Here is a 57,092-nt window from a genome sequence, read left to right as displayed (position 1 = left end):
GTGAGGTGCTGTAGTGGCGAGGTGGGCAAGTAGTCTGGGTAGCAGGAGCAGATCCAGATCCGGATGGCTGGCGATGCGAAAGACGCGCTGACTGGTGCCGGGATCAAACTCCTGATTGAGTTGCAGGGAGCGCTCCATGGTATTGAGGGCTGTGCGGATCTCCCTGTGCAGGGCGAGGGCTCGGCTGGTCGGTGTGATCCCGCGTCCTTCCCGTAGAAATAGTGGCTCGCCAATCTGGTCGCTAAGGCGGCGAATGGCCTGGCTTATCGCCGCAGGGGTCATATCTAGGCTGTTGGCTGCTGCTGATACCCCTTTTTCGGTCATGACGCGATCGAAGATCCGAAAAAGGTTGAGGTCTATATGTGGACTCGCCATCAAGTCATCCTGTTTTTATCCCGTTTACCCAGTATGTTGGTAAAACAGCCGATACCTTCCATTGTTGCTGTCATGACTGACGGGAAGCTTAACAGCTCTAAAACAGCCTCATTACTTATCATGATTCAAGCTGTTGCGAGCATCCTTTCAGTTTCTTGATAGAACGTCGTTACACATCTTGATTTGTATCAAGATACTCGGCCGTCGGTTGTCTTACGGTCAAGAGTGATGTTGATTGGATGTAACAAAAGGATGTGCATATGGAACTGAAAAGGGACCCGAGATGCTATACCGACGTCTGTATCGATGGTAAGTGGTATCACTACGACCACTGCAGCACCAACGTCTACATGCTGATGGGGGGCGCTGCGCCGAGCCTTCAGCTGGCCTATGAGCCGAGCAGCGAAGAAGAGCTGATCGAGATGCTCCAGCAGCTGGGGCGCTTCTGACTTACCGAATTGATGTCTTGCCATATGGCCATCGGGCGTGTTGCCACGATGGCCACCACTCTTCACCGCTGTGCCTTATCTCAGCGGGTGTTATTACCGAATAACCCCTTGCCAATCTCCAGCATGGCGACGGCCGCGGCGTAGCTGCTATCGGACTTGCCAATCTCATCCGCTATATAGAGAAAATTGGATTGGTACTTCTCGACAGCCTCTCGTGGGCTGGTTGCGTCAATAAAGTCCTCCTCCACCTCGAATCCTTGGGTCAGTAGTGCCGCCTTTTCACTCAGGAAAGTCGGAGATGCCATGTCGATAAAGGTGTATTGCTGCCGATTGGACGCCGGAATGGTAAAAAACTGGTATCTGGCCATGGGTAAATCCTCGCTTGAAGCGGGTGATAAATGACGTGACGCTGGGTTTAATCTGTGGCTCGCAGGCGGCTTGCTTGCCTCGACGTCGCAGACAGTGCGTGTCGGGAATACCGCATTTTGTTTTCGTTCGAGACTACTTTGTTGGCGTTTGCCCGGCAAGTGGGGCGCAGAGATTTTCTGGATGATCCGAGCAACCGAGATGTTGTGGGCAGGGGCGAGACCGAGATAATGCCGGGCTCACGTTGAGCCCGGCTTGTCAGCGCTCTGTTACAGCACGAAGCTCTGTACCATGGCGCGCAGCTGTTCGGTGAGCTGGTGGATCTGGCGGGCGGCATCGCGGGCGGCGTTGGCCACTTGCAGCGCCTCGTCACTGCCATCGGAGATGCGCACCACGTTGCGTTCGATCTCGTTGACCACGGCGCCCTGCTGCTCGATGGCGCTGGCGATGATGGCGTTGGTATCGACCATTCGATCCACCTTCTCGGTGATGGCGCCGAAAGCCTGTTTTGCCTCCTGCGCCAGCCCGACCCCCTCCTGCGCTTCATGGCTGGCCGCCGACATAGCGGTGACCGAGGCGCGGGCGCCGGATTGCAGCTGTTCAATCATCTGCTGGATCTCGACGGTAGCCCCCTGGGTGCGGTTGGCAAGAGACCGCACCTCGTCGGCCACCACCGCAAAGCCGCGACCCTGCTCACCAGCCCGGGCCGCTTCGATGGCGGCGTTGAGGGCCAGCAGGTTGGTCTGCTCGGCGATGCCGCGGATCACGCTGATGACGCCACCAATCTGGCTGCATTGCTGCTCCAGTTGGCCGATGGTGTCGGCGGTGCGCAGCACTTCGCGGTTGATATGGTCGATGGCCTTGATGGTGCGCTCCACCACATCCTCGCCCTGACCGACCACGTTCTGCGCCTCCTGGGTCATGCGGGCGGCTTGCAGGGCGTTGCCCGCCATGTCTTGTGAGGTGGCGGCCAGCTCCTTGATGGCGGTAGCGACCTGATGGGTCTCCCCTTGCTGATCGGCAATGACCTCCTGCGAGCGGCAGGTGCGGGCTTCGATGTCGGTGGCGCTCTCCACCACGGTGACGCCATTCTCCCGCACTCGCAGCATCAGGGTGCGCAGGGTCTCCAGCGTCACGTTGTAATCCCGGCTGATGGCGGCCAGTTCGTCCTGACCAACGATCTCGATATGCTGGCTGAGATCCTGGGCGTTGACTCGGGCGGCGATATCACGCACCCGCCCCACGGTTTCGCGCAGGGAGAGATAGGCACCGATCATCAGGTAGAGGTAGAGCAGCAAGCTGGCGGTCAGCGGCGCGGTGACCCACCAGAAGTGGCGTTGGTTGGCGGTCAGCCGCTGATGCAGGTCGGCCTCCAGCCGCTGGCGTACCTGGCCTGCCAGCGCGGTGATGGCCTCGTCCATTTTATCCCCCAGCGCTTGCACCTCCTTGGTGGAGAGCTGCACCAGCTGATCCTTCATCATCTTGTTTTCCATGGTCTCGACCCCCTGACGCACCAGCTGTATCAGAGCATCGGTCTGCTGACCCAGCTCGGCGCGGTAGGCCGGTTCAATCTGGTAGAGCAGGGTCAGATCGGCCTCCAGCTCCTGCAGGGTGGCGCTGATGAGGTCGAGACGAAAACGCAGGCCGCTGTAGCCCTCTGCCTGAAACAGGCCGAAATCGGCGATGGTGGCGGCGCGATCTCGCACCTGAGCCAGCAGGTCGCGCAGCTGCGGCAACCGCTCGCTGGCGAGGATCACCATGTAGTAGGTACCGAGCGCCGGATCCTGGATCAGGCTGCTACTGGCAGTAATGTGCTTGTAGAGGTGGCGCACCTCGGTCAGCAGCTTGTCGTGGCGCAAGTTGCTCTGCTCCACTTCCAGCTTGCCCGCTTCATTCTGCAAAGCGGCCCAGCCCTGCTGGAGCACCTCAAAGGAGGGGTTGTTCTGGCGGGTATCGGCAAAGGCTTGCAGGCTCTGATCAACGGCTTGTGCGGCTGCCTTGACCTGATCATCACCGACCGGATCCACTTCATAGGCGTGACGGGTAACCAGATTGCGATGGGTGAGCAGGGCCTGCTCGATAGCGGGCACGGGGGTGAGATTGACCACGCCAGCCAGCTCGCGGTTGGCCTGGACGTTGTCATCCTGCAGCCGCCCCAGCAGATTGGTCATGCTGTAGGCCAGTGGCAGCAGCATCAGGCAGGACCAGAGCAGGAATTTGTATTTGAAGGAGAGCTGATTGCCCAGCCGGATGGCGGGGTTGAAAATCCATTTCATGTTAAGCCTCGATACCTGAGTGCGGGCGTGAGTCGTATTGCCTGAATAGTACTCCGAGCGGCCTCCCTTGGGTGATGGCCGGTTGCAAGTTGTGATCCCCTTGGCTTTTTACTTCCGGGCGGGGGCGCGGTCAGCCGCACCAATAGAAAACGGGCCACCCGAAGGTGACCCGTGGTCGATAAGGGGAAACCGATCAGTTGAACGCCAGGAAGGGCGAGACACAGAGCAGTAGGCCAGTGACGATGATGATATAGAGGGAGGTGCCCTTGTACTTGTGCAGCGCCGGTACCTGATAGACCAGATAAGCCGGGATGAGGCAACCCACCATGCCGAAGATGGGGCTGCAGATGGAGGTGAAGCTCAGTACCGGTGCGTTGAGTACGATGGCACCCCAGGAGAGCATGACGGTAAACACCATGATGCCCTTACCCACCAATCCTTTGTTGATGCGGTTTTCCGGCATGACGCGGCGCAGCAGGTTCATCGCCAGACCCTGACAGGCTTCACGGAAACCGAGGTAAACGCCGAAGTAGGCGGTCATTACCGCAAAGATGTTGAGGGTGAGGCTCAGGAGCTTGAGGGTCTGGCCGGGCATCCCCTGGGCTACCATCGCCAGCGCGGAGATGTTCTCCTCGGAGGCTTTAACCGCCTGATCATGGCCCATGGCAAGAGTGAAGGAGACCGCGTAGAAGAACACCACCACGAACAGAATGCCGAAGGCGATATTCATGGCGCGCATCGCCTTGAAGCGGGCCACTTCCAGCGACTTTTCCCGCGAGCGGTAGGAGATCACCATGGGACTCAGGCTCTGGATAAAGAGGATGGAGGTGAGGGTAAAGGGCAGCATGATGATGGCATCCTTCATCCAGTCACCGGCAGCGGGCATGGCGGTGATGTTGGCCGCATCCCACTTGTCCACCATCATCAGGCCGAGCACGGCCACCACGCTGATCTTGGTCAGCACCATAAAGGTGGAGATCTTGAACAGCAGGTTTTCGCCGCGCGAGGCCAGTGCCACCAGACCGCAGATCAGCACCAGACCGTAGAGCGGGTTTTCGGAGAGCAGGCCGTCGGTGACGCCGAAGCTCTGCAGGAAGGAGGCGCTGTCATTGGTGATGGCGGTGGAGTAGACGAAGACCCAGATCACCAGCATCACGAAGTAGAGCGCGCCGAGCAGCACACCCCAGTTCTTGCCAAGGTAGCCGGTGATGACGCTGGGGTAATCCTTGCACTCCGGCGAAGTGGCCAGGGTGTTGATAAAGAGGCGCTGGAACATGTACATGGCGGGGTAGCCGATCACCGCCGAGAGCAGAAAGACCCACAAGCCCATCAGACCTACCTGTACCGGCAGGAAGACGATCCCTGCGCCGATGGCCATGCCGATGCTCATGATGATCCAGCCCCAGTCGGTGCTGTCGAAGCGAACCGCTTCTTTCCATTCCAGCGTGCCCATCACGGGGCTGGCGAGTGTAGTGCTATGCGCGTCCATTAAAACCTTCTTTTTTGTAGGGATGTGGGAAAGCGGCGCAAATATAGTTGAATGAAACTGTCATAAACAATGCCCATAAGAGTACTTTTGTTCAAATCAGGATGGTGATCACGGTTTATATTGAGGCTGAAAGGTGCCTTTAAACGCCATTTTTGTATCTTTTTGTTGAATGGATAAAATAAAAAGCAAATAATGTTGAACGAAATGAGATTTGTGATTGCAAAAAAAATTGCACAAACAGGAGTGGCTATATGAAACGCATCATCACAGCAGCAGCGGCACCTGACGCTATCGGTCCCTACAGCCACGGCACTGCCTATGGCGACCTCATCTTTACCTCCGGTCAGTTGCCGGTCTGCAAGCTGCAGGGTGGTGTGGTGGAAGGGGGGATTGCCGCCCAGACCCGCCAGTCACTGGAAAACCTGAAATCCGTGCTGGAAGCCGCTGGCGGCTCGCTGGATACCGTGCTCAAAACTACCTGCTACCTCGCCGAGATCAGCGATTTTGCCGCGTTCAACGAGGTCTATAAAGCCTATTTCCAGAAAGATTGTCCGGCGCGCAGCTGCTTCGCAGTGAAGGATCTGCCGATGGGCGTCAAGGTTGAAGTGGAAGCGATCGCCCATATCGCTCGTTAATGCTGATAAAAAGGTTCAAGTGATGAAACAAGCGTGGCAGCAGTATCTGCAGATTATTCAACAGGTTGTCAAACCAGCGCTGGGTTGTACCGAGCCAATCGCCGCCGCTTATGCCGCGGCTGTCGCCACCCGGCAACTGGGCTGTGAGCCCAGTCGCCTCGAGGTTGCAGTGTCGGACAATCTCTATAAAAACTCGATGGGTGTCTATGTGCCGGGCACCGGCAAGATCGGTCTGGCCATTGCGGCCTCGGCCGGTGCCATCGGCGGCAACGCCGATGCCGGGCTGGAGGTGCTGGCCGCGATCCAGCCAGAACAGGTGGATCGTGCCCAGCAGCTGATCGATGCCGGCAAGGTGCAGGTGAGCCGCACCGCAGCCCCCGAGTTTATCTTCTGCCGCGTGACCGTTTATGGCACTGATGACAAGGGTGAAGAACACAGCGCCGAAGTGACCCTCTGCGGCGGTCATACCCGCATCGTCGAGCAGCGCCGCGATGGCGAGGTGACCTTCACCGCCGATCAGAGCCAGGGCGGCGCCACCGGTTCCATCTGCGATGGCGTCGATATCAGCATCGCCGCCATCTACGAGTTCGCCACCCAGGTGGAGTTCGAGCAGATCAGGTTCATCCTCAAAGCCTCCGAGCTTAACGGCAAGCTCTCCGCCGAGGGGATGAACAACCCCTATGGCCTGGAGATTGGCCGCACCATGCAGCAGAACATCAATGCCGGTCTTATCGGCGAGGATGTGATGAACCGCATCGTGATGATGACGGCGGCTGCCTCCGATGCCCGCATGGGGGGCGCGACCCTGCCAGCCATGAGCAACTTTGGCAGCGGCAACCAGGGCATTGCCGCCACCATTCCGGTGATGGTGATTGCCGAGCGCTTTGCGGCCAGCGAAGAGCAGCTGGCTCGCGCCCTCATCATGAGCCATCTGGGCGCCATCTATATCAAGTCCCACTATCCGCCGCTGTCGGCCTTCTGTGGCAATACCGTGACCAGCGCGGCCGCCTCCATGGCCATGGTTTATTTGGCGGGCGGCAGCTTCGAGCAATCCTGCTTCGCCATCCAGAACGTGCTGAGCGACAGTGCCGGTATGGTGTGCGACGGGGCGAAAGCCTCCTGCGCCATGAAGGTGAGTACCTCCTCCGGCGCTGCGGTGCGCGGCTTCCTGATGGCCCTCAACAGCCACTCGGTGTCGGGGCAGGGGATCGTCGCCGGCGACGTGGATCAGACCATCCGCAACGTCGGTCAGATGGTGAAGGAGGGCATGTCTGCCACAGACAGCACCATTATTGATATCATGTCCGCCTGATGTCCCTGTCGGTTGCTGCCCGGCGCCCATTGTCCGGCAGCAACCCTTGCAAGAAGGTCCCATTGTGAAGCTGCAAGAGTTGAGTCCGAGCGATTTTGAGATCCTCAAGTCGATGGAGAACATAGTGGATGGCATCGCCGCCATGTATGGTCAGCACACCGAAGTGCTGCTCCACAGTCTGGATGCGCGCAATCCCTCGATCGTCAAGATTGCCAACGGCCATATCACTGGCCGCAGTGTCGGCGCTCCCATCACCAACCTGGCGATGATGAAGCTCAAGAGCGGGCAGGATATCTCCAGTCCCTACATGACCAAGTGCGCCACCGGTAAGACCCTGCGCTCCATCACGACCGTGATCCGCAACGGGGAGCACAGGGCCATCGGCTTGCTCTGCATCAACAGCGACATGGACGCTCCGCTGCAATCTGTGCTGCGCACCATGATGCCGGAGTGCATGCATCCCCACGAGAGCCATCCCACCCCGGAGGTGTTCGCCCGCAACATCGACGAAGCGCTCAACAGCACTATCGACACCGTCAGTGCCGAGGTGCGTGGCAACGAGGCGGTGCCCCCGTCCCAGAAGACTCGGGTTATCGTCAACCAGCTGCACGACATGGGGATCTTCGAGTTAAAAGACAGTGCCCAGATTGCGGCGCGCCAGCTCGGGATCTCGGTCCACTCCATCTACCGCTATCTGCGGGAGATCAAGAAGGGCTGAGCCAGTTTAATCTGGCCAAATTGGCAGCAAACGGGTCAGCCCTGACCCGTTTTAGCCTCTCTATTTGGGCCATCCTTCGGGCTCATCTGCTATCATCTCCCCCCTTTGTTTTTCTATCTCTCTGAACGTGCTGGAGAAATCATGTCTCGACTCATCTATCTGCTGCGCCATGGCCAGACCCGCTTCAATGCCGAGCAGCGTCTGCAGGGGCGTTGCAACTCCGAACTGACCGACAAGGGCGAGGCGCAAGCCATCGCCATGGGGCGGCGGCTTGCTGGCGAATTGGCGGAACCCGCCCGTTGGACCATCTATGCCAGCCCGCTCGGGCGTGCCCGTCAGACTGCGCTGCTGGTGTGCGAGCAGTTGGGGCTGGCGGCGGATCGCATCGTCTGGGACGATCGATTGATGGAGCTGGGCATGGGGGAGTGGGAGAGCTGCCAGATCCCGGCGCTGCGTCTTGCCCACCCCGAGCTCGATACCGGCAAGGGGGACTGGTATCTGCAGGCACCGGGGGCCGAGAGCTTCGAGAGCATTCAGCGCCGGGCACACCAATGGTTGCAGGATCCTGCCATCGCCGAGCGGGCCATCGTCATCTCCCACGGTCTGCTCGGTGCCATGCTGCGTGGCGTCTATGCCGATCTCGACTATGAGGCGACCTGGTCACAGGAGTTGCCGCAAGATGCCTTCTATAAGCTGCAGGATGGCCACATCACCCGCATTGCCTGCTAGTTGCCGTGAGGTGGCACCATGGCATGGACCATGATTGCCATCTTCGGATGCCCATTTGTGCCGCAGTTCAACACATCAGAGCACCTTATCGCGGCAAGATGAGGTATCTTATGCCCCGATTTCATCCATTAAACGGATCCGAGACCCCATATGATCATCAAACCCAAGGTTCGCGGCTTTATCTGCACCACCACTCATCCGGTCGGTTGTGAAGCCAATGTTCGTCGCCAGATCGCTTATACCAAGGCCAAGGGCACCATCGAGAATGGTCCCAAGAAGGTGCTGGTGATCGGCGCTTCCACCGGTTATGGCCTGGCCTCCCGGATTGCGGCTGCCTTCGGTAGCGGCGCCGCGACCCTCGGCGTCTTCTTTGAAAAAGCGGGCACCGAGTCCAAGACCGGTACCGCTGGCTGGTACAACTCTGCCGCTTTCGACAAGGCAGCCAAAGAGGCGGGCCTCTACGCCAAGAGCGTCAACGGCGATGCCTTCTCCAACGAGTGCCGCGCCAAGGTGATCGAGCTTATCAAGCAGGATCTGGGTCAAATCGATCTGGTTGTCTACTCCCTGGCCTCTCCGGTGCGCAAGATGCCGGAAACCGGCGAAGTGGTGCGCTCTGCCCTCAAGCCCATCGGTGAGGTCTATACCACCACCGCCATCGATACCAACAAGGATCAGATCATCACCGCCACCGTCGAGCCGGCGAACGAGGAAGAGATCCAGAACACCATCACAGTGATGGGCGGTCAGGATTGGGAGCTGTGGATGGCTGCCCTGCGTGATGCCGGCGTGCTGGCTGACGGCGCCAAGTCCGTGGCCTACTCCTACATCGGTACCGATCTGACCTGGCCAATCTACTGGCATGGCACTCTGGGCCGCGCCAAGGAGGATCTGGACCGCGCCGCTGCCGCCATCCGTGGCGATCTGGCAGCCAAGGGCGGCACCGCTCACGTGGCCGTGCTCAAATCCGTGGTGACCCAGGCCTCTTCCGCCATTCCGGTGATGCCGCTCTATATCTCCATGGCCTTCAAGATTATGAAGGAGAAGGGCATTCACGAGGGCTGTATGGAGCAGGTGGATCGCATGATGCGCACCCGTCTCTACGCGTCCGACATGGCGCTGGACGATCAGGCTCGCATCCGCATGGATGACTGGGAACTGCGCGAAGATGTGCAGCAGACCTGCCGCGACCTGTGGCCATCTATCACCAGCGAGAATCTTTCCGAGCTGACTGACTACACCGGCTACAAGCAGGAGTTCCTGCGCCTGTTCGGTTTCGGGCTGGATGAGGTTGATTACGATGCGGATGTAAATCCGGATGTGAAATTCGACGTGGTCGAGCTCTGAGTCTGACTCAAGTGAAAACAGGGCCCCGCGGGGCCCTGTTTTTTTGGCAAAAATTCCGCCAAATTGCGGAATTTTATTATCAGCGATCACCTTTTTCCCATATCAAACCCGCTAGTCTTGCGCTGATCGGATCACAGACGGCATTGCCGAGGAACGGAAGCTATGACCACTCCAAATGAGGCGCCCAAGAAGCGCCAACTCCCCACTGTCTATACCCTGCTTTTTATCATCATCGCCTTGATGGCTGGCCTCACCTGGGTGCTGCCAGCGGGCAAATATGACTATGTCACCGCCAAGACCCAGCAGCCGGTGGCGGCAGCGGCCGTGGCCGATTACAGCGGCGACGAGCGGTTGTTGCCGGTGCCCGGTAGCTACACCGAGCTGCCCTCTCATCCGCAGGGGATATTCGATGTGCTCAAGGCCCCCATTCAGGGCTTTCACAAGGCCGCTGATGTGGCGCTGTTCGTGCTCATCATCGGCGGTTTTCTCGCGGTGACCATGCAGAGCGGGGCGCTTGATGCCGGGGTGGGGGCCATTGTGCGTGGCTTTGCCGGGCGTGAGCGGCTGCTTATCCCGGTGCTGATCGCCCTGTTTGCCCTCGGCGGCTCCACCTTCGGCATGGCGGAGGAGACGGTGGCCTTCTGGGCACTGATCGTGCCGGTGATGATGGCGGCGGGCTTTGATCGCATGGTGGCGGCGGGGATTATCCTGCTTGGCTCCGGGGTCGGGGTGCTCGCCTCCACCGTCAACCCGTTTGCCACCGGCATTGCCTCCGGTTTTGCCGGCATTCCCATCGGTGAGGGGATCGGTTTGCGGGTCATCCAGTGGCTGCTGCTGGTGATCTTCGCCTCCTGGTTCGTGATGCGCTACGCCAAGCAGGTGCAGCAGGACAAGTCCCGCTCCGTGCTGGCCGACATCGCCTATGACGACGAGTTCTCCCAGATGAAGAGCGGCAATCTCGCCTTCACCGGCAAGCAGAAGCTCACCATGCTGGTCTTCTTCGGCACCTTCCTGCTGATGATCTATGCGGTGGTGCCCTGGTCGGACTTGGGGATCGACGTGCTGCCCACCTTTGGTTGGTGGTTTGACGAGCTCTCGACCCTTTTCTTCAGTGCCTCCATCCTGATTGCGCTGATCAACCGGATGCCGGAGTCCAACTATGTGGCGACTTTCCTGAGCGGCGCTCGGGATCTTATCGGGGTGGCACTGGTGGTGGCGGTGGCGCGCGGCATCTATGTGGTGATGGAGCAGGGCGTCATCATCGACACCATTTTGCATTGGGCTGAAGGCCTGGTGACCGGACTCTCCTCATCGGTCTTCATCCTGATGGCCTATCTGGTGCACATCATCCTGAGCTTCTTCATCCCCTCCACCTCGGGGCTGGCGACTGTCTCCATGCCGCTGATGGGGCCGCTGGCGGACTTTTCCGGCATCTCCCGGGATCTGGTGATCACCGCCTATCAGTCCGCCTCCGGCTGGATCAACCTGTTCGCCCCCACCGCCGCTCATCTGGTGGCCGGTCTGGCGCTCGCCAAGATCCCCTACGATCGCTTCGTGCGCTGGGTGCTGCCCTTTATCATCGGGGTGGCTCTCATCACCATGGCGGTACTGGTGGCTGGCGCCCTGCTGCGCGGTTGATGGTACGAATAAAACCACAGATAACAAAAAGGCTCCCGCGGGAGCCTTTTTACTTTCATCAGGTATAAGCCATATACCGTATCAGCTAACCAACAAGAAAGGCCCTTGCGGGCCTTTTTGTCTGGTTCACTTTGTGCGCTTACAGCTGGAATTGGGCCAGTTGCTTGCGTTGCTGCTCGGCGAGCTGGGAGAGTTCGTTGCTGGCACTGGCGCTCTGGCTGATGCCGGCGGAACTCTGGCTCACGATCTCGTGAATATTGGTGATGTTGCGGTTGATGTCGGCAGTGACGCAGGACTGCTCCTCGGCGGCGGTGGCCACCTGGGCGTTGGCGTCGTTGATCTGGCGCACGGCACCGGTAATGCCGCTCAGCAGGTCCTGCACCTGAGCGGACAAGCGCTGGTTATGGCTGAGGATCTCCAGGGTCTCCTGCACGCCGTTGTTGGCGGATTGGGACTGGCTCTGCAGCCGCTCGATGATGGCCTGGATCTCCTTGGTGGAGTCCTGGGTGCGGGCAGCCAGCATTCTCACCTCGTCGGCCACCACCGCAAAACCACGGCCCGTTTCACCGGCGCGAGCTGCTTCGATGGCGGCATTGAGCGCCAGCAGGTTGGTCTGCTCGGAGATCCCCTGGATCACTTCAATTACCTTGCCGATCTGCTCGGACTGGGATTTGAGCTGGGCCACGATGGCTGCGGCATCTTCCAGACTGCCCGCCATCCGGCTGTTGGCGGCGATGCTTTCGGTAAAGAGGGCGAGCCCCTGTTCGACCCGGCCATTGGCATCCCGCGCCAGCTCGTCGGCGACGGCGGCGTTGTGGTTGACGTTGTCAGCGGTGCTGGAGAGTTCGGTCACGGCGGAGGCGACCTGTTCGATCTCGCTGTGCTGCTGCTTTGCATTGGCCTCGGACTGGGTCATCACGGCGGCCAGCTCGGTGGCGGCGGAGGCGACGCTGTTGCTGATCCCGGTCAGGTTCTCGATGGTGTTGCCGAGCTGGGTCAGGGTGAGGTTGATATCTTTGGCCAGACGGGTCAGCTCGTTGTTGCCATCCGCTTTGGCGCGCACGTTGAAGCGCCCTTGCGCCACGGCGTGCATCACCTCTTGCAACTGACCTATGGGGCTGACGATGCGACCGGAGAGGACCCAGCCACAGATCAGCGCCGCCAGCAGGGTACCGGCGGTGAGCAGCAGGGTACGCAGCAGGGTGGCGTCGTAGTGAGCCTGCTCGTCGGCCAGCTCTTGCTGGATCAGCTGGTTGATGTGGGCGGACATGTTGTCGATCTGTTTGATCAGCTGTTCACCCAGCTCGCGGAAATGGAGGCGAGCCGCCTCGTAGGCGACCGGATCGCCGCCACCCTGATGTTTTTGCGCCAGCAGCGGCAGCATGTTGCTGCGGGTATGGCTGAGGTAGGCCTGCAGGGCGGCAGCGACCTGCCGGTTATCCTGCTCGGCACCGGGGAGCACCAGACGGCCGAGGATGGTGTTGATCTCTTGCTCAGCGCTGTTGAGGTTCGCAGGTAGTGCGGCAAACAGCTTGGCATCGTAGAGGCCATAGATGGCGCTGGTGCGCAGCCGGTAGGTGGCGTGGATCAGTTTGGCAATATCGTCCTTGTGCTGGACCACGGTCTGGGTCGTCTCATCTATGTCATTGATGGCTTCATCCAGACCCTGTTTGCTGATGGCGATCATCACCATCATCAGCAGGCTGGCCAGCAGCAAAGGTATCAAGACCTGGACACGTATTGATAGATTATTCAATGACATAAATGGCTCTAATCCGGAATTGGAGGAGCCGACATATTACACATGCACGTCAGGAGCTGTCACAGGCTTTTATTGCTGAAATGTGCTGAAGAAAAGGTTTTTTCTTGTGAGAAAGGAGCCATTTAGGCATGATTGAGCGCTTTATCCCCTGAATATGTGGTACAACTGGCTGGATTGTGTCAATCCTGTCCCGTTTTCGTGATTTCCCGCTCTCGTCATATGGAGGTGTGTTGTGTCCAGCTGGATCGATCCGGCCATTCTGGCTCTGTTTATCCCGACCTTTTTCTTTGTCTCGGTGACCCCCGGCATGTGCATGACCCTGTCGATGACCCTGGGAATGAGCCTGGGGGTGCGCCGTACCCTGCACATGATGTGGGGGGAGCTGATCGGGGTCGGGCTGGTCTCGGTGCTGTCGGTGATCGGGGTGGCAGCCATCATGCTCAACTATCCGGGGATCTTCGCCGCCTTCAAATATGTGGGGGGCGCCTATCTGGTGTGGCTTGGCATCCAGATGTGGCAGGCCAAGGGGAAGATGGCCATTCCGGCGGATCTCTCGGCCGGTCAACAGACCAGCGCCATGGGGCTGGCGCTGCAGGGCTTTGTCACCGCCATCGCCAACCCCAAAGGGTGGGCCTTCATGATCTCCTTGCTGCCCCCCTTTATCTCTGCCGACAAGCCGATGGCGCCGCAGATCAGCGCGCTGGTGGCGCTGATCCTGGTCATCGAGTTCTCCTGTCTGCTGCTCTACGCCAGCGGCGGCCGCACCCTGCGCCACTTCCTTGCCAAGAGCGGCAACGTCACCCTGATGAACCGCATCGCCGGTACCCTGATGCTGGGGGTGGGAGTCTGGCTGGCGCTCGGGTAAGAGCTGTCAGTGACCCGCACCAGACAAGAAAAATGCCACCGGTCGGTGGCATTTTTAATGGGCGCCGGGTGGCTCAGCGAGGCTTGAAACGCTCGACCCAGGGGTTGGCGGTGAGGCCGTGCAGGATGACGCTCAATATGATGGTGCAGAGCACGGTGGCGATGATGGGGCGCTGGCCAATCAGGGCTGGTTCGTTTTGCAGCACCATCACCGCAAAGACGATACTGGCAAGGCCCCGCGGGCCGAACCAGCCGATAAAGAGCTTGAGCTCCGGCTTGAGGCCGGTGCCGATGAGGCTCAGCCAGACCGGCACCATCCGCAGCAGGGTGAGGCTGGCAATGGCATAGAGCCAGTATTGCCAGTGCAGCAGCTCCGGCAGAATGGGCATCAGGGTCGCGCCAAACACCATCCAGATCACCACGGAGAGCAGGTCGCCGTAGCCTTCGCAGCTGTCCATATAGGCGTGCTTGTGCTCGCCGAGGCGGTGGCCGATAAAGAGGCCGCCGACAAAGGCGGCGATAAAGCCACTGCCCCCCAGCGTCTGGGCCAGCGCAAAGCAGAGCAGGCCCAGCCCCGGCATGGTGAGCTGACGCCAGAGTGGCAGTTGCCAGCCATTGAGATAGGAGATCTTCAGCAGCCGGATGGTGAGGCTGGTCAGCACAAAGGCGACCAGCAGGCCAATGCCGATCTCCTCCAGCATCAGGGTGATAGCCAACGTGGCGGTGCCTGCGTGCTGCTCGGTGGGGGCGATAAGAGCCAGCAGCAGAAGCAGCACAGGTACGCAGATGCCGTCGTTGAGGCCGCTCTCCTGATTGAGCCCTTCGCGCACCGGTGCAGGCACCTCGGGGTTGCTGACCACCGCTTTGCCGAGCGCTGCATCGGTGGGGGCAAGAATGGTGGAGAGGATGGCCATCTCCAGCAGTGGCAAGTCGGGGAAGATCCAGTGGCCAAACAGGGCGCCACAAAGCAGGGTGAGGGGCAGGCCAATCAGCAAAAGCCGGATGGGGAGTTGGCGGTTGGCCAGCAATACCTGCCAGTTGGTGTTGGCGGCATCGTTGAACAGCACAATCACCAGCGTCAGCTCGGCCAGCAGCTTGATGCCGGCGCTGTCGATAGAGAGGGAGAGCAGCTCCAGCCCTCCCGGCCCCAGTAGCCAGCCGGTCAGCAGAAATAGCAGGGGGCCGTTGACCAGTTTTGATTCGAAGCGCCCCGCGATCAGGCTGTAGATCAGCAAGAAGGCGGCGATTACCGCCAGATTCTGGTAAAGCAGGTGTGCATCCATACAACCTCCTTTCTGCCCCCGCAGGGGCGGTTTAGTCGGTCAGGCAGTCGGGGTCGAACACATACTCCCCGTCCAGCCAGCGCACGATTTCGTCGACGCAGGATTGGTCGCGAAACGGCAGGTAGCGCGCCTTGAGGGCGGCAATCTGCTCTGGGGTGAGCTGCGCCAGCCCCAGATCCTGAAACAGCGGCAGGTCGGCCTCGATCATTGCCGAAATCTGCGGGCCGCAGGTGGCGTTGAGGGCGGCGTGCAGCGCCTTGTCGGGGTCGTACTGCTTGCCGAGTCGGTAGCTCATCGGCAGGGTGGCGAGCGGCAGGGCGGAGAGCGCCGCCTGCTTCATCGGGTTGACCGCGTGGCCAGCGACCAGCTCCGCCAGCTCGGCGGGGCGGTTCTCGAAGGCGCGCAGGTGCAGGTAGCTGCTCGCCTTGCTGCCATCGTTGACCGGGTAGTTGTCCCACAGGAAGGGCTTGCGGCCGAGCAGTTCGGTTACCTGCTTGAGGTGACTGGCTGGATATTCGCTGGAGCAGACCTTGGGGCCGGTCCAGAAGATCTCGAAACGGCGATCGAGCTGCTCGCCAAGCTCCTCCAGATAGCGGGGAGGCATGGCGCCAAACACCTTCTCCAGCACCGGATCGGTCGAGTAGTAGCTGGGGCAGAAGATGAGGCGGCTTGCCTTGCTGTGGGCCGCGATATCGTGGGCGATGGTGAGCTGGTGACGGGCCAGATCCGGGGTATCCCCCTTCATGTCGTCAAACAGCACTGCCAGAATGTCAGGCTGCAGCATCTCGTCGATGAGGCGCACTTTTTCAAGCAGCGCCGGGCGTTTGCGATCGTAGTCGTGATGCGCCCCCATGGGGCTCAATCCCACCCCGAAGGCGAGCCCGTTGGCGCGGCACTGGCGCGCCAGCTCGGCGAGATCGGCCAGCTGCTGCTCGGGCCAGGGGAGGGCCCAGTGCTTGCGCAGATAGCCATCCTCTTTCGGGGCGTAGATATAGAAGCCGTAACCGTGGCGTGGCAGCCACTGGGCGTAGCGGGCGCGGGCCTGCCAGCTCCATCCCTTGCCAAAAAAGCCTTCAATGACCCCCAGATTGGCAGCGGGGGGCAGGGGGCCGGACAGCAAACTTTGATATGGCATAACTCTCTCCCTTCTTGCTGGGGACTTGATACGGGACGGTCGGTCAGACCGGGTCCTCTTCCTGAAAGCGCACCCCGATCTTGCTCGGCACGCTCTCGTCCATTTCGGCCACGGTCCAGATCAGGCCCTGCCATTCGATGTTGTCACCGACCACCAGATTATCGCCCAACTGGCTGGCAATAAAATCGCCCAGAGTCTGATCCGCCACCTCGCTCACATCCAGCCCGTAGAGAGGGGCGAGATCCACCAGCCGCGCGGCTGCTTCCAGCAGGAAGTCACCGAAGAAGCGGGGGCCGAGATCTTGCTCCGGTGCCTGACTAAAGAGCTGACCGAGGGCGGGGAGGTCACGTTCGTGACCGATGACGCAGAGGATGTCATCGGCCTGCAGACAGGTACTACCCGAGGGGTGGAGCAGCTCGCGGCCACGAAACAGGGCGCAGATCCGGGTGCCGGCGGGCATCTGCAGATCCCGCAGCGGCGAGCCGATGCACCACTTCTCCTCCCCCAGCTGGTAGACGAAGGTCTCCCACTGGCTGTCGAGATCGATCTCGAGCCCCGAGCGGTTGATGGGCGACGGCGGTGCCGGTACCTCCACCCGCGCCAGTTTTGAGGCCAGCGGCAGCGAGCTGCCCTGCAAAATCAGCGAAACCAGCACCACGAAAAAGGCGACGTTGAAGTAGAGCTGGGCATTGGGAAGTCCCGCCATCATGGGGAACACCGCCAGAATGATGGGCACGGCGCCGCGCAGGCCGACCCAGGAGATAAACCAGCGCTCGCGGGGGGCGAAGTTCTTGAACGGCAGCAGCCCGATCCAGACCGACACCGGGCGGGCAAACAGGATCATCCACATCGCCAGCGCCAGCGCGGGCAGGGCGATGGGCAGCAGCTTGTGGGGGGAGGCAAGCAGCCCCAGCACCAGAAACATGCCAATTTGGCTGAGCCAGGTCAGACCGTCCAGCACCGACAATGTGGTGCTGCGACTGCGCAGGGCGAGGTTGCCGAGCAACAGACCGGTGAGATAGATGGCGAGAATGCCGCTGCCACCGACCGCCGTGGTGAGGGCGAAGATCAGCAGACCGCCGCTGACGGTGAGCAGCGGATAGAGTCCCGGCGCCAGACGGGCGGTGTTGATGAGACGCCACAGCAGCCAGCCGCCGCCAAGGCCAATCCCGGCGCCAAGACCAAACTGCTTGACCAGTTGCAGCAGCAGGAAGCCCCCATCCAGCCCTTGCTGGGCGGTGGCGAGCACCTCGATCAGGGTGACGGTGAGAAACACCGCCATGGGGTCGTTGCTGCCTGACTCTATCTCCAGAGTGGCGCTCACCCGCTCGTTGAGGCTGCGCCCGCCAAGCAGGGAGAAAACCGCTGCCGCATCGGTGGAGCCGACGATGGCGCCGATCAGCATCCCCTGCATCAGGTTGAGGTCAAACAGCCAGGCGGCGGCCAGACCCGTCAGGCCGGTGGTGATGGCCACCCCGACCGTCGCCAGCGACAGGGCAGGCCAGAGCGCCACCCGGAACGATGAGACCCGGGTGCGCATGCCGCCGTCGAGCAGGATTATGGCGAGCGCCAGGTTGCCCACCAGATAGGCGATGGAGTAGTCAGCGAAGTGGATGCCACCTGGGCCATCCTCACCGGCCAGCATGCCGACGGCGAGGAAGATAACCAGAATGGGAATACCGAGGCGGGAAGAGAGGGCGCTCAACAGTACGCTGGCTCCCACCAACAGGGCAGCGACAAAAAAGAAACTGTTGATGGTAGCGGCATCCAAGGGCGAACTCCTTCCTGGTAATGTGCAAAGTAGGCACATTATATGCAGTTAGGCCCCCCTTGTGTGGCTTATTTGTGCATCAATTTGCACTTTCTTACATTTTTCATCCCTTTTTTCAGCATGGCCGCGCCATATTCTGACAGTGACGGGGTTATCGAAAGCGGAGTCAAAGGAGCGTCGATTTCAGGATGCGCAGGGAGGAAAGGGCGGGGAAAAGCGAAACGGCACAGCAGAGGGAGAGGGGAGCACAAGGGCGCTCCCCACGGGATGGGGCGGGATTCAGTCGTCCTCGTCATCCTTCACTTTGCGGATCTTGTCCTTGTAGTTGGGCAACTGCTTCTCCAGCCGTTTCATGTCTTTGATGGCATTGAGAAACAGCCCGAGCAGGAACAGCAGCGGCAACCCTATCCACAGCCAGAGATTCATGGGATTTTCCTTTCGTCAGGACAGGTGGTGACATAACGGGCCAAAATTTCATCAAGGTTGGCCAATATGGTCGACTTGCCTTCAATATCCGCCTGTTGCAGGCAAAGCGCCAGTGCTGCGGGATCGAGCCGCTGCTCATCGGACTCCAGCGAGAAGCTGATATGCCAGGGCTCGTAGGCGACCCCGCTCTCTGCCCCGAGCGGCTTGGCATAAGGGAGGAAGAAGCCGAAGTCGCTCATATGGTCGCTGAGCCACTCGCTGAGATCTGCAAACCAGCCCCCGGCTTCATACTCCCAGGGCTCCAGTGCCAGTTTGGTATCGGCAGGCAAACAGTCCGGGTCGTAGATGTCGAGATCGGTCCCCCAGTGGTGGCGGCTGGTGCCGGGCAGGGCGCTCCAGCGCAGGATGGCGTGCAGCCGCTCCACCTCGCCCAGTTGCAGGGCATCGATGGGCTGGCTGTTGGCATCGAGCAGTGGCCGTTCGCCGCGCCACTTGCCATTCCAGATGGCGAGCTGGCGCTCGAAGCTGCGCCAGCTGGAGGCCGCCTGCAGGTTGAACCCCTCATAGGCGGCCGCAACCTGCATGTCGTTGAAGGCCGCGGCGGTGGCGGCAGTCAGACGATGGGGGCCGCGCCCCACCACAATAAGGTGGCTCTCGTCGAGCCCCAGCAGTTGTTCCTGCGTCATGCCAGCAATCTCTCGAGCACCCCTTGGTACATGTCGGCCAGCAGATCCAGATCGTCCGCCTTCACGCACTCGTTCACCTTGTGAATGGTTGCGTTGACGGGACCGAGCTCAATCACCTCGGCGCCGGTGGGGGCGATAAAGCGCCCGTCGGAAGTGCCGCCGGTGGTGAGCAGGGCCGGTCGCTGACCATTAACCTGTTCGATGGCCGACACGGCCGCATCGAGCAGCGCGCCGGTGTCGGTGAGGAACGGCTGGCCGGAGAGTGTCCAGCTCAGCTGATAATCGAGGCCATGTTTATCCAGCAACGCTTCGACCCGCTCGCGGATATCCATGTCGGTCAGTTCGGTACTGAAGCGGAAGTTGAACTGGACCTGCAGCTCGCCCGGAATGACGTTGGAGGCGCCGGTGCCGGCCGAGATGTTGGCGATCTGGAAGCTGGTGGGGGGGAAGTAGGCGTTGCCCTCATCCCACACGGTGGCGGCGAGCTCCGCCAGCGCCGGCGCCGCCTTGTGGATCGGGTTGTCCGCCAGATGGGGGTAGGCGACATGGCCCTGCACCCCGCGCACCAGCAGATCACCGGTGATGGAGCCGCGTCGGCCATTTTTTACCACATCGCCGACCACGGCGGTGGAGGAGGGCTCGCCGACGATGCACCAGCGGATCTTCTCGTTGCGGGCCTCCAGGGTGTCGATCACCCGGGTGGTGCCATTGATAAAGGGCCCCTCCTCATCGGAGGTGATGAGAAAGGCGATGGACCCGGTGTGATCCGGATGCTCGGTCACGAAGCGCTCGACCGCCACCACCATGGAAGCCAGCGAGCCCTTCATGTCGGCGGCACCGCGGCCATAGAGCACGCCATCCTTGAGGGTCGGCTCGAACGGCGGGGTGTGCCATTTGTCCAGCGGCCCGGCGGGCACCACGTCGGTGTGACCGGCGAAGCAGAACAGCGGCCCCTCGCTGCCACGACGGGCCCAGAGGTTGGTGGTGTCCTCAAACACCATGGGCTCGATGACAAACCCGAGCTTGGCGAGGCGCTCCGCCATCAGGGTCTGGCACCCTTCATCGAGGGGGGTAACAGAGGGGCGGCGGATCAGCTCCTTGGCCAGTGCGATGACATCCGACATCAGTTGTCCTTAGTTGTCCTTAACGGGAGAAGAGGGATTGGTAGTGATCGGCCTTGAAACCCAGAGTCAGTTCGCCGTCACGGTCGAGCAGCGGACGCTTGATCATGGCCGGATGTTCCAGCAGCAGGGCGCGAGCCTTGGCGGTGTCGAGCCCTTGTTTGGCCTCATCCGGCAGGGCGCGGAAGGTGGTACCGCGACTGTTGAGCAGGGCTTCCCAGCCGAGTTTTGCCAGCCAGCTGTCCAGATCGTCCGGATTCAGGCCGTCAGCGCGGTGGTCGTGAAAGCGGTAGTCGATACCGGCCTCATCCAGCCACTTGCGGGCTTTCTTGATGGTGTCGCAGTTCTTGATGCCATAGAGGGTGATGGCCATGGGGAGTCCTTCTCTTGTGGGCGCTGGCCGTGGCCGTGCCCGAAAATCCGAATCAACGCAGTGCAAGGGCCCGATTCTGGCATTGTGGCAATCCCATGGCAACGCCGATGGTCCGGCTCGCGGGTTTTACCGGAACTGGTCACACCTGAGCGGCGATTTTGAACACAAGGTCAGAAGCAGTACGGTGGGCGTGCCCGATGGGGTTGGGTATTGCGGGAGAAGATCGACTATTGCAGGAGAAAAAGAGAAAGGGCAAACACCAGATAGCCAAAACGCGCCAGCGGGCGCGTTTTGGTCGGCATCATCAAGCACCTCAATCAGTGCAGGGTGGTCCACTCATGGTCAAAGACCCGGGCCCGTTCCCAGGGTGCATCAGGCAGGCTGGAAGAGAGGCCAGTGTATTTGCCCACGTCGTCCACCACGATGGCGGAGAGGATCGGCAGGTTGTTTTCGGTGCAGTACATGCGGATGCGTTGCAGCAGGGTGCGCAGTTCATCCTGGCACTGCTCCAGCCCGGCCTGCTTGGCCAGTTTGGAGTAACGAATGGTAGTGCGTTCCTTTGCAGACTCGACGAGGATGTCCCACAGCTTGTAGTCGCAGGTCGAAGCACCTGCGGTGGCTTGGCTTGTCATAACTCTCTCCGGCGCGAAATGGTCGCTATGTGTCGAAGCGCATCTTCGCCAGTTCGGCGCCGTCAGATGTTGATCCAACGCAAAAAAGAGGGGAGTCGCGTCACACAATTCCCGGATATGGGGTGATAAAGGTTTTCCGGTAGTTGAAATAACGAAAAATTGTTACATGGTCGACATATTATGCTAATGAATCACGATGACGGCACCTTTATTGATAGGGATCAAAGGCAAACAGTGGTCAGATCACTAGATTTCGCTCTTCGATAAATTTATCAGGAGTGAATATTGGAACTTTTATTCGTCTTGCTCGTTCTGGTCGCCGTGGTCTACGGCATCATCAAGGATTACAACCCGCAGGCGGTGCTGGCGCTGGCGGGCATGGCCATTTTTGCGGTGGCCTACTGGCTGGGGCTGCACCCCATTCTCCCCGCTGACAAGAGCACCGGTTTCGCCCTGTTCGACCTGTTCGAAGTGTTCAAGGGGATCTTCTCCTACCGCGCGGCGGGCCTCGGCCTCACCATCATGGCGGTGGCGGGGTTTGCCACCTACATGTCCCATATCGGGGCCTCCCAGGCGCTGGTGCGGGTGGCGGTCAAACCGGTGGCAGGCATTCAGTCCAGCTACCTGATGCTCTCCATCTGCTATCTGGTGGCTGTTTTTGTCTCCCTGTTCGTTACCTCCGCTACCGGCCTTGGCCTGCTGTTGATGGTCACCATGTACCCGGTGATGCGCAACCTCGGCATCAGCCCGGCCTCCGCTTGTGGTGTCATCGCCACCTCACAGGCGTTTGAGATTGGCCCAACCCAGACCAACGCCATCTTCTCCGCCGGTCAATCCGGCATGGATCCGACCAGCTATTTTGTTGACTACCAGATCTGGCTGGTGGCCCCCATGCTGCTGGTGACCATGGTGCTGCACTTCTTCTGGCAGCGTCACTGCGATCGCAAGGATGGCTGGGATCCGGCGCTCCATCGCGGCGATCACGCCGAGCTGGACGAACAGGGCACCGAGAGCGTGCAGGCGCCCACCTGGTATGCCCTGCTGCCGATCATCCCCTTCGTGCTGATGATGACCTTCTCCAAGCTGCTGGTTAGCGACATCAAGATGAGCGTGGAGGTGGCCATGCTGCTGTCGGTCTTTATCGGCATGCTGTGCGAGCTGCTGCGTAGCCGCTCGGTGCGTACCGCATTCGCGGGGCTGTCGAGCTTCCTCGATGGCATGGGCAAGGTGTTTGGCCCCGTGGTGGCGCTCATCGTCTGTGCCGAGCTGTTTGCCGAATCCCTCAAGGCCATCGGCGCCATCGATACCCTGCTGCACTCTGCCAGCAATGCCGGTATCGGCAGCGGTCTGATGACCCTGGTGATGGTGGCGCTGATCATGGTAGCGGCGGTCATCATGGGCTCCGGCAACGCGGCGTTCCTCAGCTTCTCGACCCTGGCACCGGCGGTGGCGGCCAAGTTTGGCGTACCGGCGGTGACCATGCTGCTGCCGATGCAGCTCGCTTCCAGTATCGGCCGCACCGTCTCTCCCATCGCTGCGGTACTGATCGCCTGTGCGGGGATTGCCAAGGTATCGCCCTTTACCGTGGTCAAGCGCACCAGCGTGCCGATGGCGGGGGCGCTGGTGACGGCGCTGACCCTCAACTATCTGCTGTTCATGTAGTGATGTGGGTTATGTAGTGGTGTTTGGAATTTACCGGTCGGGTGGGTGGCATGGCTGCCCGCCTTTTTCTCACTGTGTCGCTTTGTTGCAATAGACGATCGGCCATCAACGCTGATTGTTGCATGGAGAAGATAATGACAGTTGTAAAGAGCCCGTTTTCCCTCGATGGCTATCTGGCCGATCTGGCCCCGCTCATCAACCTCGATTGCGGTACTCGCACCCCGGCCGGGGTGGCGAAAGTGGCCGACATCATGACCGAGAAATATGAGGCCATCGGCTGGCAGGTGACTCGCCACCAGTTTGCTGCCGAGTGCGGCCCCTGCCTCGAGATCACCAATGCGCCGGGTGCCGATCACTACGACGTGATGCTGTGCGGCCACATGGATACCGTCTTCCCCGAGGGGACTGCGGCCAAGCGCCCGCTGAAAATCGAAGGCAATCAAGCCTTTGGCCCCGGCGTCTCGGACATGAAGAGCGGCCTGCTCTCTATCTGGTATGCCCTCAAAGAGATGGATCCGGCATTGCATGCCAAGCTCAAGGTGCTGGTCTGCTGCAACTGCGACGAAGAGATTGGCTCCCCCTGGTCGAAAGATTGGCTGGTGGAGAAGGCCAAACAGAGCGGCTGCGTGCTGGTGGCTGAAGCTGCTCGCCCGAGTGGCGATCTCATCAGCGCCCGCAAGGGCAATGCCAAGTACCGCATCACCTTCCACGGCAAGGCGTCCCACGCCGGTTCGGCCCTGACCGAAGGTGTCTCTGCTATCACCGAGCTGGCGCACTGGGTGCTGGCCATCAACGAGCAGGTCAACATGACCACGGGCACCACCATGAACGTCGGCGTGGTACAGGGCGGCACCGGCGTCAACGTGGTGCCGGACTTTGCCGAGGCGATCGTGGATTTGCGCTTCTGGAGCAACGAAGAGGCCGCTGCGGTACACGACCGGCTCACCTTTATGGCCAACAACCCCTTCCTCGCGGGTTGTCGGGTCGAGGTGGATCGCCAGACCTTCAAGCCGGCGATGCGCCCGAGCGGTGACACCGAGGCGCTGATGGCGCTGGTAGAGGAGGCAGCCAACGAGGAGGGGATCCCCTTCAACTGGCTGGAGGCCGGTGGCGGCTCGGATGCCAACTTCACCGCCGCCGCGGGTGTGCCGTCGCTGGATGGCTTCGGCCCCATGGGCGGTGGTTTCCACTCGGAGGCGGAATTCCTGCTGCTGGAGAGCATCGAACCACGCATCCGCCTGTTGCAGCGGGTGCTGGGCAAGCTGGCGAAATAAGCCGGTTTATCCCTTGTTCGGGTCGTCATGGCCCGCTCAAAACTGGTCCGCTCAAATCCAAACGGGAGGCTGTTGCCTCCCGTTTTTTTATCTCGATTTTTCGCGCGCTGAGTGAGCGGGCCAGATGGCTTGAGGCCGTTACCCCTGTGGCTCGGCCAGATAGGCCAGATGATCCTGCCGCGCCACTAGCCAGCCATCGAGGCGCAGCGGGGCGGCAAAGCCCGGGCCGTCGGTCACCATGGTGTGGTACTCCCCCTGCTCGCCACAGGCATCGAAGCCCTCGCGCTCGGCCAGTTGTTGTAGCTCGCAGAGGGTGGCGGCATCAAGGGTGCGTCCAGTCCACTCGGGGGAAAGCGCCCGGGTATCGACGCAGGAGAGGTGGGCGACGATGCCACGCGCCAGCATATCCGCCAGCAAGGCTTGACGAGATTGCTGCCAGAGCGGGGTGTGGACGGTGAGACCAAGCGGGCGGCAGCGCTCGCGGATCCAGTTAGGCGCACCGCCCACGCTGTCGATATCGCCGGTGACCACCCCGTCGAGGTTCCACTCCTGCTGCAAGCGGCTCAGCGCCGTCTCATAGCTCTGCTCGAACGGTGCTTCTATGGTGACCAGCAGATGGGGCAGCCCGAGGGCTTCCGCCTGACGGCGCACCAGCGGCAAGGGGTGAGCGAGAAATCGGGGTTCTGGCGGCGCAAAGGTGGCCAGTGCCATCACCTGATGGCCCGCTTGGCGAGCATGACAGAGGGCCAGCATGGCATCTTTGCCACCGCTCCAGAGCAGGATGACGCGAGACATGGATGAGATTCCAATGGTGAACGAGGGGGCATGCTACCCAGCGGCGGGGGCAGAGGTAAAGGCATAGTGTCCGGAAATGGCGGCGGGGAAATGGTTGGGGTCACAGAGCGGGAAAAAAGCAGGCCCCCGAAGTGGGGGCCTGTATTGCAATAGCGTGGTAAACGCCGCTGCGATTAGAGCAGGATGCTGGTCAGGATAAAGCCCAGCGAGCAGGAGGTCACCACCCCGATCAGCCCCGGAATGATGAAGCTGTGGTTGATGATGAACTTGCCGATGCGGGTGGTGCCGGAGCGGTCGAAACCGATACAGGCCAGATCGCTCGGGTAGGTCGGCAGCACGAAGTAGCCGTAGCTCGCCGGCAGGAAGGCGATCAGCAGCTTCGGCTCCACACCCAGCGCCAGACCCATGGGGGCGATGGCGGTGAGGGCGGCGGCCTGGCTGTTTACCAGCTTGGAGATGAGGAAGAGCACCAGGGCGTAGGTCCAGGGCTGGGCCTGTACCACATGGGCCAGAGTCTCTTTGAGCAGCGGCATGTGAGCCTGGAAGAAGGTCTCACTCATCCATGCCACCCCGAATACGGAGAAGATGGCGACCATGCCTGCCTTGAAGACGGCGCCGTTGGCGATCTCGCCCGGCTTGACCTTGCAGCGCATCAGGATGATGGCACCGGCGATCAGCATCATCATCTGGATCACCAGGTTCATGGAGAGCGGGCCGGTCTTGTCCTTGATGGTGAACACCGGACGCAGACCTTCGTTGGCACCGAGCAATACCACGGCAGCGATGGCGGCGAAGAAGATCCAGGTAGACCAGTATGCCTCTTTCGGGAACTTGGTGTTGAGCAGGGTTTCACCACCGCCGTAGATGAAGGCACGCTGCTCCGGGTCTTTGATCTTGGCCTGGAACTCTTCGTCCTTGTCCAGATCCTTGCCGCGACGCAGGCTCCACAGGGCTGCCACGATGACACCGGTCAGGGAGGAGGGGATGGCGATCATCAGGATGTCGAGCAGGCCGTAAGCCTGACCGATACCGTGACCGGCCGCCAGAATGGAGACCATGGAGACCACGGCAACGGAGACCGGGGAGGCGCAGATCGCCATCTGGGAGGCAACGGAGGCCACGGCCATCGGGCGCTCGGGACGGATGTTCTTCTGCAGCGCGATGTCAGCGATGATGGGGAACATGGTGTAGACCACGTGGCCGGTACCGCACAGGAAGGTGAGGGTCCAGGTGGTGAGCGGCGCCAGGATAGTGATGTATTGCGGGTGACGGCGCAGCAGACGCTCGGCCACCTGCATCATCAGGTTGAGGCCACCGGCAGTCTGCAGGGTGGCGGCACAGCCGATCACCGCCAGAATGGTCAGCATTACCTGAACAGGCGGTTCGCCCGGCACCAGGCCGAAGACGAAGGTCAGCAGGAAGAGACCGATACCACTGATGAGACCGAGTCCCATGCCCCCAAAGCGGGTACCCAGCAGCAAGCAGCCGAGTACCACCAAAAATTCCATCAAGATCATTCCGTTACCTCGTGTGATTCAACCCATATTGCCGCGGGTAGCCTGAACCATGAATTGTCATTGTCTGTTTTATTTAGCCCAAAAGGGTTAGTTGCTATTCTGCTCCCCTGAAAAAGTGAAAAAATTGAGTTACTTCAATAACTCGATGAATTTTTGATTAAACCACTTAAAAACCACGTACTAACAAAAACATCATTTTTTTTCACTAAATGGTATCACTCGGGGCCAAGCCATCGGGTGGTCATGGCGGTAGAACAGAGCGGCAACAGGGCTGCAGGGGAGGGGCATAAAAAGGGCTCGATTGCGGCAGAAGAGGGTGAAAAAGCCAGCGCTCAGGCTATTTTTGCCAGCAAGGGCTGACTTCAGCGGGTTGGCTCATTTGGCCGCAGGTGCTTGCTGCAGATAGCGGCGCTGATAATCCTCGCTCAGCTTGGCAATATCCAATCTGGCAATGGCCTGCGCCACCCGTTGCTGCAACGCCTGCTGATCGGGGCGAAACATGATGTGCAGGCTCTTGTGTTCGAGGATCTTCGGGTGAAATTGCAATCTGGCGCTGCTCAGCTTGCGATCATGGTTGATGAGCCAGTGAAAGACATCCCGATCGATCACTGCCAGATCGAGCCGGTCGCGCTGTAATTTGCGCAGGTTGAGCAGGTCTGCATCGACGGCGGCAGTGTTGAGGCGCTTGCTGGCCATCAGGGCATCGAATTCACGGGTGTTGACGTACCCCTCCACCACGCCGATCCGGTAGGGGGCGAGATCCGTGAGCTGCTGCCAGGGGATGGGGGGGCCTGAGCGCTGCGCCATGCCCAGCACGCTGTCGCCTACGCTGGGGGAGCTGCGCCACAGGGTGGGCAGGGTGTCGGAGAGGTACTCGGGAAAATAGCCGCTATAAGGCTGGGTCGAGTCGGCCGCCAGCCGCACCGCCCGCTGCCAAGGATAGAAGTCGAATGTCACCTCCAGTCCCGCTTCGGCAAAGGCGCGTTTGACAATATGACCGGTGAGGCCGCCATCGGGCAGGCTCTGGCTGGTGTAGGGGGGCCACTCCAGGGTGGTCAGACGAACGGGCTCGGCCCACAGTTGAACAGGCATGCAGGACAGCAATAGCGAGAGCAGCAGGCGATATCCCATAGGCGACGAGTTCCTTGTGCCGGTTGATCCTGAGTATCACCCATAACGGTGACAATAAAAAAGCCGACCCGCAGGTCGGCTTTTGCAATGCAGTGGCAAGATGCCGCTGATCAGAACTCGGCGGTACGCGGAGTACGCGGGAACGGGATCACGTCGCGGACGTTGCCCATGCCGGTCACGTATACAACCAGACGCTCGAAGCCCAGACCGAAGCCGGAGTGCGGCACGGTACCGAAGCGACGCAGGTCGCGATACCACCAGTAATCTTCCTTGTTCAGGCCCATCTCGGCCAGACGGGCATCCAGCACGTCCAGACGCTCTTCACGCTGGGAACCACCGATGATCTCGCCGATGCCCGGTGCCAGTACGTCCATCGCCGCAACGGTCTTGCCGTCGTCGTTGAGGCGCATGTAGAAGGCCTTGATATCTTTCGGGTAGTTCTTCACCACCACCGGAGACTTGAAGTGCTCCTCAGCCAGATAGCGCTCGTGCTCGGAGGAGAGATCGATACCCCAGGAGACCGGGAACTCGAACTTCTTGCCGCAATTTTTCAGCACTTCGATGGCGTCGGTGTAGTCGATCTGGGCGAAGTCGGAGGAGACGAAACGCTCCAGACGGCCGATGGCATCTTTGTCCACGTGCTGGGCGAAGAACTCCAGATCGTCGCGACGCTCGGTCAGTACGGCGTTGAAGACATACTTCAGCATGGCTTCAGCCAGTGCGGCGTTATCTTCCAGATCGTTGAAAGCCACTTCCGGCTCAACCATCCAGAACTCGGCCAGGTGGCGGCTGGTGTTGGAGTTTTCAGCGCGGAAGGTCGGGCCGAAGGTGTAGACCTTGGAGAGGGCGCAGGCATAGGTTTCGGCGTTCAGCTGGCCGGATACGGTCAGGAAAGCCTCTTTGCCGAAGAAATCTTCGTTGTAGTCCACCTTGCCGGCGTCGGTGCGCGGCAGGTTTTCCATGTCCAGAGTGGAGACGCGGAACATCTCGCCGGCACCTTCGGTGTCGGAAGCGGTGATGAGCGGGGTCGCAACCCAGAGGAAACCCTCTTCGTGGAAGAAGCGGTGGATGGCTTGCGCCAGGCAGTGACGAACGCGGGTCACGGCGCCAACGATGTTGGTGCGCGGGCGCAGGTGGGCCTGTTCACGCAGGTATTCGATGCTGTGGCGCTTGGCGGCCATCGGGTAGGTGTCCGGATCTTCGACCCAACCGACTACCTTCACCTCGGTCGCCTGCAGTTCGAAAGCCTGGCCGCTGCCCTGAGAGGCGGCAACCACGCCGGTCACTTCCACGGAGCAGGCAGTGGTCAGACGCAGCACTTCATTCTCGTAATTGGCCAGGGTATTGGGGACAACTGCCTGTACCGGATGGAAACAGGAGCCATCGGAAATGGCCAAAAATGAGATCCCCGCCTTGGAATCACGGCGAGTCCGGATCCACCCTTTGACAGTTTGGGTGGTGCCGACCGGATACTTACCGGCCAGCACATCTACTACGGATGCGTGCGTCATCGAAATATTGTCTCCAGCTTGTTCTTGCAGCGCTATTTGCAACACTAGGGAGTCTGGCCCGGGCACAGATGGCCCACCATGGCAGACTAAGCCGTCAATCTTACCCGCGCGGGTTTGATAAACAAGCAAAAATGTCGGACTCTGGTGGGGTTTTCGGCATGGTTCACTCAACAAGAGTGCCACGGGCGCAGGAGAGGTGGGTGAAAGATCGGCGGCATGGGCCAGATTGGCTGACACGGGTGTTGCAGGGGCTGGTGATGCTCTGCTGGGGCGGCTTTATCGTGCTGCTCTCCCTTTACCACTATGCCCGCCCCGAAATTGCCTACGGTTTTCTGGTCTATGGCGGGATCGAGGTGCGCGATTATTGGGACCCGGCCCTTACCCCCTGGCTGGTCTACGGGCTCTGGAGCTGCTGCGCCCTGACGCTGGCGGTGTTGCTGCTGGAGCGCAAGCGCAGCCGCCGTCAGGATGACTCCCGGCATGTCAATCTGGCCATCCTGCTACTGGTGTTGATCGCCAGTCTGCTTTTCTACTACGTCGGTTAAGCGTTCGTCTTAGCGGGGCTGATCCGGCTCCTGCCTGCTGGCCTTGGTGCGTTTGCCGAGCTGGCGCTCCACACTGTCGAGCATCTGGTTGTAGGCCACCGCCACCCGGCCAATCTCGTCGCCGTCATCCCCCTCCAGCCGGTGGCCGAAGTCGTGCAAGTCGGTGGCCTCTTCCATGGAGCGGGTCAACTGGTTGAGGGGGCGCACGATCCAGGTGCGGATGACCCAGAGGGTCAGCAGCAGTCCCATCCCGAAGATGCCGGTGAGAATGAGCGCCGAGGTGAGAATATTCTGCTCGACCCGGGTAAACAGCGAATCGAGGGAGTAGTCAAAGCGCACCGCCCCTAACACAGTGTTCTCCGGCACCAGATGACAGCTGGTGCAGTCGGTGCCGCGAAAATCCTTCTTGGCCAGCAGCGGTCGGGTGACCACCAGACGGCTGTGCATGCCGTTGTGCACCACCTCCAGACTCCCTTTGCCCGCCAGAGCCAGCTCATCAAACTCATCCTTTACCTGTTCTGTCTCCCGTCCCGGCCCGAACTGTTTGCTCACCGCGTCGCCACGAACGATGCGTGCATCCTCCACATGGGCGTGGTCGAGAAACTTGCCGCGCAGAGTATCGCGGGCATCCATCTTGCCGGTCAGCATCAGCATGTTGAGGCCATCAAAGTAGGCTTCGGTCTGCTCGCGGCTCTGCTCCTTGATGAGGGTCAGGATGAGATCGCGCTCGCGCACCGCCTGATAGGCTGCGGAGAAGACCAGTACCATGGAGAAGATGAAGAGCAGGAAAAAGTTGATTTTGGCAGCAATGGAGAGGCGCATGAGCAGTCTTTCTTGATGGTAAAACCGCAGCAGTTTACCCCTCTTGGGGCCTCAGGTCTGGTGTTTTGCTCACATTACGGCAAGTGAAACTGCACTGAAGTGGATAAAGTTGTCCTCTTTATATATCAAATGCCGGTAGTCAAACGGGCGGCTGCGATGGCCGCCCGCTGCATGCATTAAAACTCGCCTTCGGTGATGGCCTGACGGATAGCGCCGGTCAATACCCGCAACTCTTCAGGGGTGATAACGAAGGGGGGCATCAGGTAGACCAGCTTGCCAAAGGGGCGGATCCAGGCGCCCAGTTCGACAAATTTGCGCTGGATGCGCGCCACGTCCACCCGCTCCTTCATCTCCACCACCCCGATGGCACCGAGCACCCGCACATCCGCGACCGCCGGGTGCAGGGTCAGCTCCACCAGCTCGGTACGCAGCTGATGCTCGATGGCGCGCACCCGCTCCTGCCAAGGTGAGGCCAGCAGCAGATCGATGGAGGCGTTGGCCACCGCGCAGGCGAGCGGGTTGCCCATAAAGGTGGGGCCGTGCATAAAGACGCCCGCCTTGCCGTCACAGATGGTACGGGCGACATGTTCGGTGGTCAGGGTCGCCGAGAGGGTGAGGTAGCCGCCGGTAAGCGCCTTGCCCAGACACATGATGTCGGGGCTGATCCCCGCCCAGTCGCATGCAAACAGCTGACCGGTACGGCCAAAGCCGGTGGCAATCTCGTCAGCTATGAGCAGTACGCCGAATTCGTCGCACAGGGCGCGTACCCACTGCAGGTAGCGGGGATGGTAGAAGCGCATGCCGCCAGCGCCCTGTACTATGGGCTCAAGCACGATGGCGGCGATCTCCTCGTGATGATCCGCCATGAGTGTCGCCAGCTCCACTACGCACTGCTCGTCCCACTCGGCGTGGAAGCGACAGCTCGGCGCATCGACAAAATAGTGTTCCGGCAGGAATCCCTTGTAGAGCTCATGCATGCCGCCATCGGGATCGCAGACGCTCATGGCGCCAAAGGTGTCGCCGTGATAGCCGCTGCGCAGGGCGACAAATTTGGCTCTGGGCGTCCCCTTGGCGTGCCAGTACTGCTGGGCCATCTTGAGTGCCACTTCCACTGCCACCGAGCCGGAGTCGGCCAGAAATACCCGATCAAGCCCCTTTGGTGTGATCTCCACCAGCTTGCGGCAGAGCTCGACCGCCGGAGCATGGGTCAGGCCGCCAAACATCACGTGGGACATCTTGCCGAGCTGGGCGGTGGCGGCGGCGTCCAACTCCGGCACCTGATAGCCGTGCACGCAAGCCCACCAGGAGCTCATGCCATCCACCAGTTCACGGCCGTCGCTGAGGGTGATGGTCACCCCTTTGGCGCTGGCCACTTCATAGCAGGGCAGGGGGTGAGTGAGGGAGGTATAGGGGTGCCAGATGTGGTGCAGGTCGAATTCTTGATTGGTCATTTGTTGTTCTGTTGTCAATTTGTTTGAACTGGTCGGTGTTGACAGTCTACGCGTGCTCTCTACACTAGCCAACAATTTCAGCCACTTGGCACTGCGCATCACCCTGAGCGCGCGGGCCTGGCGACGGGTTTTGTGGCCGTCCATCCCAAGATGGCGGGCGCAGGATCCCACTAATAACAACCGGAAGCCATGTATGAATGCTCTCACCGCGGGCGGTCACGCCCTTCGTCATGACTGGACCCTCGCCGAGGTTCAGGCCCTGTTTGCCCTGCCATTCAACGATCTGCTGTTTCAGGCCCAGACTGTCCACCGCGCCCACTTTGACCCGAATGAAGTGCAGGTGAGCACCTTGCTCTCCATCAAGACCGGCGCCTGCCCGGAAGATTGCAAATACTGCCCCCAGAGCGCCCGTTACCACACCGGGCTCGAAGCTGAGCGGCTGATGGAGGTGGAGAAGGTGCTGGAGCGGGCCCGCGAAGCCAAGGCCAACGGCTCGTCACGCTTTTGCATGGGTGCCGCCTGGCGCAACCCCAAAGAGAAGGACATGCCCTACATCATCCGGATGATCGAGGAGGTGCGCGGGCTGGGGATGGAGACCTGCATGACGCTGGGGATGCTCACCGCCGATCAGGCGGCGCGTCTTGGCGCTGCTGGGCTCGATTACTACAACCACAACCTCGACACCTCGCCGGAGTTTTACGGCGAGATCATCTCCACCCGCACCTATCAGGACAGGCTCGATACCCTGGAGCATGTGCGCAGCGCCGGCATGAAGGTCTGCTCCGGTGGTATCGTCGGCATGGGTGAGCAGGCCAAAGATCGGGCGGGCCTCTTGATGGCGCTGGCCAATCTGCCGCGCCACCCGGAGAGTGTGCCCATCAACATGCTGGTCAAGGTGAAGGGGACGCCGCTGGAGGATCAGGAGAACCTCGATCCGTTCGAATTTATCCGCACCATCGCCGTGGCGCGGATCATGATGCCCGCCTCCCATGTGCGCCTCTCAGCCGGGCGGGAGAAGATGAACGAGCAGATGCAGGCCATGTGCTTTATGGCCGGGGCCAACTCCATTTTCTACGGCTGCAAGCTGCTGACCACTCCTAACCCGGACGAGAACAGCGACATGCAACTGTTCAAACGACTCGGTATTCGTCCCGCCCAGCGCGCCCAGAAACCGGATCAGGTTCAAGAAGAGGAGCTGCTGGCTGAGGTGAGCCGCCAGAGTGAACCTGCCGAAATGTTTTATGACGCCACCCGCCCCCGTGCAGGGGCCGTTCGGTCATGAACGGCCCTGCAGTAACGGGCCCCTTTGTGTTGGGCACGGCGCTGGCCGAGCGCGAGCAGGTGGGTCTGCTGCGCAACCGCATCGCGACCGACGGGGCGAGTGGCGGGCGGCTCAGGGTTGCAGGGCGCGAATACTTGAACTTTTCCGCCAACGACTATCTGGGACTGGCGGATCACGGCGCCATCAAGGCCGCCTTCAACGCGGGGATTGAGCGCTATGGCACGGGCGCTGGCGCCTCGCCGCTGGTGACCGGTTACAGCCGTGCCCACCAACAGCTTGAGGAGACCCTGGCCGAGTGGCTCGGGGTGGAGGCGGTACTGCTCTTCAACTGCGGCTTTTCTGCCAATCAGGCGGTGCTCAAAGCGCTGCTCGGCAAGGAGCATCTGCTGTGGCAGGACAAACTCAACCACGCCTCTTTGCAGGAAATGGGCAGCCAGCTCCCCTGCAAGATGAAACGCTTCGGTCACAACGATATGGCGGCCCTTGAACGGCAGCTTGAGCCAAATCGCGGACTGATTGTCTCGGAAGGGGTGTTCAGTATGGACGGGGATCAAGGCCCCTGGCGCGATCTCGCAACCCTCGCCGCCCGGAGCGGCAACTGGTTGATGATCGACGATGCCCACGGCCTCGGTGTGCTGGGCCCCGAGGGGCGTGGCACGCTGGCCGCACAAGGGGTGAACCCGGCCTGCGTACACATCCAGATGGGCACTTTTGGCAAGGCGCTCGGGGTTGCCGGTGCCTTTGTCGGCGGCAGTCGCGAACTGGTGGAGTATCTGGTCAACTTCGCTCGCCACTATGTCTACAGCACCCATATGCCCGCCGCGCAGGCTTGCGCGGTCAGCAAGAGCATCGAACTGGTGCGCGCGGCTGATGAGTCCCGCGCCCATCTTGGCCAGCTGATCGCTCGCTTCCGGCAAGGGGCAAAGGCGCAGGGTTGGCAACTGGGGGCGAGCGACACCCCGATCCAGCCGCTGCTGGTGGGGGAGAGCAGTGTTGCCCTGCAACTGGCCGAACGGCTGCGCGAATGCGGCGTCTGGGTGAGCGCCATCCGCCCGCCCACTGTGCCAGTCGGTACGGCCCGGCTGCGCATTACTCTGAGTGCAGCCCACCGCGAGCAGGATGTGGATCGCTTGCTCGATGCCTTGGGGGTCTGCCCTGCAGTTACAACGCTTGGGGAGGCTCACCATGACTGAGCGTTTTCAAACGGTCGACAAGGCGCAGCTTGCTCGCCGTTTCGGCGCCGCCGCTCGTCATTACGATGCCCACGCCCGCTTTCAGCAGGAGGTGGGGCAGGCGCTGCTGGAATGGATGCCGAGCAGGCCGGTTGGCACTGATCTGACGGTGAGCGGGCTGGATCTGGGCTGCGGTACCGGCTTTTTCTTGCCCCAACTGGCGAACCGTTGTCATCAGCTGGTGGGACTGGATCTTGCCCCCGGCATGCTGGCGCAGGCCGCCTTGCGTGACAGCGGTGCTCGCCTGCTCTGCGGCGATGCGGAGCAGCTCCCTTTCGCCGATAACACATTCGACTGGGTTTTCTCCAGTCTGGCGTTGCAGTGGTGCGAGCGTCCGGCCCAGGCTTTTGGCGAGCTGCTGCGGGTGGTCAAACCGGGCGGCCAGATCTTTTTCTCGACCCTGCTCGATGAGTCGCTCTGGCAGTTGCGAGCCGCCTGGCAGCAGCTTGATGGTCGCGCCCATGTCAATCGCTTCCTCAGCCTGCCACAATTGGAGCAGGCGCTGGCTAGCGCTGGGGTATCTGCTCCCGAGCTGCGTTGTATCACCTGGGATCTCGCCTATCTTGAATTGCCGCAGTTGTTGCGTGATCTCAAGGGGATTGGGGCCAATCAGGTCAATGACAATCAGGGGAGTGCCGCCCCGGCCGGTCTGAGCGGGCGCGCCAGATTGCAGCAGCTGGCGCAGGCGTATGAGGCGTTTCGCCAGCCCGATGGCAGGCTGGTCGCCAGTTATCGGGTGTGCCTCGGCCGTCTCAGCAAGCCTCGCTGAGCGCCGGGAACCACAGAGTTTGCAGGGCAGTGTGCCACCCCCTGCCAAGGAGAGAACCGTATGAAATCATTCTTTATCACCGGCACCGATACCGATGTGGGCAAGACGCTGGTGGCGCGCACCCTGCTGCGCGAAATCAGCGCACAGGGAATCAAGTGCGCGGGTTACAAGCCTGTCTCGGCCGGATGTGCCCGCACTCCGGACGGGCTGCGCAACCTGGATGCCGTTCTGTTGCAGGAGGCGGCGAGCCTGCCACTGCCCTATGAGGTGGTCAATCCGTTCGCCTATGAGCCGCCGATTGCGCCCCACATCGCCGCCAGCGAGGCACGCCAGCCTATCACCATGCAGGGGTTGAGCGAGGGGCTACGCAAGATTGAACAGGCCGGGGCCGAGCTGGCGGTAGTGGAAGGGGCGGGGGGCTGGTATCTGCCGCTCGATCGCAAGCATCTGCTGTCGGACTGGGTCAAGCAGGAGAACATGGCGGTGATCATGGTAGTGGGGGCCAAGTTGGGTTGCCTCAACCATGCGCTGCTCACCTTTGCCGCCATTCGCAATGATCAGTTGCCGGTAGCGGGGTGGGTAATTAATCGGCTCCATGGTTCCATGAGCCATTATCAGGAAAATCTGGACACCCTGAGGGGCTTGCTGCCAGCCCCCTTCCTCGGCGAAATTCCGTTTATAAACAATCCGCTTGAAGCCGATTTGCAAGGGCGTCTCGATATCTCGCCGCTACTTTGACGGCATATTCAGCGAACATTCATCGAATCTCCCTAGAATGTCGACATTAACATGATCAGGTGGGGATCCCGAGTGATCCCCGGTCATGTCCCTTATCTTCACAAGGAGTCTATATGAAGCGAATTATGCTATTCCTGGTGACCAACCTGGCCGTCATGCTGGTGCTGGGGGTGGTACTCAATATCCTGTTCTCGGTTCTGGGGATCAACAAGTCCAGCATTTCCGGGCTGTTGGTGTTCTGTGCCGTGTTCGGTTTTGGGGGTTCCTTTATCTCCTTGCTGATGTCCAAGTGGATGGCCAAGCGCAGCTATGGCGTCCAGGTCATCGAGCAACCCCGTAACGAGACCGAGCACTGGCTGGTGAGCACTGTGGCCCGTCAGGCCCGCGAAGCGGGTATCAAGATGCCGGAAGTGGGGATCTACGACTCTCCCGAGATGAACGCCTTTGCCACCGGCGCCCGCCGCGATGATTCGCTGGTGGCGGTCTCCTCCGGCCTGCTCTACAGCATGAGCCGTGACGAGGCGGAAGCGGTGCTGGCCCACGAGGTGAGCCATGTGGCCAATGGCGACATGGTGACCCTGACCCTGATCCAGGGGGTGGTGAACACCTTCGTGATGTTCTTCGCCCGGATCGTGGCTGGCGTGATCAGCAACTTCTTCAGCTCCAACAACGAGGAAGAGAGCAGCAGCACCGGCGGTTTTGCTTACATGATCACCGTGTTCGTGCTGGAGATGCTGTTCGGCATTCTGGCCTCCATCATCGTCATGTGGTTCAGCCGTCAGCGTGAGTTCCGTGCCGATGCCGGTGCCGCCAAGCTGGCCGGTCGCGACAAGATGATTGCCGCCCTTGAGCGCCTCTCCCGCGGTGCCGAGCCGCAGCTGGAAGGCTCCATGATGGCCTTTGGCATCAACGGCAAGCGCTCCATGAGCGAGCTGTTCATGAGCCACCCGCCCATCGAGCAGCGTATCGCCGCCCTGCGTGGTTGATAGATACTGAATGACGGGGAATACCCTGAATAAAAAACGGCTGCCTTCGGGCAGCCGTTTTGCTTTTCAGCGTTCTTTAAAGCTTGAAGTGTCCCATCTCCTGGCGCAGTACCCGTGACAGCTGCTTGAGCTTGGCCGCCTCTTGGGACACATGGCGGGCGGCATCCCCCGATTGCTCGGAGAGAGAGGTGATGTTGCCGACGGTGGAGACTACCTCGTTGGCGGCGGTGGACTGCTCGCGCAGGGTGTGGCTGATCTCCCCCATCAAGCCGGTGAGGTTGGAGGCGTGGCTCTGGATGCTGGCGATCGCCTCGCCGGTCTGGTTGGCCAGCGTAACGCCGCGAGAGACGTTGTTGACCGTGTTCTCCATACTGCGGATGGAGGCATCCGCCCCGCTCTGGATCTTGCTGATCATCCCGGTGATCTGCTGGGTTGAGGCTGCCGAGCGACTGGCCAGATTGCGCACCTCGTCGGCCACCACCGCAAAGCCGCGACCCTGTTCACCGGCCCGTGCCGCCTCGATGGCCGCGTTGAGGGCCAGCAGGTTGGTCTGATCGGCGATGCCGCGGATCACCCCGATGATCTCCGAAATCTGCTGGGTATGGCCGTTGAGCTCGGAGATGGTGCTGGCCGCATCCCCCACTGTGGTGGAGATATTCTCGATGCTGCCAAGCGTCTCTTTAATGACCCCTGACCCCTCCTCCAGGGTATTGGCGGAGACCTTGCTCAGCTCGTCGGCATGGGTGGCGTTGTCGGAGAGGTGGCTGATGCTCACTACCAGCTCCTCGATGGCGGCGGCCATGGTCTGGGTGCTGGTTTGCTGATCGGTAGCAAACTGGGCGGTCTGCTCGGCGATCTGGGCGATGCTGTCAGCAGAGTGGGACAGCTCCTCGGTGGAGTGGGAGACCTTGGCGATGATCCCCTTGAGGGTGGTCTGCATGCCGCCGAGCAGGCCGATCAGGCTCTCTTTCGATCCTGGCGGCACCTTGATGGGGCGCGAGAAGTCCCCTTCCGCCATCATATGGAGGTCGGTCTTGAGCTGCTCGACCGAGGTGCCCACCAGATCGAGCAGGGAGCGATAGGTGCGCCAGAGGAAGAACATCAACACCAGACCGAGGGCGATAAAGAGATAGCGCAGCATGTCGGTATTGGCGATGGCGCTCTCGACTGCCTCATGGTTGCGCTGCTCCATCATCACGTAGAAGTCATCGATGGGGGACATGATGCGCCCCTTGTTCTGGTGATAGGCCTTGTCATGCATCATGGCGATGGCTTTTTGCTGGTTGGCAACCGGGTCGCCATCGCTCTGCTGCACCAGTTTGAAGGCGGCGACCTCGGTGTTGACCAGGGCATCCGAGTTGTTTTTGGCCTCGTTCAGTTTGGCGAGCTCACCGTCGGTGAAACCGGCATCCTTCATCAGGTCGATCAGGCCACGGCGAACATTGCTGTCGGGGCGGGGATTCTGGCCGTTGGCGGCGACAAAGTCCCAGTAGATACGGTTGTAGCCATCCGGCCTCGGCTGTTCGCCGTTGCGAATGGCCAGGATCCGCATGTACTGCTGCTCGTAGGCTGGATCCTTGGTGATGACATAGGTGCGACCGAGTCGGGTCAGATCATCGGAGGATTGGCGCAGTTCGTCGGCCAGCAGGTAGGAGACATATTGTTGTCGATAACTCTCTTCCAGTTGTTTACCCGCCCAGCTGTAGGCGAAAAACACCAGTGACAGCAGGATCAGGGTGATGACGGATAGCAGCAGGTTGAGCTGAAAGGCGGGCTTGTTCTGTTCCATGGTATGGGCGTCCTTTCCCTATGGCTGAGTGTCGTATGGAGCATCGCCAAGTCAATGGCTGGCAAGGCTTTTTGCTCTGAGAGTATAGGAAGGGAAACTCACTGATGAAGGCCGTGGGGACAAATTAAGGGCGGATCAGGTGAACAAGTGTGGATAAAGATGACCGGGGTCAATTCCCTTACCAAGTTACAGTGAGTGGGTTGCTGATTTTCTCTTGCTTGGAGGCGGGGGCATTATCGCCTCCATGAAAAGTGGGGAAAACCAATGCAAGTTTTAGTGGATAAATATATAAAAATGCATTTTCTCTAATTCATTGAGGCGATAGAACATGTATCTTATTTGCAATCGACTCAGAAACTGGCGCCCAGATTGAGCAGGTGCCTGAATTCGGTCTCTTTGTACTTTTGCTCGAGACCGACGAAATGCACTTCGCCATCTTCCCACTCCATCTCGCTCGACCAGGAGAGGCGCAGGTGGTCGTTGAAGTAGTAGCGCAAGCCCACGCTGCCGGTCACATCTCGATTCAGAGTGATATAGGGGGAGGGTTGATCCAGATAGAGCAGATAGCGCCCCTGACTGAACAGCTCCAGTTTTTCCCGCCATATCGGGATGGGTTGGCGATAATCCCAGTTCATGCTGGCAAAGGGATAGTCGATGATCCGGTTGCCTTTGAAGAGCAACCCAATCCCGCTCTCTTCCCTGAAGTAGGTCTTACGCAGACCCCCCTGCGCTACGAACTCCAGCCGACGGCGCTTCTCGTTCCAGAAGCGGTAACCCGGCCCGGTACCATAGTCGAGGCTGAGGTAGTTGCTCTCCAGCATGTCATATTCGGCATTGAGCGAGCTGCGCACAAACCACTGTTGATCGAAAAAGTAGTCAATGGTCGGGTTCAGCTTGTAGTCGTGGTTATCGGTGACGCTGTCAGACGTTTCGTAGGCGTACTCTCCGGAGAGGCTGTAGCGCCAGTCCAGATTGGCCAACTCGGTCTTGCCCTTGAAGTTGACGTTGTTGGTGTGCTTGTCCTTGTGTTTGAGCTTGATGTTGAGATCGCCACTACCGGTCCAGAGCCAGGCATTGCGTTCATCCTGCTCATCCTTGAACAGGGTGAATCCACCTTTGGCGGTCGCCTTGGGTTTATCCTGGTGCTCCAGCCGCCAGCGCTTGATGGCATCCCGCTTGACGGTAACGGCACCGGTATAGGGCAAAGAGATGCGTACCGACTCATCGCCAATCTCTTCGATGGTACCGGTCAGACGATCGCCATTGTTCATCCAGAGGATGTCCTTGGCCCACAAGGAATGACAGGCCAACAGGAGTAGGAGGGGAAGGAATTTCATGAGGTAAGGTGACTCCGGTGCGACTCGGGCGCTGGTGACTTAACCACTGACAAGCTGGCTGCTGATGGGGCGGGGCAGGCCGTTTTTGCTCTCCAGCGCTGCCGTCACCTCATCCTGCATCACGTCAGGTGCGCTGATAAAGCTCTCTATGGCCGGAGATAGCACCAGCGGGGCGCCATTTTCAAGCTCCTCTTCGGTGCGGGAGAGCGGGGAGTGTACCTCCAGCCAGCGGCGACCATCCGGTTCGATGGCGACCTTAACCGGTTGATTGATGACCCGCACCGGCGTGCCAATCGGCACAATCTTGAACAGGGCCTCTATATCGTCAGGTCGCAGCCGGATGCAGCCTGCGCTTACCCGCAGACCGACGCCAAAATCCTTGTTGGTGCCGTGGATCAGGTAGTCGCGCTTGCCATAGCCAAGGCGCATGGCGAACTTGCCGAGGGGATTCTCCGGGCCGGGGGGCACTACGGCGGGCAGGGTGATCCCTTTTTGCTCCAGCCAGGATTTGCGCACCATGGGGCCGGGCACCCAGGTCGGGTTGGGATTCTTCTCGATGACGGTGGTGGTCATCTCCGGAGTCTCGCGGCCGATATCACCAATCCCGATGGGCAGCACGATGACCTCATTCTTCCCTTTGGGGAAGTAGTAGAGGCGCAGCTCCGGCAGATTGATGACGATCCCCTCGCGCGGCACATCTGGCAGCAGCATCTGGGTGGGCAGCGTCAAGCGGGTACCCGGCTTGGGTAAATAGGGGTCTACATCCGGATTTGCCTCAAGCAGTGCCAAAAATCCAATTTGCGTATTTTTGCCAACCAGCTCCAGATGTTCGTTCTGCTGGATGATGTAATCCTCCAGCTCACCGATGAGGCGACTCCCGGCAGCTGGCAACGGGTAGCGTTTGGCCTCTGCCGGCGCGGCGCAGAGCAGGATCGCTGCCAGCAGCATGGAAAGGGCGGGCGTTAAGGGTAGGGGCTTGAGTTTCGGCAATCGCATAAGAAGATCCATCAGTTCAATCGGGGCGGAACATCATCAATACAGCCGCCAGGATGGCGCGATTGTTCCTCAATCAGCCCATGATTACCAGCTTGCCGCGCACCCGCAATGATGTGGGGATACATAGGAAACCGGCCAAAATCGGCATCACCCATAAATTTGAGCACCAAGCAGGAAAAAGAGACGCCTCATGGCAATGGGTTAATATCACGATATGGATAATGGCCGGGTGTGTGAGAGGGTGGATACAGGGTTATACAAGAATGGCCTCGCAACGCGAACAGCACGCGCCGCATTGTGAGCCTGCTCCCAGATATCTGATTCAGCCATTTGATATCTAAGAAATTTTTATTGCATCCTCGGCCCAGCTTGGGTAAAACTCTCTCCCCACGGAGAGATGCCGGAGTGGCCGAACGGGATTGACTCGAAATCAATTGTGGCAGCAATGCCACCCAGGGTTCGAATCCCTGTCTCTCCGCCACATACCAAGCCCAACCTGTTTAGCAGGTTGGGCTTTTTCTTTTGGTGATGTGCTGAGGAATTATCCGGCTGACTGTGTATCTGTGGTCATCGAGCCGGATTAATGCTGTTGGATGCTCGCCGTGCCTGCCAGGAGTGCAGGCGCTGCTGCGCCCCGATGATGAAGACAAAAAAGACCGGTACGAAGAAGATGGCCAGCAGGGTGCCGCTGATCATGCCGCCAAACACGCCGGTGCCGATGGCGTGCTGGGTCTCCGCGCTGGCGCCACTGGCGAGCATCAAGGGCACCACCCCGAGGGTGAAGGCCAGTGACGTCATCAGAATGGGGCGCAGGCGCAGGCGGGCAGCAGTAACAGCCGCATCAAGCAGCGAGCGCCCTTCACTGTGCAACTGGCGCGCAAACTCCACGATGAGGATGGCGTTCTTGGCCGACAGACCGATGATGGTGATCATGCCCACCTTGAAGAAGACGTCGTTGGGCATGCCGCGCAGCATCACGGCCGCGACAGCACCGAGCAGGCCCAGCGGCACCACCAGCATCACCGAGAGCGGGATCGACCAGCTTTCATAGAGTGCCGCCAGCACCAGGAAGACCACCAGCGCCGACAACAGCATCAGCAGGGGGGCCTGCTCGGCCGACTGGCGCTCTTGCAACGACTGTCCCGTCCAGGCCAGGGCGAAGCCTGGTGGCAATTGCGCCACCAGACGCTCCATCTTCGCCATCGCCGCTCCGCTGGAGATGCCGGGCGCTGCCCCCCCGGCAATACGCACGGCAGGGAAGCCATCGAAGCGCATCATCTGTTGCGGCGATTCGCGCCATTCCGGTGTCACCACCTCCCGCAAGGGGACCATGCCGCCGCTGGCATTGCGCACCCGCAGGCCGAGCACGTCATCGAGCTGCATGCGCGCCGACGCGTCGGCCTGCAGAATGACCTGCTGCATGTGCCCGCCGTTCGGGAAGTCGTTGACGTAGAGCGACCCCATTGCGGCCGACAGGGTACTGCTGACGCTGGCGAACGAGAGTCCCATGGCTTCGGCCTTTTGTCGGTTGATCTCGAGGTGAATGCTCTCGCCGGGAGGCAGATTGTCGGGATACACATCACTGACTACCTGGCTTTTGGCGGCCAGTTCCAGCAGTTGGGCCTGAGCGGCCAGCAGCGCGGCTTCCCCCCTATTGGCCCTGTCTTGCAGGAACAGGGTGAAGCCGGAGGCGGTGCCCAGCTCGTCGATGGCGGGCGGCAGCAGGCTCATTACCGTGCCTTCAGGAATATTTGCCATAGCCGCTTGTGCCAGCTCTGCCTCTTCGGCTGCCGTGGCGCCATGACGCTGATCCCAATCTTTGAGCATGGTGAAGGCCATGGCCGCATTGGGGCCTGCGCCGGAGAAGCTGAAGCCCTGCACCACCAGGTTGGTGTCCAGCGCCTCGCGAGAGGCGACGTGAGCCTCGAAGGCCTTGACCACCTCAAGAGTACGCTCGCTGGTGGCGCCGGTCGGCAGCTGGATGGAGGTCATGAAGTAGCCCTGATCCTCGTCCGGCAGGAAAGAGGAGGGCAGCTGGGCGGCGCCGATGGCTAGCGCGGCGCAGAGGGCGGCAAAGGTTGCCATCATCCGTCCGCTGCGCCCGACCAGCTGGGTTACCCGCGCACCGTAGCCTGCCGTGAACCGCTCGAAACCCCGGTTGAAGGCACCGAAGAAGCCGCGCTTCTCATGATGATCTGGACTGACCGGACGCAGCAGGGTGGCGCAGAGCGCAGGCGTCAGGGTCAGGGCGAGGAAGGCCGAAATCAGGATCGACACCGCCATCGACAGGGTGAACTGCTGGTAGATGACCCCCACCGAGCCGCTGCCAAACGCCATGGGAAGGAACACCGCCGTGAGCACCAGGGTGATACCGATCACCGCCCCGGTGATCTCCTTCATGGCTTGCGAGGTCGCCTCACGGGGTGACAGCCCCCGGGTGGCCATCAGGCGCTCGACGTTCTCCACCACCACGATGGCGTCATCGACTATGATGCCGATGGCCAGCACCATGCCGAACATGGTGAGGGAGTTGATCGAAAAACCGGCCAGCAGCATCACCGCGAAGGTGCCAAGCAGAGCGATGGGGGCGACGATGGCCGGGATCAGGGTGTAGCGCAGGTTCTGCAGGAAGAGAAACATCACCATAAACACCAGCACCATGGCTTCCAGCAGGGTGTGGATCACCTTTTCGATGGAGACCTTGACGAAGGGGGCCGAGTCAAACGGGATCGAATAGGCCATGCCCGCTGGCAGGGTGGGAGCGAGCTGGGCTAGACGGGTGCGCACCGCATCGGCGGTACGCACGGCGTTGGCGCCGGGGGAGAGCTGGATGGCGGCGCTGGTGGCGGCTACCCCGTTCTCGCGGTTGGAAAAGGCGTAGGATTGCGCCCCCAGCTCGACCCGGGCGACATCACCCAGCACCAGCTTGGCGCCATCACCACCGGCTCGCAGCACGATGGCGGCGAATGCCTCGGGGGTCGTCAGCTGCCCCTGAACCGTGAGGGGAACCGTCAGGCGCTGCCCCGGCAGGGAGGGTTCGTCACCGAGGCGCCCCGGGGCAATCTGGATATTCTGCTGCTCGATGGCCTGCGCCACCTCGCCGATGGTCAGCCCGTAGGCGGCGAGTTTGGCCGGATCTACCCAGATGCGCATGGCCTGTTCGGCGCCAAACAGCTGCACTCGTCCTACCCCGTCGATGCGGCGCAACTCCTGCACAATATTGCGTGCCATGTAGTCGTTGAGGGCAACCTCATCGAAGCGGCCATCCGGTGAGGTCATGCCGACCATCATCAGAAAGCCGGATGAGGCGGACTCCACCTGTAGGCCGGTCTGCCGCACCGCTTGTGGCAAGCGAGGTTCGACTGCCTTGATGCGGTTTTGCACGTCCATCTGGGCAAGCTCCGGATCGGTGCCCGGCTTGAAGGTGGCAGTGATCTGCGCGCTGCCCGAGGCGTCCACCGAGGACTCGAAGTAGAGCAGGTTCTTCACTCCCGACAGCTCGCGCTCGATAAGGCTCACCACCGCATCGTTCAGGGTCTGCGGTGTGGCGCCCGGATAGGTGGCATAGAGGGTCACCGACACCGGCGCCACCGAGGGATAGCGGGAGATGGGGAGCTTGGGGATGGCGATGACCCCTGCCAGCACGATGAACAGGGCGATCACCCAGGCAAACACCGGGCGATGGATAAAAAACTGCGGCATGGATAACTCTCCGATTCAGCGAATGCCACCGTCAGCCGGTTGGCTGACAGCGGGTGGTTGCCAGGGGGACGCTGTGACCTGAACCCCCGGGGTCAGACGGTCGATCCCTTCGATCACCACCTGTTGCCCGGCACTGAGCCCGGACGCGATGCGGTACTGGCTATTCACCAGTTCAGCGGTATTGACCGGAACCAGCTGTGCCTGCCCCTGGCCATCCACCACCCACACGCTGGTCTGACCCGAGGTGCGAACTACCGCCTGCTGGGGCACGGTCAGGGCGTTGGCATAGCGGGCACGGGGGATGCGCGCCTGCACATAGAGGCCGGGCAACAGGCGCCGCTCAGGGTTATCCACCAGCACCCGCAGCAGCACGTCGCCGGTTCCGGCATCGACCTCGATACCGGAGAAGAGGATGTGCCCCTGCATGCCCAGCGGTGTGCCATTGCTGCCGAGGATCTCCACCGCCAGTTCCGGTGCCGTTGAGCCAGCCTGCTGGCGCAGGGATTCCAGCACCGAAGCCGGTTGGCGCACATCGACGTAGACCTGATCGATCTGCTGGATCCGGGCCATGGGAGTGGCATCGGTGGGGGACACCAGAGCCCCTTCACTCACCAGTGCCTGATCGATGCGCCCGGCGATGGGGGCCTCCACGCTGGCAAATTGCAGGTTCAGTTGGTGCCGGGCCAGAGTCGCCCTGGCCTGGGCCACATCGGCGGCCGCCTGATCCCGCTGGGAGATCGCATCATCATAGGTCTGGTGGCTGATGGCGTCGGTGCGCAGCAGCGGCCGCAGGCGCTCAATCTGGATGCGGGCGCGGGCCAGAACCGCCTCGGCCCGTTGCAGTGCGGCGGCGGCGCTGTCGACATCGGCCTTGAAGGGGGCCGGGTTTATCTGGAACAGCACTGTGCCTGCGCTGATCTCGGCGCCCTGCTCGAACAGGCGGCGCTGCACGATACCGCTGATCTGGGCGCGAATGTCGGCGCTGCGCAGTGCCGCCACCCGGGCGGGCAGATCCTCGCTGATGACGAGCTCCCGACCAGTCAATGTCAGCACCGACACCTGAGGAAGGGCGGGTGCCTCCTGCTCTTGCGGCGCGACATCGCAACCCGCCAACCCGAATGCGGCAATGACGGCGAGCAGGGCGCCCGCATACCGCTGTTTGACAAACATCATCCACTCACCTCGTTAAACCGTCTCTCCGGTGTGATGTGACCGAAGAGTGCATCGAGCGGCCATTATGGCGAGGGGCTATTGCGAATGATTCGAGGCTTTGTGGAGAATCCATGGAGGCGATGATAAAGTTCAACGCCACCTTTTTTTCGAGTCCGACTATGTCCCATCTCAATGCTTCCGCCAGCCCGGCGGGCCAGTCACTGGTACTGATTGCAGAGGATGAAGCCGAGATCGCCGACATCCTCGCCGCTTACCTGCAACGTCATGGGTTGCGCTCCCTGCACGCCGCCGATGGCCGTGAAGCGCTGGCCATGCATCAGGCATTCAAACCCGATCTCCTGCTGCTGGATGTGCAGATGCCGCAACTGGATGGCTGGCAGGTGCTCAGCGAGATCCGGGCGCGTGGCGACACGCCGGTGATCATGTTGACCGCCCTCGATCAGGATCTCGACAAGCTGATGGGGCTGCGCATGGGGGCGGATGACTATGTGGTCAAACCCTTCAATCCGGCCGAAGTGGTGGCGCGAGTGCAGGCCGTGCTCAGGCGCACCCGGGCCGTAAAGCCAGCCACGGCGAACGTGCTGCGGGTCGGTCAGTTTCAGATCGATCTGGAGAGCCACGAGGCCAGCATTTGCCGCGATGACCAGCAGCAGGTGCTGGAACTGACCCTGACCGAGTTCAAGTTGCTCGCCTCTTTGATGCGGGCGCCGAAACGGGTGTTCAGTCGCGCCGAACTGCTGACTCACTGCCTGCCGGAGGGGGATACCCAGGAGCGTACGGTGGATAGCCACATCAGCAAGTTGCGCAAAAAACTGGAGACACACGGCATTCAGGGGGTCCCCGCCAGTGTCTGGGGGGTTGGCTATCGCTTCGGGGGCGATGCATGAAATCGGCGCCCGGCCTTCGCAGGCAGATCATCCGCTCTCTGGGCTTGATGACGCTTGGTATCATCTCCCTCGCGGTGATCGGCACCTATGTGTTTTATGGCATCGCCGTGGCGTTTGTGCCGGGCAGCATCTCCGAGACCTGGGTGCCCTCCAGAGTCGAGATGATCTGGATCGGCTCCACCATTCTCATTGCATTGGGGATGGCGCTTTACGTGGCGGTGCGCCTCTCTCGCCGCATCCTGACTCCCCTCAACTCGGTGGCAACCAGCCTGCGCGAGGTGGCCGAGGGCAAACTCGATGCCCGCGTGCCGGAGGATGAGCAGGCGATCGGGGAGACGGCGCAACTGGTGCGCGACTTCAACGCCATGGCCGAGCGGCTGCAGAGCATGACCCGCGAGCGGGAGTTCTGGAATGCCGCCATTGCCCACGAGTTGCGCACTCCCGTCACCATTTTGCGCGGCCGCTTGCAGGGGCTGGCCGAAGGGGTATTTCCTCCCAGCAGCGAACTCTTCGAGGGATTGCTGCGCCAAGTGGAGGGGCTCAATCACCTGATCGAGGATTTGCGGGTATTGAGCCTCAACGACAGCGGTCATCTGGAGTTGCAGCGGGCCGAGGTCAGACTGGCCGACGAGCTTGCCGTGGTGCTTGAGGCATTTGCCAGCCCTCTGGCGGCGAGCGGATTTGTGTTGCAGCGGGAGCTCGATAGCGAACTTCATGTCTGCTGCGATCTGTTTCGCATCCGTCAGGCCCTGATGGCGCTGTTGGAAAATGCCCAGAAGCACGCGCTGCCGGGCCTGCTGACCGTGCGGCTGCATCGCTTGGAGAGTGTGTGCGTCCTGAGTGTGGAAGATGAGGGGCCTGGCATCAGCGAGGAGGTCGCCGCCTGTATCTTCGATGCGTTTCGTCGCGGAGATCCGTCACGCTCGCGCAAGAGCGGCGGTAGCGGACTCGGACTCGCCGTGGTCAAGGCGATTGCCGAGGCGCACGGCGGCAGCGCGGTTTGCCAAGCTACCGGGCAGGGAGGGAGCCGATTCGTGCTCTCCTGGCCCATCTCTGCCATGTCCGGTGGCCCTGAAATCTAGCCTAGGGGCGACAGGTTCTGATGAAGCTATACAGCTGACAGCTGCCCGCACAGGGGCGTTTGACAAGCGACTGCCATAAGGGTTTTCACCGCTTGTGCCGGGTGAGCAGGAGGGGTTGGGACATGGCTCATTTGGCGCGAAATCATGGTTTTTTGCCGCTAAAAATTGAAACCGTTTTCAGAAATCCTTTTCAACTGTGATCCGCTTCAAAGCTTTTTCGGGCGCCAACCTCTAGCATTGGCTCCACGAATTAGGGGCTAGCGCTCCCGATTTTCCCGCTGTGGGAGGTAACCGGATGATCCGGCTATTTCCTTCGTTACTTTCGACGGTCATCATGGATGGCCGTTTTTTTTTGAGTTATTTCACGGTAAAGGGTCGAGCCGCTGGCGCTTTACCGTTAAAATTCCGCTTTTGCACTTGCCCGTGAGTCTTGATGTCTGCGTCCACCCTCTCTTCGGATAGTTATGCCCTGCTCGCCACCCTGCAATTGCAGCGCGTTGCCAGTACCCGTTTGCTGCAAGAACAACTGGCGATAGGCCATGCCCTGATCGATAAACTGACTCGATTGCAGGATGCGGGGCTGGTCAGATTGCGCGGGGAGCAGCAGTGGAGCCTGACCGCCGAGGGAACGCTGGCGCTGATCCTGGGGGTGCGTGCCGGTCTCTGCCCGGCGCCGGACTGGAGCCGGGTGCCCTCATTGACCGGGCAGGATCTCACCCATGCGGTGGTGCGCGAGCTCTGCCGCGGCAAGGCGGGGGAGATCCCCACCTATTTCTCGGCCAGCGATCTGCTGACCCTGCTAGATACCCCGGACGCTCACCAGTTGCTGGCGGGCTCCAGCCCCGCCTGGCAGCAAATGTTGCTGGAGCACTTCTCGCTGCAACTCTTGCTCGATGCCCCCTATGAAGAGCGCTGGCCGCTGGCCAATGCGCTGGTGCGCTGCGCCCCCGAGGTGCAGGCCCGGGCCAACGCGTTCGAGGCGGAGTGGCGCTGGCTCTGCGGGGATGGCGAGAGCACATCGCCAACCGGCGAGGACCAGGATGCCGCCCCCGGCTGGCCAGCCCTGCAGGCGCTGGCTCAGCAGAACCAGAGCGGCCCGCTTGGCGAGCGGCTGCTCACCGCGCTGGGCCAGTGGCAGGCAACCGATGAGGGTGAGGCGGGCCAGTGGCCCCGTTCGTTCAGCGCCCTGCTCTGGCTTGGCTGGTTGCAGCATGCCGATCCCGTCATCGCCAGCGAACAGCGCAAGAAGTGGCAGCGCAGCCTGACTGGCCAGTTCCCCCTGCTTGCCGACTTGCTCAGCCAGTGGGCGGGTGATCGCCACGGTCAGGCGGTTGGCCTGTTTGATACCCTGCAGCTGCCGGTGGAGGAGCTCCACTGGGGCTATCTCTGGCTCGATCTCTGCGCGCTGGCCCGTCACGGTGCCCAAAGCCCGCAGGTGGCCATGTTGCACAAGTGGGATCTCTCTCATCTGCTCGATGCCGAGCCCCATCATCGCCTGATGGCCTTTTGTCAGGATCTGCTGCGTATCTTGTTGGGCGAGGCGGCCAAAGGGGCGCCCTTGTGCCAACTGCGCGGCAGTGAGGAGAGTGCGCAAGAGGGCAGTGACGAGCAGGATGATGACGGGGACGAGGATAAAACCGCGGCCTCTGCCAGCTGGCTCAACTGGTTGCAGGGGCTGGGACGCTCCAGTGGCGTGCGCAAGCCGCAGGAGCGGCTGGTGTGGCTGCTCCATGCCGAGGGCCCCGAGCTGGAGTGCAAGATCCAGAAGCTGAGTACCAAGGGGGAGTGGACCGCCGGTCGCCGGGTCGATCCGGCCCTGCTCTCTACCCAGTATGCCGCCATGCTCGACGAGCATGACTGGGCACTGGTTCGCACCCTGCCACGGGTGATGGGACGGCTGCCGCGGGATGTCTGGGCGCCGCTGGCCGATCACCCCCGTTTGTTCAACGCCAAGGGGCAAAAGCTGCAACTGGCCATCAGCGCCCCCCTGCTGCAGGTGGTGGCCACCGAGCAGGGGATGAGCGCGCAGCTCTGCCCCGATGCGGCCGCCCGCGGGGCCCATATCATGCCGCTGGCGCAGGATCTGTGGCAGCTCATCCTCACCCCGCTGCCGCTGCTCGACCGCTTGCCAGCGCTCGAATCCATCCCGCTGCTGCCCGCCGAGGGGCTGGCCGAGCTGCAACGCACCCTGGACGCCATTCCCGAGTTGCCTTGGCACAGTCAGGTTGCGGGGCTTAGCGGCAACGCCGAACTGGCTCCCTGGCCGGGCATTCCTTCGGTGCAACTGGATTGGCAGGATGGTCAGCTGTCGGTCAAGCTGGTGACCCGCTTTGAGGATCTGCCGCCCCAGCCCCTTGGCAAGGGGGAGGCGATCGTGCGGCAGGGGATCAAGGCTTACCACTACTGGCAGCGGGATCTCGCGGCCGAGAAGCTGCAGGCCCAGTTGCTGCGCAATCAATTGCCCATCGGCCTGCCCGGCAGCGAGTGGCTGCTGCAGGGGGAACAGGCGCTGGCGCTGGTCAATGCCCTGCCCGAGCTGGTGGATGCCGGTGTGGTCATTCACTGGCATCAGGACAGCGCTCGCCTCAAGAGCCTTGATGAAGCGGCTCTGAGCCTGCGCATCGAGCGGCGGCAGGACTGGTTCCAGGTCGAAGGGGCACTGGCCCTCGATGAGCACCAGATCCTCGATCTGCGCCTTATTCTGCGCCAGATGACCCCGGGGCAGCGCACCGTTCAGCTCGACGAGAAGACCAGCCTGATGCTGAGCGACAAGCTGGTGGAACGGCTCACCATGCTGGGGGCCATGCTCGATGAAGAGCAGCGCATCAACAACAAGCTGGCCTATCCCCTGACTCGTCTGCTCTCGGTCATTACCACCGAAGGGGATGCAGCGTGGCAATCCCTTCAGCAGGAGTGGCAGCAGGAGGTCGATTGCCCGGACGAGCTGCTTACCTCCCTGCGGGACTATCAGAAAGAGGGGGTGCGCTGGATGGCGACCCTGGCCCATCACGGTTTTGGTGCCTGTCTGGCCGATGACATGGGTCTGGGCAAGACGCTGCAGGCGCTTATCGTGCTGCGGATGCGCCAGCACCTTGGCCCTGCGCTGGTGGTGGTGCCCAAGTCTGTGGTCACCAACTGGCAGGAGGAGGTAGCTCGTTTCGCCCCCGAACTGGATGTGGTGGTGTTCGAGAATCCGGCCGAGCGGGAGGGGATTATTCGCGAGGCCAAGGCCGGTCAGGCGATCCTCATCAACTACGGCATGCTCGGCAGCCTGGCGGAGGCGCTCAAGTCCCGCCGATGGTCTTCCATGGTGCTTGATGAGGCCCAGCAGATCAAAAACGCCGGTACCCAGCGCGCCAAGCTGCTGTTCCAGCTCGACGGCGATTTTCGCCTCGCCCTCTCCGGCACCCCCATCGAGAACCATCTGGGGGAGCTGTGGAGCCTCTTCACCTTTATCAACCCGGGGCTACTCGGCAGCCTTGGCGAGTTCAAGCGTCGCTTTGGCAAGGCGGTCAAGGATCCCCAGCACATGGCGCTGCTGCGGGCGGTGATCAGCCCCTTTATCCTGCGCCGTCTCAAGCAGCAGGTGCTGACCGAGCTGCCGGACAAGACCGAGATCATCCACCACATCAGCCTCTCCCCCGAGGAGCGCCAGCTCTACGAGGCGACCCGGCGGGAAGTGGTGCAGCAGGTGCAGAGCGCCGATGGGCGCGCCCTGATGCATGTGCTGAGTGGCCTGACCCGGCTGCGCCGTCTCTGCTGCTCACCGGAGCTGGTGATGCCCGAGTGGTCGCAGACCAGCAGCAAGCTGGACGAGGCGATGGCCCTGCTGGAAGAGGCGATCGACGGCGGTCATCGGGTGCTGGTGTTCAGCCAGTTCGTCGATCTGTTGAGCCTGCTGCGTGCCCGCATCGAGCAGAAATCCTGGGATTACTGCTATCTTGATGGGGGCTGCTCTGCCAAGTCCCGTCAGGACTCCATCCTGCGTTTTCGTCATGAGGCTGTGCCGCTGTTCCTCATCAGCCTCAAGGCAGGGGGGACCGGCCTCAACCTCACCCAGGCCGATACCGTGCTGCACCTCGATCCCTGGTGGAACCCGGCGGTGGAAGATCAGGCGAGCGATCGGGCCCACCGCATGGGCCAGACCCAGCCGGTGACCGTGTACCGGCTGGTGTGCGAGCAGACGGTGGAGGAGAAGATCGTCGCTCTGCACGACGAGAAGCGGGCGCTGGCCGATGGGTTGCTGAGCGGCCAGTCCGAGGTGCGCGGGCTGGATGTGGAGAGCCTGCGGGCCCTGCTGATGGGCTGATTGGCGAAGCCACCTTTCATACCGCCTATCGATACAGAAAAGGGGAGAGCATCCAGAGATGTTCTCCCCTTTCTCGTTTGGGACGCAGATGCGGGATACTCGCTTATCGCGGCAAGGCGGCCCAGCTATCCCTGATCCAGTCACCCCTGATAGAGATAGAGGTGCAGCCGCTCGATGATGGGCTCGCCGCCAATCTTGCGATCTCGCCGCGCCTGCCGGCTCTTGGGGGGATAGTTGCCCAGATGGGTGACCGCGGGCGGGGTATCCGAGCAGAGCAGCAGAGGCAGGCTCGCCTTGATCTGCTGCTTGCGCGGGGTGCGCTCCAGCCAGAGCAGATTGATCATCGGATGGGTCTTGACCGGGCGGCGGATCCGCAGCTCGGCATCGGCAGGTAGGCGGCGAATGTCGTACACCTCCTGATCCACCATTTTGCTCCACTCCTCGTTGTTGGAGAGGGCCGGTATGTAGCGGCGGCTGCGCTCCAGCATCTCAAGCACCTGCTCGCGACTGAGGCGATTGATGGTCTGCTTGTCAGCCCAGGTAAAGCCGAGGGATTGCAGCTCCCCCGCCAACAGGGTCAGCTTGCGGTAGACCTGCAGGGTGATCACGCCGGGCAGGGCGGTATGTACCAGCTCGAACTTCTCGTCCCGTCCCCCCGCTTGCTGCACCAGCGCCTTGAAATCGAGCTTGTGCTGGTTGATTTGGCCGATCAGCGGTTGCAGCAAGGGGGATGCGGCGGCAGGAAAGCGCAACCAGCCGGGCAGCCGATGAGTTGCCTTGGTGGAGCAGCCGGGGCGGGCGCTGTGGTCCCGATAGGCGGCGAGGGTGGCCGCCAGCGCGGCTTCACCGTTGAGATAGCCCACCTCAATTTGCTCGATCGGGTCGTGCTCTTCCCCCTGTGCAACCGGGGGCAGGGGATAAACATGGGCCTCCTGCAGATCGAGTTGGCCAAGCAGATCGGCCAGCTGGTTGAGAGCGCCTTCAATGGCGGCCATCTGTTGACGCAGGGCGGCGGTCGGGGTAAAGGTATCCATCGATGATCCTGTGGTTTCATCCGCCGCTGACGGCATAAATGATGGCATCAGGGCAGGGGAATAAACTACTGTATAAATAACCATACCAGTATGCCGGTTGCGCGCCAAGAGGGGCGTTTGTGGGTCGTCATCGAGGGAGGAAAGGTAAGTTTTTTTATGTTTCATTGTGTTAATTTAAGATCGCAAAGAGATCACTGAATTAACAATCGAATGTAATGACGGGGTTGCCACCCATGGCACGTCCATTGGCGAGTGCATAGGCAATGCGGTAAATTGCATATGTAAGGTGGTGCCATGCAGCACAATATGCTGCGGGCCGTTGATGGTCGAATAGTGAATTAATTATTCTTTATAAATCAAAGAATTAAAATTGTATCAGTCAGTTTTTTACTATTAGTTTTCCTAATGTAACGTATCAAAATTCGTCAATTGAGTCGGCCCTGCTCCCTGACTAAGCTCTGCGCATCAAATAAAGCCCAGTGCGTAAACAAATATTCAGAGGAGCCACATCATGGCCAACATGACTTATACCGAAACCGGTTACCAGCATTCCAGCCAATTGAATCTGGTTGCTCGCGTTAAAATGACCGTTCTGACCTGGCTGGAGCGCAGCCGCAGCCGTCGCCAGCTCTCCGAGCTGCCCGAGTACCTGCTCAAAGATATCGGCCTGAACGAAGCTGACCGTTATCAAGAGACCACCAAGCCGTTCTGGCGTGGTTGATCTGCCGGGCATGGATGCCTTGTTTTTCTGCTGAGTCGTTTGCTGTTCTGCCCCGTGGCGCCCGGCCGCCAAGTCTGTCATTGTCTGTTTTATATCCCCCGTTTTCCCCCTGTTATTTGTTGATCCTTTTTCCTCTCCTCTTTATTCCACATCGCTACTGCCATTGCTGTCGTCGTTCGATTGTTATCACACTTGTATCGTTAATGTTTGAATTTGTTTAAAAAACGATTTTAAGCCGCGATGCCTTGCGTATAATCCGGCCATAGTGTTCCAGCGCAAGAGGGTGAGACGGATGATTCCCCAGCACGATTTTTTGGCCATGACCCGCAGCCATGAGTGGCAGCTCGATCCCTTTGAATTTGCCCTGCCCGATGGTGCGCGGGTCAGCGTCTGGGATACCGGCGTGCTCTGTCTGGAGCCTGCCAGTGGCGCGGGCGGCCAGCCGGGAGGGCGCAAGGATATCGTCCTCTCCTGCGGTATTCACGGCAACGAGACCGCTCCCATTGAGATCTGCAACCAGCTGCTGAGCCGTCTGCTCTCTGGCGAGCTGAGCGCCCGCCATCGGGTGCTGTTCCTGTTTGGCAATCCGGCGGCGATGAATCTGGGGCTGCGGGAGGTGGAGGAGAACATGAACCGGCTCTTCTCCGGAGCACACAGCAAGGGGGAGGGGCTGTGCAATCGGGAGCGGATCCGCGCCATGCGCCTTGAGCAGTATGTGAGCCGCTTCTTTGCCAATCCGGCTCGTCCCCGTTACCACTACGATCTGCACACCGCCATTCGCGGTTCGCGCCACGAGAAGTTCGCCGTCTACCCCTTCCCCCACGAGCGGCCCCACTGCCGCGAGCAGGTGCAGTTCCTCGGTGCCTGCGGGGTGCGCACCATACTGCTTTCTGCCAGCCCGACCACTACCTTCAGCTACTACAGCTCCCGCCAGCATGGTGCCCACGCCTTTACGGTGGAGTTGGGCAAGGTACGGCCATTTGGTGAGAACGATATGACCCGCTTTATCGAAACCCGTCAGGCGCTGCAGGAGTTGGTCACTCAGGATGAGGTGGCGCTGGAGCCGTGGCGGGCGGACGATTTCACCCTGTTTGCCATCGATCGGGTGATCACCAAAAAATCGGCGGACTTTCGCTTCCTGTTCGCCAGCGATGTGGACAACTTCACCGAATTCCCCCAAGGGTTCGTGCTGGCCGAGGATGGTGAGCTGCGTTACACAGTCGAGAAGCCGCGTGAGGCGGTGGTCTTCCCCAATGCCAATGTGGCGATCGGTCAGCGCACCGTGCTGATGGTGGTGCCGACAAGGCTCTGGGAATAGCGGTGATAGTTTTGCCTGCAGAGCGGTGACGCATCCGCAGGTGGCGCCAAGCCATTGTTTTAGTCGGCGGCTCAGACACAGCAGCGGTTAGCCGCAGTAATAAAAAACGGGGCCAGTCAGATGACTGGCCCCGTTTTTTATCGGGTTCAAGCGGTGAGGCTTAGCTGTTGTTCTTCACAAACAGGGTCAGCTCCTGACCGGGCTTGAGGTAATCCCCTTTATCCAGCTGGTTCCAGCGCATCACATCATTGATGGCCACCTGGAAGCGAGCCGCGATGGAGGAGATGGAGTCGCCACGGCGAACCTGATACACCATCGATTTGTCACTCTTCTTCCCTTGCTTGGGATAGACCACCAGCTTCATGCCTGGCTTGAGCGCCGACTTGGCATTCAGACCATTCCACTTGGCGAGCTCTTCGTGGGAGACGCCGTGTGCCTGGCTGATGCTCCACAGGTTGTCACCCGAGCGCACCTTGTAACTGACTTTGGCCTTCTGGCTGCTGCCACGGCTTGCCAGCTGTTGCGGTTTGCTGGCGGAGCTGGCCTTGCTGCTGACCTGACCGTGGGTCGGGATCACCAGTTGCTGACCGCGACGCAGGTTGTTGCTGCGCAGATTGTTGGCCAGCTTCAGCTCGTTCACGCTGACGCCATGATTCTGGGCAATGCGCGACAGGGTATCGCCACTGGTGACCTGATAGGAGCGGGTACGAATACGCTCGCTCTTGGGCAGATCGGCCAGTGCCAGCTCCAGGGTATCGGCATACTCTACCGGTACCAGCAGGCGGTAAGGGCCACGGGGCGACATCACGCCACGGCTCAGGGCCGGATTGACCTCCTTGAGCTGTGACGTGCGCAGACCGGCCAGTTGGGCGGCCACATTCAGATCGATCTGGCTGCCGGTCTCCACCACTCGCAGCTTCGGCTCGTTGGCGAGCACCGGCAACTTGATATTGTATTTGTCAGCATTGCTGATCATGTCAGCCATGGCGAGGATCTTGGGCACATACATCCGGGTTTCCCGGGGCAGATCGAGCGACCAGTAGTCGGTCGGTTTGCCTGCGCGCTGGTTACGCTGGATGGCGTTGCGCACCCGTCCTTCACCGGCATTGTAGGCGGCCAGCGTTTGCAGCCAGTCACCGTCAAAGAAGCGGTTCAGGTATTCCAGATAGTCGAGCGCCGCATTGGTGGAGGCCAGCACATCGCGCCGTCCGTCATACCAGTTGTCGTGGCGCAGACCGAAGTTTCTGCCTGTCGCTGGCACAAACTGCCACAGACCGACGGCATTGCTGCGGGATCGGGCATGGGGATCAAACATGCTCTCGATCATCGGGACAGTAATAAGCTCCATTGGCAGCTCACGCCGTTCAATCTCCTCTACCATCAGATAGAGGTAGGGTTCAGCCCGGCTGGCAATGGTCGCCAGATGCTTATCATTGCGCAACAGCCACTCACGTTGCTGGCGGATGCGCGGGTTGTCCGGAGTTTCCAGTTGCATATCATCGCTGATACGCACCCACAGATTGTCCGTATCTTCCATTTCGTCCAGCTGTTCATCGCCAAACAGGAAATGGGAAGAGTGTTTTTTATGCGCTTTTTTCTTGACCTGGGGGGACTTGATCGGCTCGATTGCCGTTAGCGCCCGGTC

At 60.8% G+C, this 57,092-nt stretch carries 48 protein-coding genes and 1 tRNA gene (2 of these 49 running past the window's edge); 23 read left to right on the top strand and 26 right to left on the bottom strand.

Annotated elements, in window-relative coordinates:
* Positions 1 to 375: the start of a LysR substrate-binding domain-containing protein gene (locus AB5Y86_RS05215; RefSeq protein ID WP_368192314.1), read on the bottom strand. The gene continues 564 nt to the left of window position 1, outside the view; only the first 375 of its 939 coding nucleotides appear in the window; it begins with the start codon at positions 373 to 375; its stop codon lies off the left edge, out of view.
* 260 nt (positions 376 to 635) lie between these two features.
* Between AB5Y86_RS05215 and AB5Y86_RS05210 the strand changes: the two genes are divergently transcribed.
* Positions 636 to 824: a hypothetical protein gene (locus AB5Y86_RS05210; protein ID WP_005334402.1), complete on the top strand. Its 189-nt coding sequence runs from the start codon at positions 636 to 638 to the stop codon at positions 822 to 824.
* 80 nt (positions 825 to 904) lie between these two features.
* Here the strand turns inward: AB5Y86_RS05210 and AB5Y86_RS05205 are convergent, their stop codons facing one another.
* From AB5Y86_RS05205 to AB5Y86_RS05195, 3 genes are all read right to left on the bottom strand, one after another.
* On the bottom strand, positions 905 to 1,192 hold the full coding sequence (locus AB5Y86_RS05205; protein WP_368192313.1) for a hypothetical protein: 288 nt from the start codon (positions 1,190 to 1,192) through the stop codon (positions 905 to 907).
* A gap of 267 nt (positions 1,193 to 1,459) precedes the next feature.
* Positions 1,460 to 3,466, bottom strand: a complete 2,007-nt coding sequence (locus tag AB5Y86_RS05200) for a methyl-accepting chemotaxis protein (RefSeq protein WP_368192312.1) — start codon at positions 3,464 to 3,466, stop codon at positions 1,460 to 1,462.
* A 193-nt stretch (positions 3,467 to 3,659) separates the two neighbouring features.
* Positions 3,660 to 4,955, bottom strand: coding sequence for an amino acid permease (locus AB5Y86_RS05195; protein ID WP_005334398.1), 1,296 nt, complete (start codon positions 4,953 to 4,955; stop codon positions 3,660 to 3,662).
* 251 nt (positions 4,956 to 5,206) lie between these two features.
* On the opposite strand from AB5Y86_RS05195, the gene AB5Y86_RS05190 reads away from it, so the two are divergent.
* From AB5Y86_RS05190 to AB5Y86_RS05165, 6 genes are all read left to right on the top strand, one after another.
* Positions 5,207 to 5,590, top strand: a complete 384-nt coding sequence (locus AB5Y86_RS05190) for a Rid family detoxifying hydrolase (RefSeq protein ID WP_040095234.1) — start codon at positions 5,207 to 5,209, stop codon at positions 5,588 to 5,590.
* A 22-nt stretch (positions 5,591 to 5,612) separates the two neighbouring features.
* On the top strand, positions 5,613 to 6,902 hold the full coding sequence (locus AB5Y86_RS05185; protein WP_368192311.1) for a serine dehydratase subunit alpha family protein: 1,290 nt from the start codon (positions 5,613 to 5,615) through the stop codon (positions 6,900 to 6,902).
* A 64-nt stretch (positions 6,903 to 6,966) separates the two neighbouring features.
* Complete coding sequence (locus AB5Y86_RS05180) at positions 6,967 to 7,620, top strand: transcriptional regulator (protein WP_368192310.1); 654 nt, start codon at positions 6,967 to 6,969, stop codon at positions 7,618 to 7,620.
* A 141-nt stretch (positions 7,621 to 7,761) separates the two neighbouring features.
* Positions 7,762 to 8,349, top strand: a complete 588-nt coding sequence (locus AB5Y86_RS05175; protein WP_201937131.1) for a histidine phosphatase family protein — start codon at positions 7,762 to 7,764, stop codon at positions 8,347 to 8,349.
* 150 nt (positions 8,350 to 8,499) lie between these two features.
* Entirely contained in the window at positions 8,500 to 9,693 is a 1,194-nt protein-coding gene (gene fabV / locus AB5Y86_RS05170; RefSeq protein WP_005361765.1) for an enoyl-ACP reductase FabV, read from the top strand.
* 162 nt (positions 9,694 to 9,855) lie between these two features.
* The gene (locus tag AB5Y86_RS05165) at positions 9,856 to 11,331 is read left to right on the top strand and encodes a YfcC family protein (protein WP_368192309.1); all 1,476 of its coding nucleotides are present in this window, start codon (positions 9,856 to 9,858) and stop codon (positions 11,329 to 11,331) included.
* A gap of 139 nt (positions 11,332 to 11,470) precedes the next feature.
* Here the strand turns inward: AB5Y86_RS05165 and AB5Y86_RS05160 are convergent, their stop codons facing one another.
* Positions 11,471 to 13,093 (bottom strand): methyl-accepting chemotaxis protein, encoded by a 1,623-nt coding sequence (locus AB5Y86_RS05160; RefSeq protein WP_368192308.1) that lies wholly within the window; start codon positions 13,091 to 13,093, stop codon positions 11,471 to 11,473.
* A gap of 232 nt (positions 13,094 to 13,325) precedes the next feature.
* Here AB5Y86_RS05160 and AB5Y86_RS05155 point away from each other — a divergent pair, with 232 nt between their 5' ends.
* Positions 13,326 to 13,958, top strand: coding sequence for a LysE family translocator (locus AB5Y86_RS05155; protein ID WP_005344345.1), 633 nt, complete (start codon positions 13,326 to 13,328; stop codon positions 13,956 to 13,958).
* A 73-nt stretch (positions 13,959 to 14,031) separates the two neighbouring features.
* Here AB5Y86_RS05155 and AB5Y86_RS05150 read toward each other — a convergent pair whose 3' ends face one another.
* The 8 genes from AB5Y86_RS05150 to AB5Y86_RS05115 form a co-directional block, all read right to left on the bottom strand.
* Positions 14,032 to 15,240, bottom strand: a complete 1,209-nt coding sequence (locus tag AB5Y86_RS05150; protein ID WP_368192307.1) for a cation:proton antiporter — start codon at positions 15,238 to 15,240, stop codon at positions 14,032 to 14,034.
* A gap of 31 nt (positions 15,241 to 15,271) precedes the next feature.
* Complete coding sequence (locus AB5Y86_RS05145) at positions 15,272 to 16,375, bottom strand: beta-N-acetylglucosaminidase domain-containing protein (RefSeq protein WP_368192306.1); 1,104 nt, start codon at positions 16,373 to 16,375, stop codon at positions 15,272 to 15,274.
* Positions 16,376 to 16,418: 43 nt separating this feature from the next.
* Entirely contained in the window at positions 16,419 to 18,146 is a 1,728-nt protein-coding gene (locus tag AB5Y86_RS05140) for a potassium/proton antiporter (protein ID WP_043818568.1), read from the bottom strand.
* 279 nt (positions 18,147 to 18,425) lie between these two features.
* Positions 18,426 to 18,572 (bottom strand): hypothetical protein, encoded by a 147-nt coding sequence (locus AB5Y86_RS05135; RefSeq protein WP_181224420.1) that lies wholly within the window; start codon positions 18,570 to 18,572, stop codon positions 18,426 to 18,428.
* Complete coding sequence (locus AB5Y86_RS05130) at positions 18,569 to 19,258, bottom strand: M15 family metallopeptidase (protein ID WP_368192305.1); 690 nt, start codon at positions 19,256 to 19,258, stop codon at positions 18,569 to 18,571. Before AB5Y86_RS05130 ends, AB5Y86_RS05135 begins: the two co-directional genes overlap by 4 nt.
* Positions 19,255 to 20,382: a succinyl-diaminopimelate desuccinylase gene (gene dapE / locus AB5Y86_RS05125; RefSeq protein WP_159143444.1), complete on the bottom strand. Its 1,128-nt coding sequence runs from the start codon at positions 20,380 to 20,382 to the stop codon at positions 19,255 to 19,257. The genes AB5Y86_RS05130 and dapE overlap by 4 nt, the downstream gene beginning before the upstream one ends.
* 19 nt (positions 20,383 to 20,401) lie before the next feature.
* Positions 20,402 to 20,752: an ArsC family reductase gene (locus AB5Y86_RS05120; RefSeq protein ID WP_005337930.1), complete on the bottom strand. Its 351-nt coding sequence runs from the start codon at positions 20,750 to 20,752 to the stop codon at positions 20,402 to 20,404.
* 317 nt (positions 20,753 to 21,069) lie between these two features.
* Complete coding sequence (locus AB5Y86_RS05115) at positions 21,070 to 21,384, bottom strand: hypothetical protein (protein ID WP_005337929.1); 315 nt, start codon at positions 21,382 to 21,384, stop codon at positions 21,070 to 21,072.
* Between the two features lie 285 nt (positions 21,385 to 21,669).
* Between AB5Y86_RS05115 and dcuC the strand changes: the two genes are divergently transcribed.
* Both dcuC and AB5Y86_RS05105 read left to right on the top strand, forming a co-directional pair.
* The gene (dcuC, locus tag AB5Y86_RS05110) at positions 21,670 to 23,046 is read left to right on the top strand and encodes a C4-dicarboxylate transporter DcuC (RefSeq protein ID WP_005350454.1); all 1,377 of its coding nucleotides are present in this window, start codon (positions 21,670 to 21,672) and stop codon (positions 23,044 to 23,046) included.
* Positions 23,047 to 23,180: 134 nt separating this feature from the next.
* A complete protein-coding gene (locus AB5Y86_RS05105; protein ID WP_368192304.1) occupies positions 23,181 to 24,320 on the top strand; it encodes a M20 family metallopeptidase in 1,140 nt (379 codons plus the stop codon).
* Between the two features lie 138 nt (positions 24,321 to 24,458).
* On the opposite strand, the gene AB5Y86_RS05100 is transcribed toward AB5Y86_RS05105, so the two are convergent.
* Both AB5Y86_RS05100 and AB5Y86_RS05095 read right to left on the bottom strand, forming a co-directional pair.
* Entirely contained in the window at positions 24,459 to 25,115 is a 657-nt protein-coding gene (locus AB5Y86_RS05100; RefSeq protein WP_368192303.1) for a hypothetical protein, read from the bottom strand.
* A 173-nt stretch (positions 25,116 to 25,288) separates the two neighbouring features.
* Positions 25,289 to 26,632, bottom strand: coding sequence for an anaerobic C4-dicarboxylate transporter (locus AB5Y86_RS05095; protein ID WP_005337916.1), 1,344 nt, complete (start codon positions 26,630 to 26,632; stop codon positions 25,289 to 25,291).
* A gap of 153 nt (positions 26,633 to 26,785) precedes the next feature.
* Between AB5Y86_RS05095 and AB5Y86_RS05090 the strand changes: the two genes are divergently transcribed.
* Complete coding sequence (locus AB5Y86_RS05090; protein WP_368192302.1) at positions 26,786 to 26,992, top strand: hypothetical protein; 207 nt, start codon at positions 26,786 to 26,788, stop codon at positions 26,990 to 26,992.
* A 15-nt stretch (positions 26,993 to 27,007) separates the two neighbouring features.
* On the opposite strand, the gene AB5Y86_RS05085 is transcribed toward AB5Y86_RS05090, so the two are convergent.
* The gene (locus tag AB5Y86_RS05085) at positions 27,008 to 27,763 is read right to left on the bottom strand and encodes a substrate-binding periplasmic protein (protein ID WP_368192301.1); all 756 of its coding nucleotides are present in this window, start codon (positions 27,761 to 27,763) and stop codon (positions 27,008 to 27,010) included.
* A gap of 110 nt (positions 27,764 to 27,873) precedes the next feature.
* Positions 27,874 to 29,274, bottom strand: a complete 1,401-nt coding sequence (gene asnS / locus AB5Y86_RS05080) for an asparagine--tRNA ligase (RefSeq protein WP_043818544.1) — start codon at positions 29,272 to 29,274, stop codon at positions 27,874 to 27,876.
* A gap of 200 nt (positions 29,275 to 29,474) precedes the next feature.
* Here asnS and AB5Y86_RS05075 point away from each other — a divergent pair, with 200 nt between their 5' ends.
* Positions 29,475 to 29,819 carry a hypothetical protein gene (locus AB5Y86_RS05075; RefSeq protein WP_005359354.1) on the top strand — a complete coding sequence of 115 codons (345 nt, stop codon included), beginning with the start codon at positions 29,475 to 29,477 and terminating at the stop codon, positions 29,817 to 29,819.
* Between the two features lie 9 nt (positions 29,820 to 29,828).
* Here the strand turns inward: AB5Y86_RS05075 and AB5Y86_RS05070 are convergent, their stop codons facing one another.
* Together AB5Y86_RS05070 and bioA are read right to left on the bottom strand one after the other, a co-directional pair.
* Complete coding sequence (locus AB5Y86_RS05070; RefSeq protein ID WP_005350472.1) at positions 29,829 to 30,641, bottom strand: HAMP domain-containing protein; 813 nt, start codon at positions 30,639 to 30,641, stop codon at positions 29,829 to 29,831.
* Between the two features lie 176 nt (positions 30,642 to 30,817).
* Positions 30,818 to 32,092 carry an adenosylmethionine--8-amino-7-oxononanoate transaminase gene (bioA, locus tag AB5Y86_RS05065; protein ID WP_368192300.1) on the bottom strand — a complete coding sequence of 425 codons (1,275 nt, stop codon included), beginning with the start codon at positions 32,090 to 32,092 and terminating at the stop codon, positions 30,818 to 30,820.
* A gap of 193 nt (positions 32,093 to 32,285) precedes the next feature.
* Here bioA and bioB point away from each other — a divergent pair, with 193 nt between their 5' ends.
* The 5 genes from bioB to htpX all read left to right on the top strand — a co-directional run bounded on the left by bioB (position 32,286) and on the right by htpX (position 37,099).
* Positions 32,286 to 33,374 (top strand): biotin synthase BioB, encoded by a 1,089-nt coding sequence (bioB, locus tag AB5Y86_RS05060; RefSeq protein WP_199428204.1) that lies wholly within the window; start codon positions 32,286 to 32,288, stop codon positions 33,372 to 33,374.
* Positions 33,371 to 34,567 (top strand): 8-amino-7-oxononanoate synthase, encoded by a 1,197-nt coding sequence (gene bioF, locus AB5Y86_RS05055; protein WP_368192299.1) that lies wholly within the window; start codon positions 33,371 to 33,373, stop codon positions 34,565 to 34,567. The genes bioB and bioF overlap by 4 nt, the downstream gene beginning before the upstream one ends.
* On the top strand, positions 34,560 to 35,375 hold the full coding sequence (bioC, locus tag AB5Y86_RS05050; RefSeq protein WP_335834014.1) for a malonyl-ACP O-methyltransferase BioC: 816 nt from the start codon (positions 34,560 to 34,562) through the stop codon (positions 35,373 to 35,375). The genes bioF and bioC overlap by 8 nt, the downstream gene beginning before the upstream one ends.
* Positions 35,376 to 35,435: 60 nt before the next feature.
* Positions 35,436 to 36,113, top strand: a complete 678-nt coding sequence (gene bioD / locus AB5Y86_RS05045; protein ID WP_199428207.1) for a dethiobiotin synthase — start codon at positions 35,436 to 35,438, stop codon at positions 36,111 to 36,113.
* 113 nt (positions 36,114 to 36,226) lie between these two features.
* Positions 36,227 to 37,099, top strand: a complete 873-nt coding sequence (gene htpX / locus AB5Y86_RS05040; protein WP_005337890.1) for a protease HtpX — start codon at positions 36,227 to 36,229, stop codon at positions 37,097 to 37,099.
* A gap of 76 nt (positions 37,100 to 37,175) precedes the next feature.
* On the opposite strand, the gene AB5Y86_RS05035 is transcribed toward htpX, so the two are convergent.
* The 3 genes from AB5Y86_RS05035 to AB5Y86_RS05025 all read right to left on the bottom strand — a co-directional run bounded on the left by AB5Y86_RS05035 (position 37,176) and on the right by AB5Y86_RS05025 (position 41,173).
* Positions 37,176 to 38,888: a methyl-accepting chemotaxis protein gene (locus tag AB5Y86_RS05035; RefSeq protein ID WP_021231121.1), complete on the bottom strand. Its 1,713-nt coding sequence runs from the start codon at positions 38,886 to 38,888 to the stop codon at positions 37,176 to 37,178.
* A gap of 350 nt (positions 38,889 to 39,238) precedes the next feature.
* Complete coding sequence (locus AB5Y86_RS05030; RefSeq protein ID WP_368192298.1) at positions 39,239 to 40,225, bottom strand: DUF481 domain-containing protein; 987 nt, start codon at positions 40,223 to 40,225, stop codon at positions 39,239 to 39,241.
* A 39-nt stretch (positions 40,226 to 40,264) separates the two neighbouring features.
* Positions 40,265 to 41,173, bottom strand: a complete 909-nt coding sequence (locus AB5Y86_RS05025; RefSeq protein WP_368192342.1) for a L,D-transpeptidase family protein — start codon at positions 41,171 to 41,173, stop codon at positions 40,265 to 40,267.
* Positions 41,174 to 41,612: 439 nt separating this feature from the next.
* Here AB5Y86_RS05025 and AB5Y86_RS05020 point away from each other — a divergent pair.
* Positions 41,613 to 41,702: transfer RNA gene (locus AB5Y86_RS05020), tRNA-Ser, on the top strand.
* Positions 41,703 to 41,788: 86 nt separating this feature from the next.
* Here the strand turns inward: AB5Y86_RS05020 and AB5Y86_RS05015 are convergent.
* Both AB5Y86_RS05015 and AB5Y86_RS05010 read right to left on the bottom strand, forming a co-directional pair.
* Positions 41,789 to 44,923 carry a multidrug efflux RND transporter permease subunit gene (locus AB5Y86_RS05015; protein ID WP_368192297.1) on the bottom strand — a complete coding sequence of 1,045 codons (3,135 nt, stop codon included), beginning with the start codon at positions 44,921 to 44,923 and terminating at the stop codon, positions 41,789 to 41,791.
* 15 nt (positions 44,924 to 44,938) lie between these two features.
* Positions 44,939 to 46,096, bottom strand: a complete 1,158-nt coding sequence (locus AB5Y86_RS05010) for an efflux RND transporter periplasmic adaptor subunit (protein ID WP_368192296.1) — start codon at positions 46,094 to 46,096, stop codon at positions 44,939 to 44,941.
* A gap of 158 nt (positions 46,097 to 46,254) precedes the next feature.
* Here AB5Y86_RS05010 and AB5Y86_RS05005 point away from each other — a divergent pair, with 158 nt between their 5' ends.
* The 3 genes from AB5Y86_RS05005 (at position 46,255) to AB5Y86_RS04995 (ending at position 52,374) form a co-directional block, all read left to right on the top strand.
* A complete protein-coding gene (locus AB5Y86_RS05005; RefSeq protein ID WP_368192341.1) occupies positions 46,255 to 46,983 on the top strand; it encodes a response regulator in 729 nt (242 codons plus the stop codon).
* Positions 46,980 to 48,065 (top strand): ATP-binding protein, encoded by a 1,086-nt coding sequence (locus AB5Y86_RS05000; RefSeq protein WP_368192295.1) that lies wholly within the window; start codon positions 46,980 to 46,982, stop codon positions 48,063 to 48,065. Before AB5Y86_RS05005 ends, AB5Y86_RS05000 begins: the two co-directional genes overlap by 4 nt.
* A 433-nt stretch (positions 48,066 to 48,498) precedes the next feature.
* On the top strand, positions 48,499 to 52,374 hold the full coding sequence (locus tag AB5Y86_RS04995; protein WP_368192294.1) for an SNF2-related protein: 3,876 nt from the start codon (positions 48,499 to 48,501) through the stop codon (positions 52,372 to 52,374).
* Positions 52,375 to 52,514: 140 nt separating this feature from the next.
* Here AB5Y86_RS04995 and AB5Y86_RS04990 read toward each other — a convergent pair whose 3' ends face one another.
* Entirely contained in the window at positions 52,515 to 53,408 is an 894-nt protein-coding gene (locus AB5Y86_RS04990; protein ID WP_368192293.1) for a DNA replication terminus site-binding protein, read from the bottom strand.
* Between the two features lie 511 nt (positions 53,409 to 53,919).
* Between AB5Y86_RS04990 and AB5Y86_RS04985 the strand changes: the two genes are divergently transcribed.
* Together AB5Y86_RS04985 and astE are read left to right on the top strand one after the other, a co-directional pair.
* Entirely contained in the window at positions 53,920 to 54,129 is a 210-nt protein-coding gene (locus AB5Y86_RS04985; protein ID WP_005337823.1) for a DUF1127 domain-containing protein, read from the top strand.
* Between the two features lie 292 nt (positions 54,130 to 54,421).
* The gene (gene astE, locus AB5Y86_RS04980; protein WP_368192292.1) at positions 54,422 to 55,447 is read left to right on the top strand and encodes a succinylglutamate desuccinylase; all 1,026 of its coding nucleotides are present in this window, start codon (positions 54,422 to 54,424) and stop codon (positions 55,445 to 55,447) included.
* Between the two features lie 160 nt (positions 55,448 to 55,607).
* Here the strand turns inward: astE and AB5Y86_RS04975 are convergent, their stop codons facing one another.
* A protein-coding gene (locus AB5Y86_RS04975; protein ID WP_144715138.1) for a LysM peptidoglycan-binding domain-containing protein crosses the window boundary here: on the bottom strand, positions 55,608 to 57,092 show its 3' portion. Its footprint extends 69 nt past the window's final position; only the last 1,485 of its 1,554 coding nucleotides appear in the window; the start codon falls outside the window, past its right edge; its stop codon occupies positions 55,608 to 55,610.

The sequence above is a fragment of the Aeromonas sp. s8 genome (assembly GCF_040907785.1).
GTDB lineage: Bacteria > Pseudomonadota > Gammaproteobacteria > Enterobacterales > Aeromonadaceae > Aeromonas > Aeromonas veronii.
This window is presented reverse-complemented; position numbering and strand designations above follow the sequence as displayed.

Excerpts from the sequence above, each read along its gene's own strand:
- bioB (WP_199428204.1), top strand. The coding sequence starts at position 32,286 with ATGAATGCTCTCACCGCGGGCGGTCACGCCCTTCGTCATGACTGGACC.
- AB5Y86_RS05000 (WP_368192295.1), top strand. The coding sequence starts at position 46,980 with ATGAAATCGGCGCCCGGCCTTCGCAGGCAGATCATCCGCTCTCTGGGC.
- AB5Y86_RS05195 (WP_005334398.1), bottom strand. The coding sequence starts at position 4,955 with ATGGACGCGCATAGCACTACACTCGCCAGCCCCGTGATGGGCACGCTG.
- dapE (WP_159143444.1), bottom strand. The coding sequence starts at position 20,382 with ATGTCGGATGTCATCGCACTGGCCAAGGAGCTGATCCGCCGCCCCTCT.
- asnS (WP_043818544.1), bottom strand. The coding sequence starts at position 29,274 with ATGACGCACGCATCCGTAGTAGATGTGCTGGCCGGTAAGTATCCGGTC.
- AB5Y86_RS05190 (WP_040095234.1), top strand. The coding sequence starts at position 5,207 with ATGAAACGCATCATCACAGCAGCAGCGGCACCTGACGCTATCGGTCCC.
- AB5Y86_RS05145 (WP_368192306.1), bottom strand. The coding sequence starts at position 16,375 with ATGCCATATCAAAGTTTGCTGTCCGGCCCCCTGCCCCCCGCTGCCAAT.
- AB5Y86_RS05130 (WP_368192305.1), bottom strand. The coding sequence starts at position 19,258 with ATGACGCAGGAACAACTGCTGGGGCTCGACGAGAGCCACCTTATTGTG.
- AB5Y86_RS05010 (WP_368192296.1), bottom strand. The coding sequence starts at position 46,096 with ATGATGTTTGTCAAACAGCGGTATGCGGGCGCCCTGCTCGCCGTCATT.
- bioF (WP_368192299.1), top strand. The coding sequence starts at position 33,371 with ATGAACGGCCCTGCAGTAACGGGCCCCTTTGTGTTGGGCACGGCGCTG.
- AB5Y86_RS05185 (WP_368192311.1), top strand. The coding sequence starts at position 5,613 with ATGAAACAAGCGTGGCAGCAGTATCTGCAGATTATTCAACAGGTTGTC.
- AB5Y86_RS05070 (WP_005350472.1), bottom strand. The coding sequence starts at position 30,641 with ATGCGCCTCTCCATTGCTGCCAAAATCAACTTTTTCCTGCTCTTCATC.
- astE (WP_368192292.1), top strand. The coding sequence starts at position 54,422 with ATGATTCCCCAGCACGATTTTTTGGCCATGACCCGCAGCCATGAGTGG.
- AB5Y86_RS05095 (WP_005337916.1), bottom strand. The coding sequence starts at position 26,632 with ATGATCTTGATGGAATTTTTGGTGGTACTCGGCTGCTTGCTGCTGGGT.
- AB5Y86_RS05015 (WP_368192297.1), bottom strand. The coding sequence starts at position 44,923 with ATGCCGCAGTTTTTTATCCATCGCCCGGTGTTTGCCTGGGTGATCGCC.
- htpX (WP_005337890.1), top strand. The coding sequence starts at position 36,227 with ATGAAGCGAATTATGCTATTCCTGGTGACCAACCTGGCCGTCATGCTG.
- AB5Y86_RS04990 (WP_368192293.1), bottom strand. The coding sequence starts at position 53,408 with ATGGATACCTTTACCCCGACCGCCGCCCTGCGTCAACAGATGGCCGCC.
- AB5Y86_RS05160 (WP_368192308.1), bottom strand. The coding sequence starts at position 13,093 with ATGTCATTGAATAATCTATCAATACGTGTCCAGGTCTTGATACCTTTG.
- AB5Y86_RS05200 (WP_368192312.1), bottom strand. The coding sequence starts at position 3,466 with ATGAAATGGATTTTCAACCCCGCCATCCGGCTGGGCAATCAGCTCTCC.
- AB5Y86_RS05175 (WP_201937131.1), top strand. The coding sequence starts at position 7,762 with ATGTCTCGACTCATCTATCTGCTGCGCCATGGCCAGACCCGCTTCAAT.
- AB5Y86_RS04985 (WP_005337823.1), top strand. The coding sequence starts at position 53,920 with ATGGCCAACATGACTTATACCGAAACCGGTTACCAGCATTCCAGCCAA.
- AB5Y86_RS05165 (WP_368192309.1), top strand. The coding sequence starts at position 9,856 with ATGACCACTCCAAATGAGGCGCCCAAGAAGCGCCAACTCCCCACTGTC.
- AB5Y86_RS05210 (WP_005334402.1), top strand. The coding sequence starts at position 636 with ATGGAACTGAAAAGGGACCCGAGATGCTATACCGACGTCTGTATCGAT.
- AB5Y86_RS05205 (WP_368192313.1), bottom strand. The coding sequence starts at position 1,192 with ATGGCCAGATACCAGTTTTTTACCATTCCGGCGTCCAATCGGCAGCAA.
- AB5Y86_RS05085 (WP_368192301.1), bottom strand. The coding sequence starts at position 27,763 with ATGGGATATCGCCTGCTGCTCTCGCTATTGCTGTCCTGCATGCCTGTT.
- AB5Y86_RS05035 (WP_021231121.1), bottom strand. The coding sequence starts at position 38,888 with ATGGAACAGAACAAGCCCGCCTTTCAGCTCAACCTGCTGCTATCCGTC.
- AB5Y86_RS05135 (WP_181224420.1), bottom strand. The coding sequence starts at position 18,572 with ATGAATCTCTGGCTGTGGATAGGGTTGCCGCTGCTGTTCCTGCTCGGG.
- AB5Y86_RS05100 (WP_368192303.1), bottom strand. The coding sequence starts at position 25,115 with ATGTCTCGCGTCATCCTGCTCTGGAGCGGTGGCAAAGATGCCATGCTG.
- AB5Y86_RS04995 (WP_368192294.1), top strand. The coding sequence starts at position 48,499 with ATGTCTGCGTCCACCCTCTCTTCGGATAGTTATGCCCTGCTCGCCACC.
- AB5Y86_RS05030 (WP_368192298.1), bottom strand. The coding sequence starts at position 40,225 with ATGAAATTCCTTCCCCTCCTACTCCTGTTGGCCTGTCATTCCTTGTGG.
- bioD (WP_199428207.1), top strand. The coding sequence starts at position 35,436 with ATGAAATCATTCTTTATCACCGGCACCGATACCGATGTGGGCAAGACG.
- AB5Y86_RS05025 (WP_368192342.1), bottom strand. The coding sequence starts at position 41,173 with ATGCTGCTGGCAGCGATCCTGCTCTGCGCCGCGCCGGCAGAGGCCAAA.
- bioC (WP_335834014.1), top strand. The coding sequence starts at position 34,560 with ATGACTGAGCGTTTTCAAACGGTCGACAAGGCGCAGCTTGCTCGCCGT.
- AB5Y86_RS05150 (WP_368192307.1), bottom strand. The coding sequence starts at position 15,240 with ATGGATGCACACCTGCTTTACCAGAATCTGGCGGTAATCGCCGCCTTC.
- bioA (WP_368192300.1), bottom strand. The coding sequence starts at position 32,092 with ATGACCAATCAAGAATTCGACCTGCACCACATCTGGCACCCCTATACC.
- AB5Y86_RS05115 (WP_005337929.1), bottom strand. The coding sequence starts at position 21,384 with ATGACAAGCCAAGCCACCGCAGGTGCTTCGACCTGCGACTACAAGCTG.
- fabV (WP_005361765.1), top strand. The coding sequence starts at position 8,500 with ATGATCATCAAACCCAAGGTTCGCGGCTTTATCTGCACCACCACTCAT.
- AB5Y86_RS05120 (WP_005337930.1), bottom strand. The coding sequence starts at position 20,752 with ATGGCCATCACCCTCTATGGCATCAAGAACTGCGACACCATCAAGAAA.
- AB5Y86_RS05005 (WP_368192341.1), top strand. The coding sequence starts at position 46,255 with ATGTCCCATCTCAATGCTTCCGCCAGCCCGGCGGGCCAGTCACTGGTA.
- AB5Y86_RS05105 (WP_368192304.1), top strand. The coding sequence starts at position 23,181 with ATGACAGTTGTAAAGAGCCCGTTTTCCCTCGATGGCTATCTGGCCGAT.